Genomic DNA, 57,671 nt, shown 5'->3' with positions numbered 1-57,671 from the left:
TGCCCAATCGTGGGCATTCAGATGTTCACTTGTCTTGTGATGGTCGATAAGGCGAGCCTTTCCGCCGGATTGAATGAATTCGCTGATGGCAGCTTCATTCTCTTCATTCACTGCCAAGTCCGTCACCCATAATTCTTTCTCATGCTGGGTTTCATCAGCCAGGAATTTCTTTACTTCTTCATTCAGACTGCTGATGGAGTTATAGCGGATATCAACATCCTCTCCAAAAGCGAGTGTCGCCAAAATACCACAGCCGACACCGTCCAAGTCATTATGCGTCAATAGTTTATACATCTCTTCACCTCAATTACTAGTATTAGTATAACCTAGCGGAAATATCGGCTTCAAGCATGATTGTCTGCTACTGTTCTTGTTTGAATAGTCGGAATCGGTGGAGAAGGAGCAAATAAAAGGCAGCAGATACGAGCAGTACGCTGCTTAACAGTACATATCCATTTGTAATATAGGAATCCAGCGTCATATACAAGAAAATTGCGCAGGATGCCATACAGGTGATGGCCAATAGCAGTTTGTAGAACCGGGCAAAACTGAATGGGAAACGGACCGCCTGATAAAGACTCGCAAAGTGCAGCACTGTACCAAGTACTTCCCCTAAGTTCAGCCCGAGAATGACACCATTTACCCCCATGCTCGGCTGAGAAGCAACAAAATAGATCATCAAAAGACTTGCAAGAGCAGCAATGAGATTGTTATACAAGACAACACTGCTCTTCCCGATCCCGATCAGCACCGCCTGGAGCGGTATCTGTAAGTAGCTGAGCATAAAGCAAAAGATCATTTTTTGAATGAGCAGGCCAGCTTCTTCCGAATGATAGAACAAGCCAGTCAGATCGGGCGCAAAGAAATAAAGAAACAGCGCCCAAGGAATGCAGATCATCATGGTGACATTGATCACCTGGTTTATATTGCTGTACATTTCTCGGAATTGACGCCTTGCGTATAAGTCACTGATGGAAGGGAGCAAATTTGTCGATAAGGAATGAGTGATGAATGTCGGGACGAATACGAGCGGCATCACATACCCCATTAAAAGACCATATGTTTCGGTAGCCGTCTCGGCAGTGAGTCCGGCTGTTAGAAAGCTGTGGGTGATGATAATCGGCAGCAGTACACCTGCGAAGCTATTGACCAAATGGCTGCCGGTATTCGGTAATGCGACCCTTATCAAGTCACGGGTATGCTGTTTCCCGTCACGAACGAGATCACCGATGATATGGAAAAAACGCCACTTGAATTCCTTTTGTCTGTTGAAAGCGACCATCAAAACCCCTAAAGATATCGCTTCCCCGATGACCATGCTGATGACAGCGCCAGCAGCAGCTACCCCGAGTCCATATGGAAGCAGGTATTGGACGAGCATGTACGTCACAACAAGCTGCACACTTTGTTCCAAAATTGAGGCAAACGCTCCAGGGGACATATACTGTTTTCCATGGAAGTAACCTTTTAAAATGGACGATATCGCGACTATCGGGATGATCGGGATGATAGCCATAAATGTGTAGATTGCCCGCTCATCGGCAAATAAAATTCCAGGAGCAAAGTGAAGGACACCAAATAAAAGCAAAGATGTGACAACACTTAATGTACCTGTTATCAAAAAGGAGAGAGAAAGGACATGCCGCAGTCTTGTCCGATTATTCGTCGCATTATTTTCTGCCACGAGATTGGCGACCGCCACCTCGAGCCCAAACCCCGTGACCGCAATCAAGAGACCAGTAATCGGCATTGCCATCATGGCAAGCCCGATTCCTTCCGGTCCTAACAGCCGTGACAAAACGATTCCGTTTATGAATCCAATCAGCTTGCTGTAGCAAGCCGCCACAGCCAAAATGATCGTACCTTTTAATAATGATTGTTTCCCCACATTTGTCACCTCAACTTGTCCATAGTCTAGATGTATGTGGATCTGGGAGTGTTTATGTCATCGAGGAGTGTTCACAGACAGGTGAGGTACAAAGAATTTTATTCTATAATAATATGACAGGAATCGATTGGAGGAGCAGATTGACAGTGTTTTACGAAACAGGAATTGAAAGAACTGATAGCAGGCAACGTGATAGGAGACAGTTTTCCATACGTTACAAAAGACGAGGAAATGATTGAAGCTCACATGCCGAAAATGCACGGTCTTCTTTGTCTTTTCAAACGACCATTCCAACAATCTATCGCGAACCCGGAAATTACATCATTATGGATGCTATCTTTTATTGGGAAGATTAACGCGAACGAAAGATAGACAGAATTAGTTTTGGCTATTGTATGTATCGAATGGGAACAGCAAATAGTGCTATCAAAATTCAAGGCAATTCATTTATTCAATGGGTTGCTCTTTTTTTCTTGCATTCCTTTAAAGATAAAAGCTTGTAAGCAGCATTTTATTACTAAATGAAGGGATTTTGATAAAAAAACTGACAAGCGCTAGGTAAGATTCCGTATTGATTTCTCTTAACTTTTACTCCTATATGACTGTTTTTCATAAAGGTTTTGACACCAAGTACTCTCTCAATTACCATAAAAATCAGAATTATTTATCAATTAAAAGGGGGCTATACATTGCCGATTTCCGAAATCATGAATAGCGGGATTCTCTGGGTATTCTGTCTGCTTGTCGTCAGTATCGTCCTTTTCCAAGGGGTCGTATTTGTCAGGTCAGCTTACCAGGCTAGATCCTCAGTTGGTATGACCGAGCAGGAAGCCAGGAGTGCTATGAAAACCGGTGCTATCGCCGCCATTGGTCCTGCACTGGGGAATATTATCATTGCAGTTTCGCTGATGACGTTGATCGGTAACCCGCTTACCATGATGCGCAGTGCGATCATTGGTTCGTCAGCTACAGAATCTCTTGGTGCTCAGATGGCCTCAAGCGCATATGGCACAGAGCTTGGAACAGCTGACTTTGGTCCGGAGGCGTTCACAACAATTGCTTGGACATTATGCATCGGTGGTACTGGCTGGCTGCTCGTTACATTTTTCTTCACAAAGTCACTTGGTTCTTTCCAAAAGAAAATCACAGCAAGGAAAAACGGGACAAAAAAGATGGTAGTCATTTCGACGGCAGCCATGCTCGGTGCCTTCGGTTACTTTGCCGCAAATGAAGCGGTAAAAAGCAGTAGTCATACTCTTGTCATTCTTACAAGTATCGGAATAACGATCATTACCTTGCTGGCAGCAAATAAACTGCAGAAAAACTGGCTGAAAGAATGGGCTTTAGGATTTGCCATCGTCGGAGGTCTGACAGTTGGCTACTTTATAGGATAAGAAACGGGGGAAAAGAAATGGCCAAAACAGCCGAACAGATAGCAGTGCAGGAACAGGTAATCGAAACGCAGGAGCAGACGTTTGAAGCATTCCAAACGAATGCACACTTTTGGGGCAGGCTTACAATTGGCTGTGTTATCGTTTTATCGGCGGCATTGCCGCTTTACCTATCATTCGTTAAAGGCTATCACCCTGGATGGCAAGCCATTTTCGCTGCCTTTGTAGCATATATCGCCCTGGTAGGATTTGCCTGGGTGATAGAGCCTGTGAGTTACTACGCGACCCTTGGCGTTTCCGGTACTTATTTGAGTTTCCTCACCGGGAATATAGCCAATATGTGCTTGCCATCTGCGGCGGCTGCACAACATGTCATCGGCGCAGATCCCGGTACAAGGAAAGGAGAAGTGGCTGCCACATTGGCGATTGCTGCTGCCAGCTTCATGAATATAGCTGTACTCATTCCAGTAATTTTGGCTGGTTCCTATATCCTTTCTGTCATACCGGAGTCCGTCCAAGCAGCATTCACATATATCATTCCTGCCATCTTCGGCGGTATGATGACGCAATTAGCCATGAAGAAACCGCTTTTTGGTGTCATCGGTATCGTCTTCGGAATCTTGATGACACAACTCCCAATCCCCGTCTTCTTCAAAGGGTTGGTGTGCATGTTTCTCACCGTTATCATTTGCGTTCTTTTGGAAAATTACCAAACATCAAAAACTACGACTGAAGGAGAGATGATTCATGAGTAAAAAAGAATTGCTTGGTATTCTCCAAAATCTGGGGAATGTCACAGGAAGCCTTGCGCTTGATATCTGGCAAAATCCTCAAATTGCTTATGAGGAAACGTATGCGAGTGAAGCTCAGAAGGAAGTTCTCTCCGATGCGGGGTTCCGTATAACAGATAAGATTGGAGGGATGCAAACGGCCTTTTACGCAGAATACGGGCAAGGCGGTCCGGTCATCGGCATCCTAGGTGAATTTGATGCCTTACCTGGTCTGTCCCAATCAAGTAAGCCGTATAAAGATCCCGTCACAGTGAATGGTCCTGGCCACGCCTGCGGTCATCACCTGCTCGGAACTGCCGGTGTAGAAGCAGTGTTGGCTTTAAAGGAACTGATCGGTCAAGGCAAGGTGAATGGCACAATTCGCTATTATGGCTGTCCGGCAGAAGAATTACTTTCCGGAAAGACTTTCATGGCAAAGGAAGGGGTATTCGACGATATGGACTGCTGTCTCACCTGGCACCCAGGTACCAGTAATGTCGTTCAGAATTACAGCACACAAGCAATGATTTCGATTAAATTCCGTTTCCATGGTGTGCCGGCGCATGCAGCGGGTGCTCCGCATGCGGGACGAAGTGCGCTGGATGCGGTGGAAATCATGAATATCGGTGCTAACTATCTGCGGGAGCATCTGGTTGACGGCACTAGAATTCATTATAGCATCACAAACGGCGGCCAAGCGCCGAACATCGTGCCCAATGAAGCGGAAGTCTGGTATTATCTGCGCGGAGCCAATCGGGATCAAGTCGAGGATATGCTTGGTCGGATGCATGATATAGCTAAAGGGGCAGCATTGATCACAGGCACGACAACATCTCATGAACTTTTGGCGAATTGCTATCATATGCTGACCAATGATACGTTGGATACATTGAATTACCGCAATATGGAGGATTATCCGATGGAAAGCTTCACTTCCGATGAAGTTGCTTATGCGGCTATTTTGCGAAAATCGATGGATCCAAAGCTGATTGAAGCATCACGCCTCCAGTTGCAGCTTGATACGAATGATATATTGCCGACGAAGAACTTCTATGACACGTCAATGAAAGGTACGACGATGCCCGGGTCGACAGATGTTGCCGATGTCAGCTGGATCACACCGCTTGCAAGTATCCAAACGACTTGCGGTCCGATTGGCACCCAAGTTCATGCTTGGCAAGCCACAGCTGTATTCGGAACGAGCATCGGACTAAAGGGGATGCATTATGCGGCACGCATTATGGCTTTGACTGCATACGATCTTTTGGCTGAACCAGCTCTCGTGGAACAAGCAAAAGCGGAGTTTACAGAGTCCAGTGCCGGCAGTCCTTTCAAAGCTGGTCTAGATGATAGTGTATTGGCGCCAGGAACAGAACGAAAAGAGCAATTGATTTAAGTGGCATTGACTTCCAAATTAATTTTGTTATACTGAAAGTACTAAACACGAGAGGATGATGGGTGGACAATGATTGACTAATCTTATTTTTTCACGAATTGAAAAGTCATTTTCAACGCGTACAAAATAGGATTAGTCTGCCCATCATAATTAACGGAAACATACAGCCCTTAGGGCATGTGTGTGCATTTCTGGTACGGCTAATCCTTCCAATTCATTTTGGGAGGATTTTTTTCTGTCCTCCTAACATTAAGGAGCGGATTTATATGAAAGAACTAATCAAATTACAGCAAGTCAGTTATTACTATGGTGAACGTCCAATATTACAAGGAGCAAATGCAACAGTCCATCAAGGTGATATCATCGGGATAACTGGGAGGAATGGTGCTGGAAAGAGCACATTATTGCAGCTTTTGGCAGGAAATAAGGAAGTGACAGAGGGGAACATATGGAGGGAGGATATGCTTGATATAGAATTGGTCGAACAAGAGAGTGATAGCTACACGTCTGAGTCACAGTCTGAAGCGGCCATCTTACTCGGTAAATGGCAAGTGCCATCCGTTTCTTATCCCCAAATGAGCGGTGGGGAGAAACTGAAAGCAAGACTTGCGAACGGATTTTCGAGTCAAGCGGAAATTTTACTGTTGGATGAACCAACCAATCATCTGGACGAAGACAGTGTCAATCTTTTGATAGAGCAAATCAAAAAAACAAACAAAACGATATTGATTGTTTCACATGACCGGTATTTTTTGGATGAAGTATCAACAAAAATATGGGCGATTGAAAATCAGGTACTTCGTACTTTTGCGGGGAATTATACTGCATATACAGATCATCGGCAGAAGGAAAAAGCGGCGCAGCAGCATGCCTATGAAAAACAACAAAAGCGTATCCAGCAAATCGAAGGACAAATCGCGTCCCTGCAAAACTGGAGCACTAAAGCCCATGCCCGATCAACCAAACAGGAAGGCTTCAAGGAATTTTATCGTAAAAAAGCTAAACGGATGGATAAGGCTGTGAAATCGAAACAAAAGCGACTTGAAAAAGAATTGGCAAACGAAGAAGTCCAGGCAGTCATGCCGGAAAAGAGCATTTCCTTTGAGCTAAAACATGTGAAGAAAAAAGGAAATAGGTTTATGGAATGTAAAAATGTATCCAAACGTTTCGGAGAAAAGGTACTTTTTCAGGATGCCAATTTCACAATCAAACACGGAGAGAAAGTCAGCTTACAAGGACCGAATGGATGCGGAAAGACTACGTTCTTCCGCATGATAACTGATGATGAACCTTATTCAGGGGAAATATGGATCTCCCCAACAGCAAACATCGGGTATCTTTCTCAGAATGTGTTTGATCTCCCCTTAGAAAAGACACCTGCCCAGCTTTTTCATCAAGAGACGTTCGCAGATAGAGGGCAAGTTCAGTCGCTGTTGTTGCATCTCGGTTTTGAAATAGGAAGCTGGACGCTGCCGATCGTGGATATGAGTATGGGAGAACGCGTGAAATTAAAGCTCATGCAGCACATCTTGGAAGATAAGGATGTATTAATGCTGGATGAACCGACAAATCACATGGACCTGCCATCCCGCGAGCAGCTGGAACAAACACTATCAGTCTACAGCGGCACGCTGCTGGTTATCTCGCATGATCGTTATTTCCGTGAAAAAGTAACCGATATACAGTTGAAAATACAAAATGGTAAGATGAGTAAAAATATAAGTACAGCAGCTGAAACAGACACAGATGATATTCTGCTATTGCAGTTGGAAAATGAACGGCAAGAAGTACTGGGTAAGCTGAGCATGCTGACAGCAGCCGATCCGGAATATGAGAAATTGGATGATCGGTTTATGGAACTGACCAATAAGATCAATGCGTTGAAGAAGTAGAGGGGGTTGAATAACTATGTTATAAAACGTTTGGTTCACGTTCCAAGCGTTTTATAACATATAGGAGTAAATCGGTACGAAACAGCATTAAAATATTCTGCGGAGTTTACATAAAATATTAGGCAATAACATTAAAGCACTTGCTAGTGTAATTTACGTTAGCGTTGCGATTTTATTAACGAAATTGAAGTGAATGTGCTGGTTTCAGCAACAGACAAGTATTAAATTTTAATATGCAATTGTAAATAAACTGTAATTTAATGCCAAAACACTTGATAACGACGAATTTAATGTTTTATACTGACGTTGTGTTTCTTTGAAAAACATCTAAGGGGTGGGATAATCAAAAAAACAATTTTATTTGCGCCAGAAACATTCAATCTCGCTGAAACAACCAGGTCGATCGAAGTTGCAAAGAAAAGCGCTGAACACTTTACATGTGTCTTTGTCGGCTATTCCGAAAAATATGCTTATTTGATCAAGGAAGCCAATTTTACCTTCATCCATTTAAAACCACATCTAAGCGAGCGGGATATAGACCAAATCATGAAAGTGGACCAAATGAAGGGGATAAGGCATCCATTCACCTACAAAATGCTTAAAGCTCGCATCAGCAGCGAAAAGAAAATCATCGAAACGTATCGTCCTGCTGCAGTTGTAATCGGAACTACATTAAGCATGTTCATCTCAGCTAGAGCATGTCATACTCCACTCATCTACATAAAGCCTTTTGCTTATACAAGAACGTATTTTCTAAAAGGACATCTAGAACTCCCCTCCAGTTTAAATAAAAATTACTTTCCGAAAGAATTACTCAAAAGAATCTACACAAAAACAGCTCTGCGCATCACTTACAAACCAAGAGCCTTTGTAAAAATTGCAAAAGAAGAAAATGTTTCACTTCCTAAAAGCACCATCGACGCACTGGATGCGGATCATAATCTCATCACTACCATTCCTGAATTAAGCGGCGTTAATGATTTACCACGTAATTACACGTATATTGGTCCTGTTTTTGCCAAGCTGGAAAATCAAATACCTTCCTTCTTAACGAATCTCCCAAAAAATCGTCCGGTGATTTACTTTGCCATGGGGAGCTCGGGAAGCAAGGAAATGATTATCCGTGTATTAAAGGCCCTGGAACAGCTCCCATACACCATCATATGTCCCATGAAAGATAAGTTGGGCATGCTTGAAGCAAATGTTGCCTGGAACAGTAATATTCATCTCTGCGACCTGCTGCCCGCACATAAGTTAGCCGGTTTGATTGATTTGTCCATCATTCATGGCGGAGAGGGAACTGTCCAAACCGCCTGCTTATCCGGCAAACCATTTATCGGGATCGGATTGCAGCAAGAACAGCTTGCAAATATACGTGATTGTGTTTTATACGGTAACGCGCTCGAGCTTAAAAAGGGGCATATTGCTACAAACAGCTTGGATAGGTTAATCAATTACGCACTCCAAAGCAGTAAGATGCGAGAACGTGCCATTGCAATGCGAGAGCTATTAAAGGATATAGATGGTCCAGAAAACGCAGCAAAATTCCTAGTGCAAAAATTCTATTAAACAAATCCGGAGGGTGAAAAATGATTACCAATGAAAAGGTTTCCCAGATTATCATGCAGCATTTAGCCGATATTACCGGTTACGACAAGCTTGAGATATCATATACAAGTTCTTTGGTGAATGACTTGGGTCTTGATTCCATGATGATAATGGATTTTCATCGTCTATTGCTGATGGATTTTCCAGAGATTAAAACAATCGATTTGGAAGTTGTATTCCAGCAAGAGGATACTACGGTCAAAGACATTTCATTGCTAGTTCGCCAAGCAACAGGGATGGACGTTGATACAGGGTCCAGATCAATTATTGAAGATTTTCCTGAAATCCATGACTTTCACCAATTCTTACAAACGAAAAAGATGGTTCCGTACTTCAGGAAGAGTGAGGGAATTGCATCCAATAAGATTATAATCGATGGGCAAGTGCTTTTGAATTTTTCCACATACAACTACTTGGGTTTAAATGGCGACAGTGAAATAAACGAGACTGTTATAGACGCTATCGCCCGACATGGAACGAGTGTTTCCGGCAGCCGGCTATTATGCGGGGAAATAGGTATACACCGAGAGTTAGAGCGGAAGATTGCAGACTTTATCGGTACGGAAGATGCCATCATCCAAGTAGGAGGTCATAGTACAAACGTGAATACAATCGGGAATATCGTCAATGAGGAGGATTTAATTCTTCATGATGCATTATCCCACAATAGCATTATACAAGGTGCACTACTCTCCAGAGCTAAAAGAAAGCCGTTTAAGCACAATGATATGCAGCATCTTGAAGAAGAACTGAAGAAATTGAGAACTAAATTTCGCCGGACATTGATCATTGCAGAAGGCGTATATAGCATGGACGGGGATATATGTAATTTACCAGAGCTTATCCGGTTAAAAGAAAAATATAATGCAATACTCATGGTCGACGAAGCTCACTCCATTGGAACGATTGGTAGAAACGGGCGCGGTGTAACAAGTCACTTTGGGATCAATCCTGAAAAAGTAGATATTCTCATGGGAACACTGAGTAAATCGCTTAATAGCTGCGGGGGCTATATCGCCGGAAACAAGAAGTTCATCAATTATTTAAAGTATAACTCGCCCGGTTTCATTTTCAGTGTAGGCATGACGCCTTCCAATGCCGCGGCGGCTTTAGCTTCTTTGATGATATGTGAACGAGATGGTTATTTATTTGAACAATTAAAAACCAATTATACACATTTCCTGGAGGGGTTGAAGAAATTAGGTGCTGATACAGGGGAGAGCTCCCGTACCCCAATCATACCACTCATTACCAGGGATTCAGATAAGGCACTTGAATTCGCCGAGTCACTTTTCCAACAGGGTGTGAATGCAATGCCGATCGTTTATCCTGCCGTAAAAGAGAGCGAAGCTAGAATCAGGTTTTTCATATCCGCGGCCCATACTATTGAAGATCTGGATGCAGCCTTAGATATCATTCAAAAAAATATGCCCATCTTAACATCTGAAAAAGACATACTTACCATCAATCCATAAATTCATTGATAATAGATATTTTTCCCGTACATGTCTTTAAGTAAGGAGGGTTGTTTCTATATGGAGTTTAGTCAGTTGCAAACGAAGCGGCAAGCGTATAATACATCTCAATATCATAATAAAACAATTGAGAAATCACTTCGGATGAAATTTTTAATAGGAGCAGCCAAAACATTTGGCATCAGGAAGACTCCACTATTTCAGCTTTTGGTTTTTTCTAAGATTAAGAATTACATTAGATTCATGACGTTAAGACAGATTTATATGAATTTTGATCCTGCCAGTAGCATGCATGGTTTGGCCATGCATGCGGATATTTTTCAATCATTCATGGCATTGGCAAGCAATTTGGATTTAGTGTCCCAGCATGAAGACGGATCTTATACTTTGAATGAATCATATCTATTGGAGAGGGAAGAAGCACAAAAACTTCTCGATTTTCATGATGGGCACTATTCCAAAAGCGTAAGTTTATTACACAAAGATTATCTGTTCATAGAGAACTTGATATCAGCTGATGCAAAAAGCAGTTTAGGAAAAATTATGCATACGAAAGATATGCAGTATGTGAGGGAGGTATTGATGTACCTCAGCGAAATAAATGGTCTGAATTTATATTACAAAGTGCATCCCAGTTTTTCAGAAGAATTTTATACGAATCTAGGTGAATTAGCCTTTCATACGTATACAAAGGATAACTTTAAAAGATTTTTACTTGATAAAGAGTTTGAATCCGTATTGGACATCGGTTGTGGAAACGGAAATTATATTGATGTTTACCGAGAATACGAGAGTAAACAAATCATCGGTGTAGAACGTCAAGAAAAGGTTTATGAAAAGCTGAAGCTCAAGTATAAAAGTGATGCTGATATTGCTTTGTATAATGACGATATACTTGATATCCACTTTGATCAGCAGTTCGACATGATTAATATGAGCTACATGCTTTTCTACTTAACTTACGAACAGAAATTAGACCTCTTTTATAAACTCAAACAAATTCTGCATAAGAATGGCTGTATCGTTATTTGTCAGTATTATCCTGATTTCGAGATAAATCAAGAACTGATAGCACGACACAATAAGAAGTGGAACTTGTTATCCAGATATAAATTCGATATCTGCAATAGCATCCTTCAAGGTGAGGTACTTCTTAACAATATGCTGGCAGACTTTGCGCAGGCGGAACGTTGGGATATATTTTTGACATTATTAGATTCATGCGGGTTCCAGGTAAGTGCAATCACTCCTGCTGATGACACTTACTATTCTTACTTTATTACTATTACACATAAAAATGGAGGCTAACATGATTAAAGCTAATAATATCGTTAAGATTTATAACCAGCATAAACAGAATGAGTTAAAAGTATTGAACGGCATTGATTTGGATATAGCAGAAGGGGAATTGTGCACAATCATCGGCAAATCAGGCTCGGGAAAGAGTACACTGTTAAAATGCTTATCGGGACTGGAAGGAGTGACGTCTGGACAAATCTCGATAAACGATCGGGATATTCAAAGTTTTACAAGTAAAGAGACTAATGAATTCAGGAGACAGGATATTGCCTTTGTTTTTCAGGAATACAATTTGATAGATGACCTTACACTCCATGAGAATATATATTTGGAAAATGAGCCGACAGAGACAATCGAAAATTTAATTGATGTTTGGGATATTCGAAAAGCAATCAACCTATTCCCAATGCAATGTTCTGGTGGTCAACAGCAAAAAGCTGCTATACTTCGCGCTCTGGCAAAAGAATCAAAAATAATATTTTGTGACGAACCAACAGGTGCGCTGGACGGCAAATCTTCACAAGAAGTGTTGACAGTGCTTCAAGCCATACAGAAAAGTCATCGAAGCACAATCATACTTATCACACATAACGAACAGATCACGAAGATATCCGACCGGGTCATTACAATCCATGATGGCAATAAAATAAGTGATCGAAAAAATGTAAACGTCGAGTTGGCGGAGCTTTTGGAATGGTGAATCCGAGCGCGAACAAAAAGTTGAATAAACGTATATTAAGAAGAATCTCCAGATACAAATTAAAGTTATTGATACTTTTCCTCGTTGTCTTTGCAACAACTGGTATTTTCGTAAGCTTCTTTGTCGGCACCAGCAGTGTATTGAAGTCTGTTCATGAATTTAATAAAGACTTCGCAGTGGAAGACGGTATATTCATGACAGAAAATGAGTTGCCGGCATCGGATGATATATCTTATGAAGAAATGAAGTATGGCGAAGTACGATATGATGGCAAGACAATTCGTATTTTCTCTGTGAGAGAGAATATTAATAAGCATCAAGTAACAAGCGGGGAAGAATTACAAGAAGAAAATGAAATTTTATTGGATAAGAACTATCTAAAAGCAAATGAACTGGAAATCGGAGATACAATTGACCTTAACAATAGGAAATTGACCATTGTTGGTTCCGCGATCTCCCCTGACTACATAACAACAAAAAACAGCGATATGGTTCTGCAAGCTAATTCAAATAAGTTTGGAATAGCCTTCGTGGACAATCAAACCTTCCAGTCTCTTTTTGGTGAGAGTTTTTCTACTTATTATGCGTACTCTAGTGATCTGGATGTGCAAGATATTTCCGAGAAAGTAGAACCTGCTTATATTAATGATTCCAAAAATAATACCCGAATCCAGCAAGTTATCGGTGATGCGGAAGCACCCCGAGATTTGGCGTTATTATTAACATGTCTTTTGTATTTAATTGTAGCGGTACTTCTAAGTGTCTACCATTTCGAGGTCTCAAAGAAGGAATCGGGCAACCTAAGTACTTTTGTCAAGCTGGGATTTCGTAAAGCGACACTTTACAAGCATTACTTGACTGAAACAACAGTGACCCTCTTTTTAGCTTGGGTTACAGGTGGAATTGCAGGTATAGGGTTCATCGATACAATCAAGCAAATGAATAATCAGATATACAATTATCCCCTCTTAGAAACGGATTATTCGCTTCTTGCGCTATGTCTCATTGCATCTTTTGTTACTGTTATGGTACTGAACCTTGTCTTGGTTTATCGATTTTATATTAAACAGCGTAAGTTAACCAAAAAAAGGCCGAAATCGATCAACAAATCATACTCCAATCCGCTAAAGTGGATTCCTTTTTCATACCGGTACCGTTTAAAGAGGATCAATAGAAACAAAAGTGAGATGGTATTGTTTGTTTTGCTTATATTCTTTGTCGGTTTGCTTATTAATTTCTCATTCTTATTAAAAGATTCCGTAACCCAATATGTAGAAGACTTAGCAATCGAAAATACATTCGAAGAAGTACTATTTCTGGATCCATCCAACGAAGTGGAAGCGGAGGGCGAAGATTTCGAATTGTATAAGCTATATGATGAAGAAGGCATCACACAAAGTGTGTATCTCATAGGATCCGATTCAGAGCATTATGATTATGGTCTTACATTGGAAGATGGAGATGTCATCATCACAAAAGCTTACGCGGACAAATATAACAAAAACGTCGGTGATGACATAACACTGACCGATGTGTCGAATGAAAAACAATATAGTTTCCAGATTAACAAGGTGAATGCATCAAGTACGGTCAGCACCATCTACATGGTTTCTGACAGTCGGGACTTATTTGATGACAGAACGTATTCCACTCCTGCAGTGGCATTGGCTGAGCCGCATACTGACACTAATGATAGCCAAATCGAAGCGAAGCTGAGCCGAGATGAAATCATCACATCAGGAGAGAATATATTGAATGTGATAAACAAACAGATAAGCCTCATTCTGGCTTTAGCCATCGTTCTGCAATTCACCCTACTGTATTCTTTATTGGAGTTCAGCTTCCAGAACAGTGTGACATCAATCAAAACCTTAAAGCTGGAAGGCTATGGTTTACGGGATCTTATGCGAATGCATTTCTCCTTAAGTATACCGATTGCCCTATTATGCATCATCGGTTCCTATTATATCTCGAGGATCGCAGTACGAATCTTCCTGGATCAGATTATGTATGATTTCGTTAACTTTGTAAGTGTGACGGACAGTTTACTGATCATACTTTCAAGTAATGGAATGATTATTTTAATCTTCATATTCTTCTTACTTAGAATGAGACCAAGATTAAGAAAACTATAACAATATTCGGTGAAGGGCAGGATGATCGTGAAAAGAGTTGTCATAACCGGGATAGGCCTAGTGACGGCAAACGGTATTACCAGAAACCTTACATGGGAAAGTGTTTTAAATCTAGAGAACGGATTGGTTCCTTCACCATATGACAACACTGCATTTATCGGTCGTGTCGATGATCTGTTTAACGAAACATTGACTACGAAAGATAAACGCTATATGGACCGGTGTACGCAAATGGCACTGGTTGCATCCAGGGAGGCTCTCCAGGACGCAAATTTGCATATAAATGAAACAAATAGCGAGGATATTTCTGTTTATGTGGGCAGTTCGGTTGGAGGCATACAGGCTCTGGCTGATGAGTTTGGTACCGCAGCAGTAAAAGGTGTCGACCATATGACAATGCTTGTCATACCGCGAAATCTGATTAATATGATCCCAGCTAATATTAGTATCGACGCTAATATTACAGGGGAGACACTTGCCTATGCCAATGCCTGTGCCTCTGGAACCATTGCAATCGGAGAAGCTTTCAAGAAAATCCAGTCCGGAAATAAAAAGATAGTAATTGCCGGCGGGGCAGAGGCTTGTGTTATTCCTCAAGTGATTGAAGCATTCAGGAAATTGCGGGCACTAACCAATTCCAAGACTCTGGATCAAGCAAGTGTACCTTTTTCAAGAAATAGATCTGGATTCGTGATGAGTGAAGGTGCTGCATTTTTGGTACTGGAAGAGATTGAACACGCAAAAGCACGTGATGCCAGTATCTATTGCGAGATAGAAGGGTATGGATGCACTTCCGATGCAAAATCATTGTTAGCTCCTGATCTTAACGGTGTGAGTCGATGCATGGCCAATGCCCTAAAGGACGCTGGTGTACATGAAAGTGAAGTTGAATATATAAATGCACATGGTACGTCCACAAAACTGAATGATTCTACGGAATCAGCTGCCATTCGAATGCTATTCGGCGATACACCATACGTGTCATCAACCAAATCGCTCAATGGTCATGCCTTGGGTGCAGCGGGAGCCATTGAAGCAGCTTTATGCTCGATGATGATCAAGAACAGAAAACTGATACCAACCATAAATGTGACAGCAGATGCTATAGATGAAGGCATCGATATCAATCTTTTACTCAATAAAACGAAACAATATGAAGGTGGGAAAGTATTAACAAACTCTTTTGCATTTGGAGGACATAATGCTTCATTACTATTAGCTGATTATTCATGAAAATATACTGTCTCAAAATTGACCTGGATGAAGATAAGGAATTTACTGAAACTGATATGCTGATGGAATACAATAGTCTGCGATTAAAGTGTGTTAAAAACTTAGAGAGAAGGCATCATATTATCTATGGTGACCTTCTGCTGCAGTACGTAGCATACTATGAGAGAGGTATACACCCAATCACCATTTATCATGGCAGGCATGGAAAGCCTTATATTAGAGAAGGGGGCTGCTATAATATCTCCCATTCAGGTAATTGGATCCTTTGCGCATATGACGAGCTGGATGTCGGTGTGGACATCCAGCCTTATGTAGACTGCAATGCAGATCTAGCCAAGCACTACTTTGCAGAGGAGGAATCAGCCTATTTAGCTGGGCTAACCGGCAAAGAACAAATAATTTACTTTACGGATACTTGGACTTTCAAGGAAAGCTATATAAAGACGAATGGATTAAGTATATTTGATGTGAAAAACGATAACTTTGCAGTATTTCGTCCGAATTATTTTATCCCGGGTGATAGAATCATCCAAAACAAGAGATATCATTTTGTGCGCGGCTTCCTGGAGGATTACAGCTGGTGTGCCATGGGAGTCCATTGTTTTAATGATTACAAGCTGACGCGATTGAGCAAGGTGGAACTAATTCAGGGGGTGCGAGATCTCCATTACAGGAGTTTAAAATGAGAAGCGATCATATGCAAATGCATTTTCAAACAATTTATAAACAAAGAGAGGCTTTTTTTGCTGAAAATCGCAATATCCAGGATACGTTTTGGGAAAGACCAGTAAGTGATAAGTGGTCTTTTGGAGAGACATATTATCACTTATATTTGATGATCAAGCGGTTCAGGCAATTGAACAGGATTTATTTACCTGCTGCTGTGAAGTTAGCGAGAATGAAGAAGCGTCGATCATTCTCCGTATTCAGCAAAGATATTTATCAAGAGTATAAGCAAAAACATCATAGACCGATGAAAGCGCCTTTCTTGATAGTACCGCCAAAAGAGATACAAAATCGCCTGAGCAGTAACCAGCTGCAAAGCAATATAACAAAGGAAACAGAACGTTTAAGGGACATGCTGGCAAGTATCGAGGATAACATTGCAGGTCATATAAGATATCCAGATCCAATTGCGCACAATCCGAATTTGATACAATGCATACATATTTTGGCTATCCATGAAATGCATCATTTTAAAATTTCGGAAGCATATTTGAAACTATAATTGCTTGTAGCGTATTATACAGCTGAATGTTACTTATACGGAGCACGAAGAGACGAATAGGCAACACAAGTTTTCTTTTTATTTTCTAGTTAACATAATATATATTATCGGAAGTAATTACAAATTGCCGTTTCATATCTCAAAACCTAAGTATTCTTGAGATATTGAGACGAAATTTAAAAATCAGACTGCACAACTAGTTTGCTGCGCAATCCGATCGTAAATTAATCTGCTACATGTAATACTATTTTGCCTGTGTTCTTATTGCTTTCCATATAATCATGTGCATCGGCGATATCTGCCAATCGGAATACTTTATCGACAATCGGTTTAATAGCTTGTGATTCAAATAACGGCAATACATTATCGATTAAGTCGGCTGTCAATTTCGCTTTATAATCGTTGCTTCTTGTGCTTAGTAACGTTCCTTTCACATGTAAGCGTTTTGCCAGAAACGGTGTTATCGTTGCATTTTTAAGTTCTGTCCCGCCTAAGAATCCAATCAGTATCAGTCTGCCGTCTGTTTTCAAGGTTTTGATATTCTGATCCCAATATGATGCGCCAATAAAATCTAAAATGACATCAGCGCCCGTTTTAGCCAATGTATCAGCAAAGTCTTCTTTTTTATAGTTGATTGCGATATCAGCGCCAAGTTCTTTGCAGAAATCAAGCTTTTCCTGGGATCCAGCTGTAACTGCAACTGTTGCACCTGCTTGTTTAGCGAGCTGGATGGCTGCAGTTCCGACTCCGCTTGCGCCGGCATGGATCAAGACGGTTTCTCCCTGTTTCAATTCACCTAGCCAATGCAGCGTCTGATAAGCTGTCAGGAATACTTCCGGTACGGCTGCTGCTTGTTCGTAGCTCAAATGCTCCGGAATCGGCATAGCGAGCTTGCTGTTGAGGACGGCGTATTCTGCGTAGCCGCCGGATGGAATCAATCCGAAGATGCGGTCTCCTTTTTCCCAGCCGAACGCTTCCTCCCCTGCTTCTTCTACTACTCCAGCTATTTCCAACCCTAAAATGGGATCAAAATCACTGGATGGATAATTTCCTTTTCGTTTTTCGATATCGGCGCGGTTAATAGCTGTTGCTTTAACAGCAACGAGAATTTCGTCCGGTTTTATCGTTGGTTTATCGGTTTCTTCAAGCTTTAGTTGATCAGTGCCGCCAAAACCTTGTAGTGTGATTGCTTTCATATCTAAAACTCCCTTTCTGCTTTTATTGTCAACCTTTACGGAAAAAAAGTAAATAAATCAGCACTATCCAGAATGGTATTGCCAGCAAGCTCCCAATAAACAGTCCTTTGAAGAATTTCATGCTGCTGCACCTCATTTCGCGTGCTTTTTCTTATTGTTTACCATATGATAAAATTCCTAAACATGCAAAAACCCGGCTCCGTCATCTGGAGCTCGGGTCTTGCACTGTTTGATATACGGGGTATCTTGCTTGGATGGTCGCTAAGTAGAAATCGAATAATTCGCTGGAAGCATTCGTCCAGGAATGCTTTTCCGCTTCCATTCGTACATTCTTTTTCATTATTGCCACCGATTCTTGGTCATCGAGTTTACCGACTGCCTTGCTCATGCTCGTGACATTTTCATTTTCGAAGAGGAAGCCAGTCTTGCCCTCTTCTATCTGTTCTAATGTCGGTCCGCTTTTAGCTGCTATGACAGGAATACCGGAAGCCATTGCTTCTAAAATGACGAGACCGAGCGTTTCGGTTATGGATGGGAAAACAAAGGCATCAGCGGAGGCGAATGCCCTTGAAAGCTCTTCTCCATGGAGAAAACCTGTAAACAGTGTGTTCGTCCCTTCGAATACTTTCTCCAGTTCTTTTCGGGCAGGTCCATCGCCGATAATAGCCAAAGCCAAGTCGTTTCGTTCATCCAGTAATGGCCGAATCTTGTGGATTTCCTTTTCGATGGCCAGTCTTCCAACGAAGATGAGCAGTTTTTTACTGCAATCGCCTTGCAAAAGCCGCTTGCGCATGCTTTGGGAATAATAGTCCGGATGACGTTTCTCCACATCCACGCCCCTGCGCAGGACATGCATCCGTTCAAAGCCATGCTCGTCAAGCTCCTCTTTAATGGCTGCAGATGTACACAAATTCAAGTCAGCTGTATTATGAAGCTTACGGAAATGCCACCAGAATAATGGCTTCAAAGGTTTATAAAACTTATAATAATCCAGGTATTTCGGTATATGCGTATGATAGGATGCCAATAAAGGCAATCCCTTCTTATGCGCATAATAGATTCCCGCTACTCCGACCAGGGCTGGATTCGCCACATGCACAAGATCCGGCTGGTGCTTTTCCAGCAAGACTTTAATGCGTCTTGTCGGCAAGGAGAACTTTTTGGAACGATAAAATGGCATTGTTACCGTTCCAACTCCTTCAACAAGAGCGCCTTCGTATTCGGTAACACCTAAATCCGGAGCGATGACAACGACATCATGCTTTTTGCTGCGAAGGAACTTGATTGCTTCCGTGAGCCGGGTGACAACACCGTCAGTCGATGGCAGGAATGTCTCGGTGATAATGACGATTTTCACCGTATGCTCCTATTTCCACGTAACCGTCGGAAGCACGTTTTCTTTGATTACGCGATCTTTATGTTCGATCGCAGTCTCCAAAATGCCTCGTAGCACGTCATCTGTAAGAAGATTCGGTTGGAGGCCGAGATCTCGAAGTCGTGTATTCACCGCACTGTAATAATGCTCTTCAGCTTCCACCCGCGGATTATCAAGAGATGTGATGTGAGGATCAAGACCTTGTTCCCGGCTTACTTTCTGTACTTTCTCAGCAAGCTCTTTCACAGAAAAACTTTCCGTGAATTGGTTGAATACCCGGAACTCCCCGGCATCTGCTGGATTTTCGGCAGCGATTTCCACGCATCGTATCGTATCTGTAATATTCAAGAAGCCTCGTGTCTGTCCACCGCTGCCATAGACTGTGATGTCATGACCGGTAGCTGCTTGAACGAGGAATCTGTTCAGTGCTGTCCCGAAGACACCATCATAGTCGAAGCGGTTTGCCAATACCGGATCTTGCTTTGTTTCTTCGGTATGAAGACCATATACAACTCCTTGGTTCAAATCAGTTGCTCGGATGCCCCAGATTTTGCAGGCAAGCATGATGTTGTGGCTGTCATGCACTTTGGATAAATGATAAAAAGATCCCGGCTGTTTCGGGAATGGCAGCTTATCCTTTCTGCCTTTATGTTCAATCTCGATATATCCTTCTTCAATATCGATATTCGGGGTACCGTATTCTCCCATCGTACCAAGTTTGATCAGATGACAAGATGGGGCAAATTCCTTGATTGCAAAGAGCACATTCAAGTTACCGATCACATTATTCTGCTGCGTATAAACCGCGTGCTCACGATCGATCATGCTGTACGGAGCTGAGCGTTGTTCTGCGAAATGTACGAATGCATCAGGCTGAACTTGACGGAATACTTCTGACAGGAAATCATAATGATTCAAGTCGCCTATGTACGTCTTGATTTCCTTACCGGTCTTCTCTTTCCATTTTGCGACCCGCTCTTCCAAGGAATAAATTGGTGTGACGGAATTGGATCGTAGTTCTTCATCATACTTGCGTCTTACTAGGTTATCGACGATTGCTACATCATGACCTTGCTTGGACAAATAAAGCGCTGTCGGCCATCCACAAAAACCATCTCCACCAGCTACAACAATTTTCATGACTCATCCCTCCTGTGACATCAATATTTCTTGGTACGTTCGTTAACAATTATATGCTAACGGTGCTGCAATGAAAAACAATATGGTGTTAAGGAAGATTTGAGAATGTGTAAATAAACATGGTGTTAACCATTAAGCCCGCGATCCAATTTTTTCAAAGGCTTTTTCGCTGGTCCTTCGATAACTTCACCAGTTCCGGTAAAGCGCGATCCGTGACAAGGACAATCCCAGCTAGATTCGGCACTATTCCAATTCACTTCACATTTCATATGCGTGCATGTCGTATCGACTTGATGTATTTCGCCGCTTTTGTCTTTATAGACACCCAGCAGTAAACCATTGAATCGAACCTTAGTCGCTTCCCCTCGCTTCAGATGCGGAATATACTCGTAAGGCTGTTCCAATTTACCAATCACAAATTCCTTTGCCACTTCCATTACATTCTTAGTTACACTACCCAAATCCGGGTCGGCATGAAACCTCGATGGCTGATAAATATTTTTATAGCGGCTGATGCCCGAGTCGATGAGCGACGTAATTTCCAGGCCGGCAACGATACCGCTTGTCATACCCCATTTACGAAAGCCGGTGGCGACAAAGATATTGTCCTTGCCCTTGCTGATGTATCCGATATATGGGAGATTGTCCAATGTGACGGTATCCTGTGCGGACCACATATAAATCGGTGTTTCCGTATCCAAATAAGCTGCAAAGTCCGTCAGTTCTTTATAATACGTTTCTTCAGGATATCCTTCTCCTGTCCGGTGAGACTCGCCGCCGATCAGGAGCAAAGTACCATGTTCCTCTGTTTGGATGCTGCGGACGGACCGTGTAGGTGTGTCGGCATTGATGTACATGCCGCCCGGATAGGTATTCTTTGGTTTAGCGGCTACAACATAAGATCGATCTTGATATAATCTGGCAAAGTAGAAGCCCTGTCCATCATAAAAAGGGAAATGGGAGGCTACAACGACTTTCTTACACGTTACTTTCAATCCGCTTTTTGTTACGACGATCGGATTTTCCCCTTCTTCAATCGTGTCGACCGGCGTTTCTGTATATACTTTCCCTCCATTTTCGAGGAACACTTGAAGCAAACCATTAAGGAATTTCAATGGGTGATACTGATACTGTTCCTTCATGATCAATGCCTTTTTCACTTCATAGGGAAGCGGTATGGTGTCGGACAGCTCCCCTTGAATTCCAAGCTTTTGATACGCCTTATATTCTGTCTCCAATTTTTTGACGTTCTGCTTTTCCTTCGTATAGATGTAAGCATCCTGTTTTGTCAGATTACAATCAATGTCATGAGCTGACGTTGTCTCTTTGACAAAACTGATTGCGTCCATACATGCTTCATAATGCGTCTTGGCAGTATCCATATTGAAATGCTGGATATATTCATCATAAATCAGCCCATGCTGTGCTGTGAGCTTTGCTGTCGTATAGCCGGTCGTTCCGCTATAAAGACTGTCTGCCTCGAGAATGGTCACTTGACGCCCTTTTTTAGCTAACATATATCCCGTAACGATACCGGTAATTCCTCCGCCGATAATGACAATGTCACTTTCCGTATCATAACGGAGCGAATCAAACTCTGGAATATCTGTCTTTTCGCGCCAATAACTTTTATTATGTGTCATCATTAGCCTCCATGTGTTGTAATAACACCATTTTTGCCAAAGAAATGCCGTGTTAATCAGATGTTTTTTGTATACGCTATCAGGGAAGACTTTTTGTAAGGAGGCGGTATAGGGATGAAATGTGTACAAATCGTGGTTGGTGGCAAGGTCCAAGGTGTCGGTTTCCGGTTATCTGCAGCAGAAATAGCCCGTAATCTTGATTTAGTAGGATTTGTGCGGAATGAAGCCGATGGCACAGTTCAAGTGAATGTAGAAGGGAATCCTGAGCATGTGGAAAAGTTCATCAGCGAAATCAGGAAAGGTCCTAATCGGTTTGTGAAGGTTAGGAATGTAGATGTACTATACTTAGACAAACAGCAAGGTTTTGAACGTTTTGAAGTTAGATAAAGCCCGGCAATCAGCCGGGCTTTTTTTAGTCTGCTTTTTTCAGATCTTTAACAGCTGGTCCTTCGATGACTTCGCCACTTGCCCAAAAGCGCGATCCGTGACATGGACAGTCCCAAGTCGTTTCCGCGTCATTCCAGTGAACCTCACATCCCATATGGGTGCATGTGGTATCGACCTTATGGACAATTCCTTCGTTGTCTTTATAAATACCTATCAGTTTGCCATCACGGCGAATTTTACCCGCTTCGCCACGCTTTAGATCATCAATGAATTTTTCTGTCTTTTCCACTTTGCCAAAGACAAGCTCTGTACCTACTTCGATCATATTTTTTGCTAGATTCGTGATTCCTTTCACCGCGTCCTGCCGTGCAGGATCATATATACCGCTGTACAAGCTTTTGTCGTCATCTATTAAAGAAGTTATTTCCTTCGCCGCCGTGATACCGCCGGACATGCCCCACTTGCGAAATGCCGTAGCAACATACAGATTCTGTGTCCGTTTCGTTAAGCGGCCGATATAAAATAGCGAATCGAGGCTCATAAAATCTTCCGATGACCAATTATAATCAAAGTCATCCATATCCAGTTTGGAACGCCCCCAGTTACGGAGGTTGCTGTAATGCTCTTTCATTTCTTTCCCTTTACCAGTGCGATGTCCTTCACCGCCTAACAGCCATATCGTATCTCCGTTATTATCCTTGGCACTCCTTACTGATCTAGAAGGATTATCAACCGAAATATACATGCCGCCTGGATACGTATACGGGCTTTTCCCCGCCACGATGTACGATCTGGCAACATCCAAACGTGCGAAGTAAGCGCCTTTGAAATCATAAAATGGGAAATGGGTAGCGATTACGACATGCTTAGCTGTAATGCTGCCTCCATCCTTCAGTTTGACAGTCGCATATTCCCCTTCTACAATCGTTTCAGCACGTGTATCTTCATAAATCCGGCCTTCATTTGAGCTGATATATTCTGTCATTGCTTGCAGGAATAGAAGTGGATGGAATTGCGCTTGATTGTCCATCCTTACCGCTTTGCGTACAGAAACAGGCAAAGGGATCTCATCTTCCAAACCGCCTGGTATGCCTAGTTTCTCATAGGCTTCCCATTCTTTCTCGATCTGTCGGACATTCTTTTTGTCGTCTGTATAAACGTAGGCAGGTTCCACGCTCATTTGGAAGTCTGCCTGCAGGTCTTTTTCTGTCTCTCGTACAAAATCGATGGCTTCCATTGCTGCGTGATAATGCGTCCGTGCAGTTCCTTCGCCGAACTTGCTGATCAACTGATCATAAATAAGGTCGTGCTGGGCCGTTAGTTTAGCTGTTGTATAGCCGGTTGTGCCATGGCCGAGTTTCAGTGCCTCAATCAAAATGACTTTGTAACCTTTTTTGGTAAGTAAATAGGCAGTTGTAATTCCTGCAATCCCCCCGCCGACTACACAAACCTCTGTTTCAGTTTCATCCTGTAGTTTCTCAAAGCTTGGAAGCTTGCTTGTGTTTATCCAGTAAGATGCATGTTTGTCAGTCGACATATGGTGACAACTCCTTTTTTGTTCCTCTTAACCTTAATCAAGGAAAGATAAACAAAAAAATCCACTGCCTTGTGGCAGTGGATCTCTTAGTTTTCCTGAAAGAACTTGCGGTTGATCTCAATGTACTTGGTTTCTTCCGCTGGTACCTCATCTTCCATGAAGATCGCTTCAACTGGGCAAACCGCTTCACAAGCGCCGCAATCGATGCAGATGTCAGGATCGATATAGAACATATCTTTGCCTTCCGCGATACAGTCAACCGGGCAAACTTCCATGCATTCGCCGGCTTTTTCCGCTTCACATGGGGAAGTGATGACAAAAGCCATGTGTACAGCCTCCTCTACTACTATGAATGAACCGGCCATCCGACTCGGTTTTCTTTCCAGGTATACTGCGACTTCGCAAAATACAAACGAACTATATGTATTTATACCCTATCGATTCAAATTATAACAACAATATTCGATAATAACAACGGGCGCAGTCAACAATTTGACAGCTTGCCCCCTCACCATATTTACTTCATACTTGACATACAATTTAGAAAAGGAGGCGATCCAGATGGAAATAATACTGCAGGAAGGCTGTCAATTGAGTACTGTAGCGACAATGTTTCACCTTCCGACATACGTACTGTTTGCCGCAAATCCGTTTCTATCCACCCATGTAAAGCCGCAACAGCCCATACAGGTCCCAGGCTATGCCCCCGAATCTGTCATGCTTGATGAGGATATGTCAGATGCGGAAGTAGCATCTGCCTTTAAGCTTCCCCTCCGGCTGGTTCACCTGCTGTATGATTCTTCTTATTTTGCCGCGGGGGCAAGGCTCATACTCCCACGTCGGGTGACCGAGCCAGTGACATGTTTCCGTCAGCCGTATGATTATGCCACCTGCCTTCAGGATATCCGATCACTTCACCAGCTTTTCCCCTTTTTCACAATGCGTACAATTTACAAGTCCATATTGGGAAAACCGGTGACAGAGCTTCGAATCGGCAAGGGAAAGAAGCGAATGCACATAAACGCAAGTTTTCATGGAAATGAATGGATCACTTCTTTGGCTTTGATTCGATTTGTCAATGACTACTTGGCGGCTGTCACACATGACAAAGAATTCTTCGGGTATCCGGCAAGTAAATTATATCGGGATGTGACACTTTCGATCGTTCCGATGGTGAACCCGGACGGAGTCGATCTTGTCATCCATGGCAGCAAGGCTGCACATGAGTATGAAGAACTTGTCCATTTTTTGAATGAAGGTTCCAATGACTTTAAAGGATGGAAAGCAAATATAATTGGAGTCGATTTGAATAAGCAATATCCCGCCAAATGGGAATATGAGCAGCTGCGGAAACCGAAGCTTCCAGGACCTCGTGATTTTCCCGGCCGTACTCCATTGACAGAACCGGAATCGATCGGGATGTATGAGCTTGTCAACGCAGGAAACTTTGATTCAGTGGTGGCGCTGCACACGCAGGGAGAGGAAATTTACTGGAGCTTTGAGGAAAAAGAGCCACCTAGCGTTGCAAGGATGGTATCACAGATGGAGCAGCTCAGCGGCTACAAAGGGGTAAAGGAACTGGATAACTATGCAGGCTTCAAGGATTGGTTCATAGCTTCTTACCTGCGGGCGGGTTTTACAATAGAACTGGGCAGAGGAGAAAATCCCCTGCCCATTGAACAAGTTGATACAATCTATGAAAAACTGTGCATCCTATTGATGGTCATCCTTACGAGTGAAACTGGTTAAGCATTCCAGATACGTTCCACCATATAACTGCCTGCACCGCGCTGTACAAGAAATACATCCGGATTGGTGAAACCTTTCCAATGGGAAAATCCGATATCCGTCTGAAATTCCTTCAATAAAATCGCTAAGAGATTGCCATGTGTCACCAATACGACGTTTTCCAACTGCTCTTCTGCTTCGAGTTCATCGAGCAGGCAGCGTATGCGGATTCTGGCGTCATTCGATGATTCGCCGCCGGGCAGCCGCAAATCAAAATCAGCAAATGATTCTTCCAATACTTCAAGCCAATCGTCGACGGGCTCTTCGCTCAAAATACGCTCCTGCAGCCGCCGGTCCAGCTCGATCGGTATATCGGCTGCATCAGCGAAAGGCTTGATTGTCTCGACGGCCCGAAAGAAGGGACTGGAGAGGATGCGCTGGATCGGATAGTCCTGCCGTTTCAAAAAAGCAGCAAGCATCCGGGCTTCGTTAATACCTTCATACGTTAGCGGCGAGTCTTTGTGCTGTCCTTCTGCATTACAATGACGAACAAGAATGATCCTTTTCACAAGCCCCATCTCCTTCTAGCTATGCATAGCCTTATTATCGGTTAACCATCGAACAATTACAAGCACTGAAAAACACCAGCCAACATAAAAAGGCTAACCTTTACTAGGTTAGCCTTTAACTTGCCAATTTATTACACTTCCTTGAAATAATCCTTCCGGAAAGCACCAACACGATTTGTATTATCGACAATAAAAATGAATTCTTCCGTTTCATTTTTTACATCATAGATCTTCCCCGGTGTCAGCGTCGTATTCACGACATATTTTTTTGCATTCGTGTGGACACATTCCACTTGTTTGATTGTTTCCGTATCTTGCCAATGTTTGTGTATCATCCTATTTCTTCCTTCCGTTGATGTTTCTCGAGCTTCGGCAGCGTCCACTGGAGCAGCACCGGCAGCACAAGGACGACTAGCAGCAGCCTGATCGTCTGCAAGGAGCTGACGATGGACGGATCTCCTCCTGTCGTCTGGGCCGTCAATGCCATCTCAACGAGCCCGCCCGGCGCCATGCTGAGGACAGAGGTGGCCATGTTCAATGAAGTGACCATACTGAATACAAGCCCTAGTCCGAAGCAAAGCAAAATAAGCAGCAAAGACAGACCTGTATAATAGAGACAAAGTCTGCCAGCTTTTTTTAAATCCCTTATAGAGATAGAATGACCCAAATAGACACCGATTGTCAACTGGGCTGCGACGAAAAATAAATGCGGGAACTGATACAGATGCATTCCGCTGACTTGCAGTATCGCTGTAAGCAGCATCGGTACAATAACTAAAGAGGACGGAATGAATCGGTTTGTCAAACGTGCGATGATGTACATGATGCCATATAACCCGATCGTCCACCAAGCTCCTTGCTCCGTCTGAGGAAGTTGTACTGCACTTTGAGTACCTCCATCCATGAATAAGTGGGTGGCTGCGAACGGTATGATGAAAAGGATGCTGACAAGGCGTATCGTCTGAAATATCGTCACAAGTCCAGTATTGGCCTTCATGGACTCACTGAGTGCCGATACAGCAGACAAACCGCCCGGTATGCTCCCGAGCATGCTTGTTTTCATATCGACATTCACCCATTTACTGACTACATAGGCATTGACCATGCAAATGACAATCAAAAGCAATGTCAAAAGTGTATAGATCAATAAATAAGGCTGTACATTGTGAAATGTATGTACCGTAAACGTATTGCCGATCTGGATACCAAGCAGCCAATAACTAATTTTACGGAGCGGCTGGGAAGCGGCAGTCTTGTTGTTCCAAATGATTTTGGAAAGCAAAAGGCCAGTTACCGGGCCGAGTATCCAGGGTAATGGCAAATGAAGCAAGGTGAAAAGACCACCGCCTATGACGGCAATCAGATAAGACTTCAAGATGGAACGTAATGGACCGCTTCCTCCCATTGAAATCAAGACCTTTCGCTTTTCGGTTTATAGAACCATCCGCCGATGGCGATGACGGCCATCACAATCCAAAATGTTGCATTCCACCCGGCAGAATCAGGGAAATGCTTTGGAATGATTACCAAAGCAGGATGCGCCAATGTGTGGATGGCCAATTTGATCGCAACCCATCCAATGATCAAATAAGCTGCTGCCTCAAGACCAGGACGTTTGTCCAGGATTTTTACAATATAAGAAGCTGCAATCCGGATTAGGATCAATCCTATCATACCGCCTGCTAATACGACCAGGAATTGTCCGCCATCCATTCCCCCGATATGCGGCAGCGGCGTAGCTGATAAGGATGTTGCCAATGCCACGGCTGTCAGGATGGAATCCACTGCAAAAGCAATGTCGGCCAGTTCCACTTTCAGAACAGTCATCCAGAAACCGGAGTTTTTCTTGCTGAATGGACTGTCGGCTTCTTCCTCTCCACCGTTTTTCTTCAGCTTGATAAGGTTCGAGATACAAATATAAAGCAAATAAAGAGCACCTAATGCCTGGATCTGCCAAATGTTCACTAAGAAGCTGACAAAGAATAGGGAGGCGAATCGGAAGATGAACGCTCCTCCCAGGCCATACAATAAAGCTTTTCGCTGCTGCTCAGCTGGAAGATGTTTTACAATGAGCGCCATAACAAGCGCGTTATCAGCTGCAAGCAACCCCTCCAGTCCGATCAGAACCAGAAGAATCCAGCCATATTCAATTAATAATGTGGAATCCATTCTCATACTCCTTGTCCAAAACAATGCTCTTGTTCCATCATGTAGCGAACAAGAGCAGAGCTGTTGCTGTATTTATTTACTTGAAGAGATACAAATATTCTCCGTAACCTTCTTTTTCCATTTCGCTGACAGGGATGAACTTCATTGCTGCGGAGTTCATGCAATACCGCAAACCGCCTGTCGCTTTTGGGCCATCCTCAAAGACGTGCCCAAGATGGGAATCACTTTCTGCTGCCCGGACTTCTGTTCTCACCATCCCGTGTGAAAGGTCCATATTCTCCTTCACTTCATAAGAATCGAGTGGTTTGGTGAAGCTTGGCCATCCGCATCCAGCGTCATATTGATCTTTGGAAGAAAACAATGCTTTGCCGGATACGACATCCACATAGATTCCTTCATTGGTGTTGTTCCAGTACTCGTTCTCAAAAGGACGTTCCGTTCCATTCTCCTGCGTGACATGGTATTGGATCGGAGTCAGCATTTCCTTTAGCTTGTCTTTGTCTTTTTTGGGACTCCAATGCTGCTTGATGAAGTCCTCCCGGCCGGATCCACGCTTGTACATCTTGTAATGGTACCTGTTCTTTTTGTAATAATCCTGATGTTTTTCTTCTGCTGGATAAAACGGCTTGGCAGGCAGGATCGGGGTAACGATATCTTTTTGGAACCGTCCGCTCTCCTCAAGCTTCGCTTTGGATGCTTCTGCCACCTGCCGCTGCTGTTCATCATGATAAAAGATAGCTGTTTTATAAGATTCACCACGGTCGTGGAACTGACCACCTGCATCTGTCGGATCAATTTGCTGCCAAAATGTTTCTACCAGCTTTTCATAAGGAAAAACATCCGGATCGAAAGTAATCTGGACAGCCTCGACGTGGCCGGTCGTGTTCGAGCACACTTCCTCGTATGTGGGATTCGGTTTGTCGCCGCCTGTATAACCGGAGACTACGGATTCGATACCAGGACGTTCCGTAAATGGTTCGACCATGCACCAGAAACAGCCTCCTGCAAAAGTAGCGTGTTGTAATGCCACGATAAATCCCTCCTTCAATGTATGCTATATATTTTCCTCTTTTGCGGAAAAAAATCAAGTAGCACGCTTAAATATACAATTTTGGAAGGGACTCTCCAGACTTGGTTTGCTTTGCTTTCTGCTCAGAACGTTTCTCTTTTTCCTTTTGGACGGAAATTTGCTCTTCGTTTTCCTGCTTGTTTTTATCTGTTTCTTCCGTCTCGGATGCAGATTCCTCTTCTTCGTCAAAATCGATGTCCTTTAAGGCTTTCATCATTTTCAGCATGGAAGGCAAGTTCTTCACCATCGGTCCATATTCCTGTACCATCGGCATGAAGGACTCCGCCGCTTTCAGTGCATTTTGTGTATGATTCAGCATGTCAAGTAACGATATTCCACTGGAAGAGCTACTGCTTGCCGCTGGAAGCGCTGCCGGGGTCTGTGCACCATTTCCCCGGTTCAGAATTCTTTGCAGAATACCAGGCAGCCCGCCGTTGGAACGCGAAGTCTGCTCAAAACCTCTTTGATTGGGAAGAAACGGATCTCGCCGGACAGCTGGCTGGCTGCGTCGTCCAAAAACATTCGGACCGAGTGGATTTCTTGCCATTCTCATACCTCTTCTCACGTCAATATTTCTATCAGTCTACGCAAGCAAGAAGTATTTTGTTCCATTCTATTCTGCATGGAGGCAATATATTTCCCCTGATCGGCTCTCTATTTCCCGGGCAAGCGCAAGATTCCCCTTCCATCTTCTTTTTGGAACAACTGTTTTTGTCATTAATTGACGCTTGATAACGAAACAAGCTGATACGTACAAATGGTTCGCTCCTCTTTCAACGTCAATTCGACAATGATCGCTCTGCCTATTTCATCGGTATCTTTCGCACGCGTGATATCGATGACCTGATGCAGGGGAAATAAGTGATAACCCTGAAGCTCGAGCTGAAAAATATTTTCTTTGCTGTCAATCCGTTTTTCTTTACCTTCTGTACGCAGGACAGTATCAAAATTGATTGGTGTTCCCATATCTTTTCCTCCTTACTGGAAAATGAATTTCGCAGATGATCCCTTGGGGGAAGTGTCAATCTGTAATTTCGTGTGGATTTCTTCTTTCAGCTGCGGCACGTGGGAAATAATGCCGAGCACCCGATTACTTGCCTGCAGTCCTTTCAAGCTGTCGATGGCCTGCTCCAGTGACACCTCGTCAAGTGTCCCAAACCCCTCATCAATGAATAATGTTTCCAATTCCACACCGCCGGCATGCGCCTGGACAACATCGGACATTCCAAGTGCAAGGGAAAGGGCTGCCTTGAATCCTTCACCGCCGGATAATGTCTTGACCGGGCGTTCCTGACCGGTGTGATGATCGACTACTTCAAGATCCAAACCGCTTTGGGCACCGCGTTTGGCGATTTGTCCGCTTCGCTTCAGCTGATAGCGATGATCGGTCATTTCTTCCAATCGAATATTCGCTTGAAGGATGATTTCATCCAGGAAGCTTGTCAGCACATAGCGCTCAAAGGAAAGACGCAGGCCGTTGTCGCCTTTGGCCAGATTAGCCAACTCGCCAATATCATAATACTGTGCCTTCTGATCGGCTGCTTCTTCCTGGAGCTGTGACAAGGATGCCATGATATTTTCATGATGGGATGCGTAGCTCTTTGCTGCATTCAAGCTGCTATTCTTCGCTTCAACTAGTTGCTCTGCTTCTGTAACAGCTTGCTCAAATACAACCAGCTCTGGTTTTTCTCGCTGATCTGTCTGCTTACGCAAAGTTTCTATCTGTTCAGCGACACTAATGCGCTGCTGCGCATACCAATCAACTTCTTTCTGGAGAATCTTTATTTCTTGTTCCGTACCCTTGGCCAATCGATATGCTTCCGTATTGGCAAAACCAGCTTCTCCAAGCTTAGCAAGAAACGTTTGTTCCTCCTGCTGGTACGATTGCTCCAAGTCAGCCGTGAATTTATCCGTCGACTCCAAAGCGGCCGCTATTTGCTCTTTGCTTCTGGAAATCTCCTCGTACTGGTGCTGCAGCTCTTCCCATTTCCTGAATGCGGCTTCGATTGCCGCTTCCTCTTGCTTGATTTTCTGTTCCCATTCGGCATGATCCTGAAGCACCTCAGGAAGCTGCTTCCGTTGATAACTTACTTCCGCTTCGGCGCGATGGTAGGTTTCTTCCAGTTTGCGCAGTTCAACTTGGAGCTCCTCTGCTGCCTTCTCCTCTTGAACAAGCGTTTGTTTAAGTTGGTCGAGCATCTGTTTTTTCTGCTCGAATTGCTTCCTCTCTGCTTGTTTGGTGCGTAAGGAAGCTGCCGTTTTGTCTCTTTCCGTTTGGATACGGGTTTTTAATTGTTCCAGTTCAGTGTGATCGAATGACGTTTCTCCGGTAATGTTCCGATAAAGCTCATCGGTTACTTGCCTGATTGCCTGCCCATTCGATTTTGCTTCTACATATCTTTTCTGTACTTCATCATATGCACGCTGGGCTTCATCAAGCATCATTCTCTTTTGTTTCAACAGCTCGAATGATTGGATATGCGCAGTTATCTTGGCTGGGGAAGGATGGACGCTGGATCCGCATACAGGGCAAGGTTCTCCTTCTGCCAGCTGACCGGCAAGATGGGCGGCATGATGGGCAGCTTGGGCTTCTTCCATCTTCGCGATTTCCTCCCGAAGCCTGCGTACATCGTTTTCTTTATCCAGCAAAAGCTGCTTGGTCTGCTGATAGACGGTACGCATTTCCTGCAACTGTAGGAAAGATTCTTTCAATCGTACTGCTTCTTCCAGTTGGCGTTCGAGTTTCTCATACGTCCCTTGTTCCTCAAAGAAAGCCTGGATCAGCGCAGCTTCCCCGCTTAAATCTTGTTCGAGTTTACTTTGTTTAGTTTTTTTATCTGCATGTGCATCATGTAATTTGAGCAATCGCTGTTGTTTATCTTCCAGCGTCTTTTGGATACGAACCAATTCCAGTTTACGTTTCTCGTATTCCTTCCACTGCTCGAGCTGCTGCTTCTCCAACTGAAGTTGTTCTTGCCGTTTCAGGCGCTTTGGCTCCTGCTCTTTTGCCTTAGTGTAAGAAGATTTGATCGTAATGTACTGTTTTTCTATGAGATCTTTTCTTTCTTTCGTCTCCTGCAGTGCTTTTGTTTGGCGCTGCCACTCCTGTTTCCTAGCAGCAAGCTGCCGTTCGTATGGAAGCAGACGGCTTGCTTGCTCCATGTTCACAAGCTGCTGCTTTTTCTGTTCGATGGCAGGTGATTTTTGTTCAAGCTGCTCTTTTTGTACAAGTGCTTGTTCAAGCTGTTTGAATGTATCCAGCAATTGCTTCGCTTCATAATATTGCTGCTGGCGTTCCTGCCAGTTTTTTTTATGCTTTACAAGCTCTTGCTCACCTTCCTTTATGCTAGCGGTAATAGCTTCTAATTCAAGCTGCAGCTTCTGCATTGTTTCTGGTACGCTGTCAGATTCAGCCGGCGCTTGGGTACGCCATTCGATTTTGCTGATTTGCTGCTGTTCTTTCCATTCTGTCTGCTGCAGCTTTTCCTTTAATTGCTTCGCTTCATCCTTCAGTGCTTCTGTCATTCGTTCATAGAAATATGTGCGGAAGATGCGCTGGAGGATTTCTTCCCTTTCCTTGCTGTTTTCCGAGATGAGTTTTCGGAATTCTCCCTGGGGAATCATGATCATCTTGCGGAATTGTTCATAGTCAAGGCCGATTTTTTCTTCGATGGCTTCATTTACTTCTTTGACCCTGGACGAAATCAGGACCTTTTCTCCGTCTTTCCATTCATAAAATTCCGCTCTTGCCGGATCATCTGTAAAACCTTCGCCGCGCTCTTTTTTCTTTTGCTGTTTCGGATAGCGGATAATCTCGTATTCCGTACCGCGAAGTGCAAAGCGATAGCGTACTTCTGTCGTTTCGCCTGGTTCTGCGAAATGACTGCGGAGGGAATCTTGATCACGGTCACTGCCGCTGGCCCGTCCGTATAAGCTATAGCAAATAGCATCAAAAATCGTTGTCTTTCCTGCCCCGGTCGGACCTGTGATCAAGAAGATGGATTCTGCCCCAAGCTCCCTGAAATCGATAGTCTGTGCTTTATGATAAGGACCGAAAGCGGTCATTTGTAAAGTGATGGCACGCATATCAACTTCTCCTCTCTTGCTCGACCAGTCGCTGGATGATTGCTTCCATGTGGTTCTGACGGTGTTCCGGTATAGCCTCACCTTTCATTTCCTCATAAAAGGCGGCAAACAGCTGCATATGTGACATGCGTTGCTTTTCTTTGATTTGTTGGATATCGGACATGGAACTTGCCCCAGTCTTTGCTTTGCGTTCCAACCGCAGGATGTTCGGATAAAGCTTGCGAAGTTTACCCATTGGATCCAGCAGCTGTCCATCATCCAACATTCTGATATGCAGGTAGTCGTCTTTGCTTCCTGCCGTCCCTTCCATTAACTCATCAAAGTAGCCTTCAACGATACGCATGTCACGTTTGGGGATGAGGTCCATCTTCTCGAATGAATGAAATCCGGCAGCGTCCAGTTCCACCATCGTGACCGATTTTTTATGGGTCGCTTCCGAAAATGAATATTTAAGCGGTGAACCGCTGTAACGGATATGGTCACTGCCGATTCGCTGTGCTTGATGCAGATGTCCAAAAGCCGCGTAGGTGAACGGTTCAAAAAGAGCTGCATCCACATACGGACTTCCTCCGATCATCGACAACCGCTCTTCTGAGTCGGATTCCATACCTCCAGCAAGGAAGGCATGTCCAACAAATACATGTCTTTCAGTCATATCGTACGTATCGGTAATATAAGTAATGATGCGCTCCATTGCCCGCTGGTGGGTCGTGATGCTCTCATCGTCGAAAAATGCCCGTACATCAGCTGGTTCCGTATACGGGATAAGGTGAAAATGTACAGGACCATGCTCATCTTTCAAGGTGACAGGCTGCATTCCCTGCCGCAGCTTCGTTTCGATGAATAGTTTGCTCGCTCTGAATAGCTGACTGCCAAAATCCAGACGATCCGGACTGTCGTGATTGCCGCTGATCGACAATACGGGAATTTCCTTTTCGCCGACCAGCCAGTTCCATGTATCATTCAGCAATTCCACTGCATCACGCGGTGGAATTGCCCTATCATATAAATCGCCTGCTACGATGACCGCATCAGGCTGTTCCCTATCAATTATCACTTTGATCTGCTCCAAAATGTAGGCCTGATCTTCTGTCATATGTACGCTGTTGACAATCTTACCAAGATGCCAGTCAGCGGTATGCAATAGTTTCATACGTATTCCCCCTGCTATCATTCTAGCATGATTTGTAAAGGGGTGGTATGGGAAGAACGGGTAGAATCCATCAGTCTTGCTTGTTTCTGTGAAAAGGGCATTTGGGAGGAGAGGTATTGTCATCATGAAGGAAATATTGCTTCCATTCATGATTATTAGGGCTGCCATATGCGTTCAAATCTGGATGGATGTCACTCTCATCGTAGGCATTTATGCGCGCTCTTATTTCCCGTTTGATAGCGGCAGCGGTTTTGGGTTTCGATTCGAATTCCTTCAGCACCCATCTTGGTGTGATGGCAAGCATCATGCATGGGAAATTCCGGCTTTTCTTTTGCTGATGCGCGGGCGTTGCGCAATACATGAAGTATTTCTCTCCTCCGAAACAATACTCCCACAACGCATCTTCAGGATTTTCAGGGATATCGTTCGGCCAGCTGGCTGGATCATAAACCGTTGTCCTGCTGAGCAAGTCCCAGTAAATACGAAAATAAGAAGGCACATCCAAGTCAAGCTCCTTCTGCTTTGTTGTATCAAAGAAAACAATCAGGGAAGTATAAGGGCCAAACCCCATTGATTGCTGTCCATATACATTCAATAAATCAGCCAGCTGTTCGGCTGCCTCATTTGTAGCCGGATCGCCCGCAAAACCAAAACGGAACTGACCAAGCCTGAGTCCGACTGTAGCCGGTATACAAGGGAATCTGGATTGCTGGTCGGATAATTCATTCTGAAAGGCAAGCAGTGCTTCTTGCTGCCAAGAAGCCTTGGGGTAATGGTGGGAACTGGTCCCATCGGACAAAATTGCCATTGCAGGATCTCCTTTTCCTGGGTTCCCTAGTAATCTATTCAGGAAGGAGATAGTGGGTGAATGACAGGATTCAAGAGGACATGCGCCACGTGTTTTGCCGTTTGATTGGCTGAATGGCAAGGATCCGGTCCATCCGGAAAGTACGAAGCTGCTTTCGTAAATGGCAATAACCTGTCACAGATGCTTCATTGATCTTTTCAATTTTCACCTGACGTTTCGTCAAGGAGCCATCTTTCGCCATATATATCATCATAACCTGCTGCTCCCGAAATCTTATCCACGATGCTCTGTCCATTTGGATCCCTGCTTTCTTTACCGAGTTTATACAATCATTATATACGAACATACGTTCTATGTCACTTGAAAAAGAACGTGTGTTCGATTATGCTGTTAGCAGGAGGAATGAGATATGGTGAATGATCGGGGCAAAATCAAATGGACATCTTTAATGCTGCCGGAGCATGTGGAAATGCTGCAGCACATGGGGCGGGAAATCGGCAAGGCAAAGCCGCCAATCATGGATGAGCAGCAGCTGGAAGAACTGGAGCAGAAGGTGCGGGATATCGAGGTGGGGAAAACGAAGGTCCGTATGCTGTATAGAAAAGGGCAACAAGTAGAAAACGCTTTTGGAATCGTGACAGGTCTGATGCAATCTGAACGATATTTGCTCTTGGATACAAAGGACTCCTTATATCCGATTCGCATACCGTTCCATCATATAATAGATATTTCATTGCATTAGAAAAGCCGCTCACATTAGGAGCGGCTTTTTTAGGGTCACGGCCTCGACTTTAGCGTGCCATGCTATCAGCTGCAGCTTCATCGGAACGATAAGTTTTTGTGTCCAATTCACCAAGTGTCCGGCTTGTCACCAATCCTGATACCATGGATCCACTTACATTCAGCGCTGTTCGGCCCATATCGATCAGCGGTTCGATTGAAATCAATACACCTGCCAAAGCAACTGGCAGATTCATCGTAGATAAAACGATCAAAGAGGCAAACGTAGCGCCCCCTCCGACACCGGCAACACCGAATGAACTGATCATGACGACGACGATCAAAGTCGCAATGAATGACGGAGATAGCGGATTGATACCTTGGGTAGGCGCGATCATGACTGCGAGCATCGCTGGATAAATACCCGCACAGCCGTTTTGTCCGATAGTGATACCAAAGGATGCCGAGAAGTTGGCGATCGATTCAGGAACACCTAATTTATTCCTTTGTGCCTCGACGTTCAGCGGCAAGGTTCCTGCACTCGTACGGGATGTAAAGGCAAATACCAGAACTGGCATGATCTTTTTGACATATTGTTTCGGACTGAGCCCCATTATAGTAAGGATCAGCAAGTGGACAAGGAACATGGCAATCAGCGCTGCATAAGAAGCAATGACGAATTTACCCAATGTCGCGATTGCTTGAAAGTCGCTCCCTGCAACCGTTTTTGCCATCAAAGCAAGAATTCCGTAAGGTGTCAGACGCAATACCAATGTAACAATGCGCATGACAAGACTATGCAAGGATTCAATCATTTTCTGGAAAAATGCTGCTTGTTCCGGACTCTTCCTCTTGATTCCTAAGTAGGCTACCCCAACAAAAGCAGCAAAAATAACAACCGCAATGGTGGAAGTGGCCCGTGCACCGGTCAGATCCAAAAATGGATTTGCTGGCAGGAACTCCAATATTTTTTGCGGAATGGTTGTGCTTTGTACTTCTGTCAAGCTGGTTTCCAATTCTTCCCCGCGTGTCATCTCGGCATCACCTGCCGCAACATCGATTGCTTTTAAATCGAACCCGGCAGCTGCCGCGATACCGATAGCTGCAGCAATGGCTGTCGTCACCATCAGAGTTCCGATGACAAGCCCGCTTATCTTACCGATATTCGATGATTTCTCGAGTCTGGTGAACGCAGCTACAATCGAAATGAAGACCAGTGGCATGACGATCATTTGCAATAGCTTCACATAACCGCTTCCCACCAAGCCGAACCAGTCATTCGTCATGATGATGGTTTCGGATGCTGGTTCATAAATCAACTGCAGTACGACTCCGAGTATGATACCGAGTCCCAATCCAGTCAGCACACGCTTGGAAAAGGAAACATGCTTCTTTTGCATATAAAAGAGCACGCCCAATAAGGCTAACAAAATAATGATGTTCACCAAAGTGAATAAGTCCAATCCAATCATCCTCCTTGTTATATTCTACAATTCCTATTAACTTAGTATGAATAGAACCTATACACCATAGCACGTTGGAAACATTATGTAAATATTAAAGATGGGGTAGCGTCAGGAAAATGCGGATTTACAATGACAAGGAAATTCCAAATTAAAAAGCCCAACTTCTCTACAAATCAAAATAGAGAAATTGAGCTTTTCAGTTACTTCATTCATTTATTGAATTCATTAACTGGAAGAAGTATTCAGGTTTATGAGTCTTATTTAGGTTATACCATGAATGTAATGCATCTGGTGTAAATACATCTATTTTTTTCAGTACCTCCATTGCAAATTCCAAAGGAGCTATTCCTGATGCAGTAACTAAATTCGCATCAGATACCGCGGATCCCAACTCATAGAACTTTTCTCCTTTATAGTTGGGGCATAGCATTTTAGTATATTCTAAGTTATTACTCGTATGCTTTCTAGTATCTAAGTATCCCATATTCGCGAGGCCCTCAGTTGCACCACAAATTGCAGCAACAATAGTGCCAAGCTTTAAAGCTTGGCCAATTCTTTCCAAGATAGGTTGATGAATTTCTTCACTCCAAGTAGTCCCTCCTGGTAAAATTAAAAGATCTTTACTCTCAAGAGTACATTCATCAACGGAAATATCTGGTTTTATGTTCAGTCCTCCCATAGTAGTAATCATTTCTTTATTAACTCCTACTGTAATTACTTGTAGAGGTGCTAAATCTTTTTTGAAATATCTTCCTGAGTTAAGTTCAGCAATTAAATATCCATATTCCCAGTCCGACATTGTATGAAATACATATAGAAAAACTTTTTTTGTTTGCATCCAATCACACTCCAATCACAATTGATATAGCTATTATAATAGAACTCCCCTGACAGTTAATGTCAGGGGAGTTCTCATACTTGATGAAATTTTATTAATTCCGACAAAACTTCAATAAGTCTTTTCTTAAGACTTATTGGCTCAATAACTTTAATAGATTTATTGTACGGTAAAAGTAAATAAGGTACATATGTATGTATCATATCTTTTTCAAGAAGAAAAACTGCTTGATTTGAAGTCCGTTCTTGTAAATAATGTCCTAAAAACCAATGTTGGCAAATATCAGCCAACACACTTTTATCTCCACTAATAACCAAAGAAATAATCCCTTCCTTATCTTCTGTAGTTGGAAGAAGACTTTTTATAAAAAAGTCACGTGCTGAAAAATTTTCTGGCCGGTTAAACTTATTTTCGGTTAGCATTAGACTTTCCATTCGATCTATTCTAAAACTACGGATGTCATTCCTAAGATGACAAAACCCAATCACATACCACTTATTATTCCAATAGATTATTCTGTACGGATCGACCAATCTATAAATTAATTGCTTTTCGCCACTTTTATGGTAAAGAATTTTTACTGAGTACCCGTCAGCTACGGCCTGCTCCAACTCCTTCAAAAAAGGTTCCATGGAGAGTGAACTTAATCGACTTATTACTTCAAGACTAGTTAAATGTTTGTTTATCTTTGTTTCCTGCTCTTGATTTGAGTATTTACTTAGTTTTGAAATGGCCCTATTTAGTGCTTCACCTCCATAATATCCGGCTTCTTCTGCAAAAACAGCAGCATGAAATAGAGAAGTTTGCTCCTCAAAATCAAAAAAAAGAGGAGCCTCAATAAAATTGTTCAATAAAGTGTATCCACCGTTATGTCCTGGTTCTGAAATTATAGGTACGCCACTTGTTGAAATTGTATCAATATAACGATACACAGTCCTTATATTCATCTCTAACTTTTCTGAAATTTGTTTTGCAGTAACTTTTTCACCTGAACGAAGCATCCATAGAATTGCTAACATATTGTCAATTTTAGGCATATAATTCCACCTCTATATGAAATTTATTTTCTTATATTTCCGATTTTTGGTATAACTCATCAACTGTTCCTTTCCGATAGCTTTCTAAATAATGAGGCCCTAGACACATTTGTAATTTCACAAATTTGATTTACAGTCATATCTCCCTCTTTATAAAGCTTTACTGCATAATTCATTCCTACATGATTTTTATGGTACTTCTTTAACCGACCTTTAACGATCTTTTGTTGGTCCGGAAACTTTTTCTCCAAAAATCATATCCATTCCGATTTTGTTCAGTTACTGAAATTGCCTTGAAGGATTCTGGCTAGTTGAACTGACACGTATAAAACCGATTTTTCGCAAAATATCACCTCATTTTTGAGACAAGTCTTATGAGACGCTCTTAACTATGATTTATCAGTCTCCTACACTCTATTGATATATAATTACACTAAAAAAAATCCGGCCCTTGACGAGACCGGATTGCATTCAATCAGCGAAACGGAGCAGATCACCATTCAAGATGGCGTCTGAATAATAAAGTTCTTTATTCCGTTTCTCAAAATATGGTGAGCATCTGTTCATGTTTGTTTGCTTAGTAGATGCTTTATCATAGCAAAGCTGGGCTGTATAGATGACTTCTTCTGTTACGAAATCGCCGTCACGGAAGACAACGAAAGGATCGCGCTCCAGTGCAAGCAAATCTTGACCGAAATTCGGGTAGTCCGCTGTATCCACACCGAGCAGATGCAGGATTGTAGGCTGAATATCGATTTGTCCACCGGGACTATGGAAAGTTTCCCCCTCCTGGCCAGGTACATGGATGATCAATGGTACCTGCTGTAAATCGAGTTCCTGTGGTACGGACAGATCCTCATCCAAGTAAGACGCAATACCATCATAATAGTTTTCGGAGATTCCATAATGATCGCCTATGAGCACAATGATGGAATTCTCATATAATCCAGAGCGTTTCAATTCGGAGAAGAATTCCTTAAGTGCTTCATCCTCGTAACGAACTGTCTGGAAATAACGATCTACAACCTCCAGCCCCGTGTCTGCCTCGTCCAATAACACATCCTCTTCATCCAACAGGAATGGGAAATGATTCGTAAGCAGCAGGAACTTGCTGTAAAATGGCTGCTTCAAATCCTCGAGATAAGGCATGGACTGATTGAGGAAAGCTTCATCCTTGATGCCGTAATTAACCGAATTCTCATCCGATACTTGATAAGCATCCTTGGAGAAGAATCTATCATAGCCGAAAGCGTCATACGCTTTTTCCCTATTCCAAAAACTGCCGACATTGCCGTGGAAAGAAGCACTCTGATAACCGGACTTTGCCAGGATTTCCGGCATGGCGATATATTCGTTTTCCGGCCGTCTCACGTATACGGAACCACTGGCAAGCGGGTAAAAGGATTGATCGAACATGAATTCAGCATCCGATGTCTTCCCTTGTGCTGTCTGATGGTAGATCTGGTCAAAATAAAAACTGTCCTCAATCAAGCTGTTCATGAAGGGAGTGATTTCCTCCCCCTTCACTTTTCTGCCAATGACAAATTGCTGCGTCGATTCCAAGTTTACCAGGATGACGTTCTTTCCTTTAGCCACACCAAAGTACTGTGACGTGATATCCGTATCGGCAGAATCCAGATAAGCAGCAGCCTTCTCATAATCCTGTTTTGTCGCAAACGTACTGCTGAGCTCAGCTCGCACCGTTTGATAAATATCATATCCATGATAGTAAACCGGTCCGAGCGTACTGACCATCGCCGATCGGTTATAGCTGCCATCATGCTGATCTCCGGCTCCGATATGGGAGATGCCAATATTGATTCCGATAAGCAGAGCGGTGAGGCTTGCAAATATCCCTTTATGCTTCCCCTTGAAAGAGATTGGTTTTGGTCTTTTGAGAATCCACCACACAAGCAGGATCACTGTATCAACGAATAGAATCAGATCGAGTGGATCCATCAACTCAGCCGTGCTCTGGCTAAGACCGCCAACGTTCTTGAATTGGAATAGAATCGGCAGTGTGACAAAGTCGATATAAAAGCGAAAATATAATAAATTGCCATACAAGATCCCGGTCAAAATAATATGTAAAAGCAAGAATGCACCGGCACGCAATTTCTTCGTAAACAAATACAGCAATAACGATAAAATTGCGATCGACGACATACAGGACAGGAACAATTGAATGTAATCGAATGGCTCATATAATGGTAAATCGAAATAGATGATGCAAATAAGATACATTTTACTCAATAGGAGAACTGCTCCAATCGAACAGAATCCTTTAGCGGTGGTTAAAAGATTCATCAAACGAATGTTTCCTTCTTTCGAATCAGAGTGGAAAGTGTATCGGTAACGCCTTCCAAATCCTTCTCCTGGTGATGCCCCATGACGGAAATTTGCACCCAATTGCGTTCAATAAGGTAACTGCTATTGCAGCTGATCAAATAGCCTTTTCGGGCAACTTCCCTGCCGACGATGTCCGCACGAAGCTCTCTAGGCACCACAATCGTGACAATGCCAGGTGTATATGCCGATTCTGTCAAGAGTGTCAGCCCTTTCAGCCTACATAATGTGACTAGTTTATCTGTCAATTCCCGAACCCGCTTTAGCAGTTGTTTATCTTCCCATTGTTCGATTGCTGCCGATAACGCGCTTATCAAGTTGGAAGAGTGCGTGAATGGCGCACTGCCATATGCATGGTAAAGGCCCAAATCCAAATAGCGCGGGATATTATCCGAGATCGGGATTGGATGATGGTAAAAGACGAAAGCTAAACCGGCGTAAGAAGCCAATCCTTTCCCGCTGCCTGCGGTTGCCATATAAACGCCCTGTAAATCGATTGGTACATTGCCAAGGGAACTGCAGCAGTCCAGAATCAGTTTGCTGTCAGTCTTGTTTGCTATGTATTTCAGCCGGTCCATGTCTTGCAGCACACCGGTGGAAGTTTCCGAATGGACTGCCCAAATCCAAGCAGCATCATTTGCTTTGGCTTCAGTCAGTACATGTTCATAATCGAAGCTTTCTCCCCAAGGGATTTCCAATGTGGCAAAGCGCAGACCTGCCCTCCTGGCATGATCGGTCAGCCGGGAACCAAACTCGCCATTCACAAGGATGAGACCATATTGATCAAGATTTCGCAACTGCGCTGCCACCGCATCGTTTCCTAAAGTACCAGAGCCGAGCAGAATCTGGACATGAGCTGCATGGGTCAGACTTCTCAATCTTCCGCGAAGCTGATCAAGCTGATCAAGAAAAGCTGGTGCACGATGGGAACCTGCCGTCTCTCCCATTGCCTTTTTCACTTGCTCTGCCATTGGAACGGGTCCGGGCAAAAAACTGCTCGGCTCTTGCCTGTTCAGGAGTATACGTTCAAAGGCACGTGCTTTCTTCTGAAACAACGGCTCGGTCACATACATCGGCTGGTACTGCGCAACCCCGGAACCATTCAATGGTCCAAATGGAACGAATCCCATATGCTTATATAATTTCTGCTGGCGTAAGATGCCGGAAATCACAGCCATATCAAAACCATTTTTCAAACAGTAATCAATAAGGGCTTCAGCCAGCCTGAAGAATACAAAGCTATCCCGATATGCTTGCTCTACGGCTAGCAATCTTATTTCGCATTTAGCCGTATGGGGAGGCAGGTAGCTATCCAAGTCGTCCAATTTATCATCTAATGAAAATGGCCTGACAGAACGGATAGCGATCATGGCAACTACCTTCTCTTTATCAATACCGATTATATATGTATTTTCCTCATTGAATCGATCGATTCTCTTACGTTCCCGATTGGCTTCGTACTGTGGGATTTCCTCCGTAAACGTCCGGTAGTTGAGGGCGTGTATTTGTTCGAACTCCCATGGTTCTGTTGCAATTTTATAATGTAATTGTGTCGAATTCATCGTATGTCACCTTTCGTTACGTAATAGCAAATAGCTCCAGGCAGCTTTCAAATGTGTATGGTGGGCTGCCAAGATAAAGACAGTCACTACAACGTAAACAGCGATTGTCAGCAGATCAAAACGTAAAAGCGGAAGCAGGACGGCTGTACAGCCATAAGCGAGCAGCCCGGAGATGCTGAACCTTCTCAAGAAAAGATAGATGCATAGAAATATAGCAAGCAGCAGGAAAGTTGCTTGATAGGAAAAGATGACAAGTGCCCCGAGAGACACAGCGATTCCTTTTCCCCCCTTGAAACGGAGCTGAGCCGGGAAAATATGACCCAATACTGCTGCAATGACACTCAGACCCTCAATAAGTTCAGCCTGACCGCTATATCGAACAAACAAAACAGCAAGCATTCCTTTGGCTAAATCAAACAGAAGCACCAGAAGGAACCCCTTCTTGCCCATTGCCCTGCCTGCATTTGTTGCACCGGCATTCCCGCTTCCAGTCGTACGGATATCTGTTCCATGCTTCCATTTCATCATATAGTAGGCCGCATTAAGCGAGCCAAACAGATAAGCTAAGAAGATACTCACTAAAGCAAACCCAATGGATTCCATAATCGTATACCACCACCTAGCGATATTTCCATAGTATAAATAAATATCTGAACTTTCAATGACATTTGACAAAATTTTACCTAAAGATCCCATAAAAAATGCCTGCATCTAGTGATACAGGCATACCATTCATTTATTACATTGTTTCATATGTCCGCCATAGCCGGTCAAAAACCTGCAATGCTCCATGGAAAGGACTATTCCATTCCAAGTATTCACTGATTTCATCATAAGATGCGCTATGTTTCGGGAAATTATGATCTGCAAACATCCAGTCAGCAAGTTTGCTTTCATCCGTGGGCTTTTTTCGACCCCGATATGTCATCATAAAATGGTAAAAAGACCGCATTCATTCACCCTCTTTCTGCACTGCATCGCTTTTACTCCAAACCGGGAAATAGATTGTCCATGCGATCAACAGGAAAAAGCAAGCAGGAGGCAAGAATACATACAACATTCAGTTTGTCACCCGATCATATTGGATGAAGTAATAATCATAGGGATTCTTCTCATCCTTCGTCCCTTTTTCCCTTTTTGTTTCCTGCCATTCTTCCAAAGGAAAGTCAGGGAAAAAACGATCTGCAGGGAAGCTTTCTTCTATATACGTCATATAAATACGATCAGCAATATTCAATGTCTGCGAAAATAGCTCACTTCCACCGATGATGAAAATTTCTTGCTCCGCATGCTTGTCCGCTAATTCCTTCACTTCTTCCACGCTATGCAAGACAGTGACATCTTTTGCTTGAAACGCTTTATCCCTCGTAAGGACGACGTTGTCCCGATTCGGCAATGCTCCGTTCATCGAATCGAGTGTCTTTCTGCCCATTACGATGATTTGGTTGGTCGTCTTCTCTTTGAAAAATCGCAAGTCACGCGGAAGATGCCATGGCATGTCATTTTCATATCCGATACCACGGTTTTGATCCATTGCGAATAATAGTGAAATCATACTGATCCTCCTTAAACGGCAACAGGTGCCTTTATTGCCGGATGCGGTTCGTATCCGATGATTTCCAAATCCTCCATCGATGCATCAAAAACCGAGCTGAAGCTATCTTTGATTGCCAAGGATGGCAATGCTTTCGGTGTTCGGCTCAGCTGCACTTCCACTTGTTCAAGATGATTCAAATACAAGTGGGCATCACCGATCGTATGGATGAATTCCCCGACTTCCAATCCGCATTCCTTGGCAATGAGATGGGTGAGCAAACTGTAGCTGGCAATATTGAATGGGATGCCGAGGAAGATATCTCCGCTGCGTTGATACAGCTGGCAAGAAAGCTTATTGTCGGCCACATAGAACTGAAACATCGTATGGCATGGCGGAAGCGCCATCGTCGGGACATCTTCCGGGTTCCATGCGGAAACTATCAATCTTCTGGAATCAGGATTTTTCTTGATCGTTTCAATTACATCTTGCAATTGATCGATGCTTTCTCCTTTTGTCGTCTTCCAGTTTCGCCACTGTTTGCCATAAACATCGCCAAGATGGCCGAAGCGTTCGCTGAATGCATCATCGGCAAGGACCAGCTGCTTGAATTTTTCCATCTGTGTTTCATATACGTCCCGAAAATCCTCATTCTGCAAGGAGCGGCGTCCGAAGTCGGTCATATCCGGCCCGTCATACACATCACTTTCCACCCAGTTTTTAAAAGCCCATTCATTCCAAATGTTATTGTTATGCTCCAACAAATATCGGATATTCGTATCTCCTTTGAGGAACCAGAGCAGTTCACTTGCAATCAGCCGGAATGGAACACGTTTTGTTGTCAGCAATGGAAAGCCTTGCTGAAGATCAAAACGCATCTGATAGCCAAAAACAGAGGTTGTGCCCGTACCTGTACGGTCTTCTTTCTTCGTGCCATTTTCCAAAACGTATCTGCATAAATCCAGATAGGCTTGTTCAGAAGTTTTCATATAAATATCATTCCTTTATCGTATATCATCACACGGCATATCCCATTCTGCAAAGAACTGATCCAAGAAGTCCTGCATGAAGGCATGCCTGGATGCAGCCATATGTACGGCTGTTTTCGTATGCAGTGTTTCTTTCAATTTCAATAGTTTATCATAAAAATGCTGGACGCTCGAATGCTTGGGGTCATTTGGCCAGTGGATGAGACGGCTGGCTGCTCCGCCGAAAGCGAACGTACGAGCGATTCCGATGGCGCCGATTGCATCCAAACGGTCTGCATCCTGGATGATCTTTCCTTCCAGTGAATCCGGCATGCGTCCTTTACTGAATGAAATATTCCGGCAAGCCAAAAATATTTCTTGTATGACGTCTTCTTCCAATCCGATACGGCGAAGGAAGCCTTGAGCCTCGGCCACAGCATCTGCAGGCTCATCAAACAGCTTATGATCCCCGATATCATGCATCCAGCCGATTGCTTCTGTCAGAAATGGGTCTGCCCCTTCTGCGAACGCGATTTTCCTCCCCATCTTGGCTACCCGTTTCATATGATAGAAATCATGCCCTGTCGCATCTTTGCGGAAGATGGTGTAGACATAACGCTCCATCTCTTCCAGTTGTTTCGTCTGTTCCATCGTTCATCGCCCTTTCTAATCAAATAGATTCAGTTGTTCCGGCGGCGGATCCGGCAGCTTTTGTCCGAGGAGCTGCATCATATCCTTGGCATTGTCACTGGCATCACCGCCGGAATTATTGTTGAATAGCAGAATGACACGATTGCTGGATTGCTCCAACGCAAGTGCCAGCTTTCGCCATTCCATGAGTTCTGTCTGATTGTATCGGTAAAGAAAGCGCACTTTGCGCCAATCCTCCCGCCCATTTTGATTCCACCCATGAACATTGCGGCCGTGGAATCGGACAAGTGTCAACTGATCATATGTCGCCACTGGCACAACAGGGACAGAGCCGCTTCCTGCTTGTGGTTCATCGCAAACTGTATGTATGAATTCCAGCTCACGCAGCAAACTGAGCGTCCTTTCCCGGTACTCCTCTGCATACCAAGACTGCTGACGGAATTCTATCGCTACCGGCAATCCCTTTGTCAGCTCACGTATATAACGCAATCGATCAATGCTCGCCTTCTCTACCTGGAACCAAGGAGGAAACTGAAATAAGATTGCAGCAAGCTTACCAGCCTCGACAACAGGCTGAATCGATGCTAAAAATTGTTCAAACAAGGAAGCAGCTTCAGAACGTGTCATTTTCCGGCGGCTTTGGCCTGTCATATCCTGATGTGCTTTAATGATGAATGAAAAATGTTCGGGAGTCTCTTCGACCCACTTCGTATAATTGCTGATTGGTTGAATGGCGTAAAAGGAAGCATCCACCTCCACCACTTCAAAATGCGTCGCATATGTCTTTAGTTTCTGCTGTCTCGCTTTCGCATCTGGATAAAGCTTGTCATGATCACCCCATCCGGTCACGCCTATTTGAATGGTCAATCGCCTGCCTCCTTCCGACAAAATACGATTAATTATATTGTAATGGAATCCTATCAACCCTTCAATGAAGACCGTTCCTTGATATTAAAAACTAAACATGTCGCAAATTGACAAGAAAGAAGGAATGATAGACCCTTTCAATTCATTCCGAAAGCGATTACTTTCCCAACAAAACCTTCTTTTTCCCCACTTGACGCATTTTTCAAAATAAGCTATATTTGTGACAAGCAAACAAGATGAGCGGAATACGAACGTCGGCAGCTTGTTAGAGGAGCTAAAGTAATTCCGCCCTTCTAGCAGACTGCCTTTTTCAATTCATGCACGTCTTTTTTGTATTATCTTATGCGTTTTCTGTGAAACGTCTTTTAGGAGGATAAGGAATATGCCAAACGGAATTGTAAAATGGTTCAACGCTGAAAAAGGTTACGGGTTCATTCAAGTAGAGGACGGTAACGATGTGTTTGTACATTACTCCGCCATCCAGGAAGAAGGCTTCAAGAATCTTGAAGAAGGTCAGGAAGTATCCTTTGAAGTAATCGAAGGAGAAAGAGGACCTCAAGCAGCTAACGTGGTAAAACTATAATATAAGCGCAAGCGGCAATCCTCAGGATTGCCGCTTTTCTGTATCAGAATCCTTCCATATGTTGCATACTCTTGGAAAAGCGCGTATACTCTTCCATTGTCTAAGTAATTTACACTAGGAGGAGCAGCATTGCATAATGATTTACTTTGGATTGCTTTTTCCATTATAAACTTCGTCCTGCTGTTGGTCATGTATCGGCTATTCGGACGTCTCGGATTGTTCGTATGGGTCGGCATGGCAACAGTGCTTGCGAATATACAAGTAACAAAGACAATCGAGCTGTTCGGATTGACAGCAACAATGGGTAATATCATATATGGTACCATCTTCTTGGCTTCGGATATATTGAACGAGAATTACGGTAAGAAGATTGCCAGGAAAGCTGTTGGTCTCGGCTTTGCTACCTTGATCATGATGACTGTGATCATGCAGTTCGTCCTATTGTTCAATCCGGCACCAAGTGACTTTGCCCAAACATCGCTCAGCACGATATTCGGTTTCATTCCCCGAGTGGCACTTGGAAGCTTGATTGCATTTGCCATCAGTCAATATGTCGATGTCTGGCTGTACGCGCTTGTCAAACGTGTGCTTCCGGATGATAAATTCCTTTGGGTGCGAAATAATGTCAGCACGATGCTCAGCCAGCTGCTGGATACGCTCGTCTTCTGTACAATTGCTTTCGCCGGGACTTATGAAGGCACCGTATGGTTGGAAATCTTTATTTCGACATATGTGCTGAAATTCGTAGTCAGCATCATCTCCACGCCGTTCCTTTACGGAGCAAAAAGAATGTACAGCAGAAATATCAACGACTAGGAGGGATACGGATTGATCGAGGTATATACCGATGGTGCTACCAGCGGTAATCCAGGAGTAAGCGGAGCAGGAATCGTGGTCATAAAAGAAGGAGTGCGCAAGACATACAGCATACAGCTTGGGACGATGACGAATCACCAAGCTGAATTCTGGGCCATCATCAAAGCTCTGGAAATCTGTCGCGAAGATCACTCCGAAGCCATCATCTCCTTACGTTCGGATTCCCAGGCTGCCGTGCAGGCAATCGACAAGGAATATACAAAGAACAAAGAATTCCAGCCATTATTAGAACAAGTAATGGAGTTGAGCCGAGTGTTTCCTTATTTCTTCATCAAATGGATACCGGAAAAACAAAACAAAGCAGCAGATCAGCTTGCCAAGGAAGCCATACGCCAGAATCAATGATATTGAAGCTGGAACCCTTTTTTCGCAAGCAGATCTTCTGCTTGTTTTTTTGTCTGCACCCCATCTTCACCGATCAAGTCCAATACACTAAGGTAGAAACTGCCATCAAATGCATGCTGGAACCGAAGTGTGACTTGGAGGGCAACTACTACTTTCCAATCGGGCGCATTCGCATAATTTTTTCCGAAATAGATGAATTGTACGTCTTCATCTGTCAGTTTAAATCCTTTCGCCCATAAATCATCCAGAAAATATGCTAAGCTTTGTTTCTTCAACTGCAAAACCCCTTTATCAGAATCCGTTTATAATTATAGCATTGTTGTTTCCGGTTTCAACAAAATCATGAAAATTCTATTTTCTTAAATTTGTCAGATTTTTCCCATTGTTGGAACATTTCTACTAAGTATTTACAATTCAAAAAATTAACATTAAACTAATGAAGCCAATCAGAAAGGGGATGTTAGCGTGAAAAAGCTCATGTTCTTACTTGCGTTAACGGCTATCGTAGCCATATTCGCAACAGGTTGTTCAAGTGCTGACTCACAAAGTAAAACTGACAGCGGTTCAGAAAAAACAGAAACGACCGATGTCAAAAAAGAACTTCTTGCTACACAAATGGATTTCACAGCAGATTTAAGTGCAAATTACGCACCGGTTGCAGCGTATCAGTCTGCTCTGGCCGATGAAGCTTCCACGGACGATGTCATCAAGACATCTGCAGAAGCAGCTAAGAAAGCAGCAGATGAAGGTGCGGCAAAACTTGCTGATTACAAACTGGAAAGCAATCTTCCGGATGAGCAAAAAGAAGCATTCACGAAATCTTTGGATTCTTTAAAAGCTTATTTCGAAGAAGTGACGAAAGCGATCGACGCTTCTGAGACAGAGCCAAACTTCGATGCCGCTCAGAAGCAATTCGATGCTTTTCAGTCCGAACTAGAAGGTATCTATGAAGATGCTGGCTTGCAAGTACCAAATATGGCAACAGCTTTAAGCTAAAGGAAAAACGATGCAGATGGACTCTGCATCGTTTTTTTATAGCTGATAGATTTTGCTGTATTTCTCAGTCAGATAGGATACTAGATGATCGGCATTCAATCCTTCATCAGTCACATCCTGCAGCAGTTCCAACGGTTTTTTCGCCTTCCCGTATTGATGGATTTGTTCTGTCAGCCACTGCTTGATCGGCGCAAATTCCCCTTGTTCGATCAGTCGGTCTGTATCCAAGGTTTCCTGCATCTTCGCATGGAATTGTGCCGCATACATATAACCTAATGCGTAAGAAGGGAAATAGCCGAAATCACCGCCGGACCAGTGAATGTCCTGCAGCACGCCTTGAGAATCACTTTCCGGCACAATACCGAGATACTCCTCCATCTTCCTGTTCCAAATCGCCGGCAGCTCGGCAACCGTGATCTCATCCTTGAATAAAGCCTTCTCCAATTCATAGCGAATCATGATATGCAAAGCATACGTCAACTCGTCAGCCTCGATTCGGATGAAGGATGCTTTCACTTCATTTACAGCTTGGTAGAAGGTATCAAAATCGATTTCCTGCAAGGAAGCAGGTGCATACGTCTTGAATTCCTCGAAGTGCCCTTTCCAGAAAGCCTCGCTGCGGGCAACGAAGTTTTCCCAGAATAACGATTGTGATTCATGGATTCCCATGCTCGTACCGCTAGCCAAAGGAGTCGCTGCCAGTTTTTCCGCTATATTCTGTTCATAAAGCGCATGTCCGCCTTCATGGATTGTACCGAAGACAGCCATTCGGAAGTCATCCTCATCATAACGTGTCGTGATACGGACATCTTTCGGGTTTAAGGTGATTTCAAACGGATGGATTGTATCATCCAGTCTCCCTGCTTCGAAGTCATAACCCATTTTTTTCAGGACAGAAATAGTGAAAGCTTTTTGCTGTTCCTTTGAGAAATGTGTCTGCAGCACACTAGTATCTGGTTTCACATCCGATTGCTTGATTTGTTCAAGTAAATTTGTGAGTGATTTGCGTAATGCCGGGAACACTTCGTCCAATGTCTCCATCGTCACGCCAGGCTCATACATATCCAACAGAACATCATAAGCATGTTGATCCGCATTCCAGTAGGAAGCGAACTTCTTCTTATAGGTGACCAGTTCCTCCAAATATGGCTGGAGCAACCTGAAATCCCCCTTCTCCCTTGCTTCTCCCCATACGGATTCAGCTTTGGATTGAAGCATGATATATGCTTTAAATTCTGCTTCGGGAATCTTTTTGTTGCGGTTGTATTCTTTTTCACTCTCAGCTAGTGATTTGATCAGAATTTCATCCTTGGCGATCGGCTTCAGTTCGTCAATCAGTTCTTTCAGTTTGTCAGATGTGGATAGACGATGCGACTGCTGTGATAAATAGCTGATTGCTTCAGCTCGATATTCCATACCGGCTTTCGGAGCTTTTGTCCGCAGGTCCCAATGCATAAGGGCGATTGCTTCTTCATACGCTTTTTGTTCTTTGATCAAATCCCAATATTGCTGTGTTGCATCTGACATACTATCCGCTCCCTTTTTCAGATATGTTTACCGAAATACTGATAATAATCGGTTTTGATAAAACCATTGAAAAGCTTGCGTTTCTTCGTTGCCTGCTTGCCATAGAATGTTTCGAAACTTTCATGGGATGTTAAGATATAACCGCTCCATGAAGGATTATCCTTCATGATGCTACCTAGCTCTTTGTAGGCCTTTTCCACTTCAGGGCGATCTCCCAATCTTTCCCCATATGGCGGATTCGTTATCATATAGCCATTATCCTGCTTCGGATTCCAATCTGCCACCTGCATCTGTCTCCAGTTGACCAATTCCCCAAGACCTGCTTCGATACTATTCGCTTTGGCGATTTCCACCATTTTATGATCGATATCCGATCCGGAAATATGGAGCTCCTGATCATAATTGGCTAAATCCTCGGCTTCTTCCAGCGCCTTTTCCCAAAGGTCGGATTTTACCCAATGCCAGTTCTCGGCATCAAATTCGCGGTTAAATCCAGGTGCGATATTCTGACCGATCAGTGCAGCTTCGATGGCAATTGTACCACTCCCGCAGAACGGATCATGCAGCGGGAATTCCGGACGCCAATTCGTCAAAAGCACCATCGCGGCTGCAAGGGTTTCTTTGATCGGCGCTTCGCCTTGCCCGACGCGATAGCCGCGCTTATGCAAGCCGGTGCCGCTTGTGTCCAATGTCAGACTTACCGTATCTTTCAAGATAGCCACTTCGATACGGTGTCTTGGACCAGACTCTTCCAGCCAGGAAGCAATACCATGCTTTTGTTTCAGCCGCTCCACGACAGCCTTTTTGACGATACGCTGGCAATCGGGGACGCTATAAAGCGTCGATTTGACACTTTTTCCGATAACCGGGAATTCCCCATTTTCCTGTATGTACGTTTCCCATGGCAATGCCTTCGTCTGTTCAAAAAGCTCATCAAAAGTCGTCGCCTTGAATTCACCGACGAGCACTTTGATACGATCGGCTGTCCGCAGCCATAGATTGCAGCGTGCGATGGCGGACGGATCCGCCTGGAATACTACCCTTCCATTATCGACTTGTACTTCTTCATAGCCCAACTGCTTCACTTCGCGTGCAACGACTGCTTCCAATCCCATCGCAGCAGTGGCAATCAGGGTCACTTGCCTGTTCATCATGTAAAACCTCGCTTTTATGTATTAAAAAGCCCTCTCTAGCTGTAACCAGTTAGAAAGGGCTGTTTGTTGTATACAGTGGACCAAATGAATGTTCTGTAAGCCATGTTCTGTACCGATGCACTGCGAGCGGTGGTCAGCCTCGTACAACGGCAGTAATCATCTATCTACAAGCTCATTGCCTGTCCCTTTTTAGGTTGAATTCCCATAATCAAGGGTGCCCCTACCAACATTTGGGTTGCTCACTCGCGGGGTTTACCTCGTTCCACTCAGCAAGTTTCCAAGCTGACTACGTCACTGTGGCACTTTCAAGACATGTCGGCCATATCCGAAGACTTAGGCGTTCTGCCTGCCGTTAGCATTGCTGCTACCTTGGCTTATGAATTCGCCAAGCACGAACACTACAAGCATCTCAGCCTGTGTGAGCATGGACTTTCCTCTGCATTGCTGCAGCGATTACTCAAACATTCATTTTTAAGTTGCTAACCTATTGTACGCGGTTCGACGTCAATAGTCAAGACGGTTCGGCATCAAACATCATTCTCAGCGAATTTCTTACCAAAAACGGCCTTTTCCAAATTGGAAAGACGCTTCAGGATATCATAGTTCACCTGATGGTTTGTCTGTGCCTCTCGCGCTGGGGCGGCCGGTGCTGCTTGTTCCTTTGGCTGCTGCGTTGATCTCGATTGTGGTCTACTGTCGTTTGAGAGCTGCTGTCTGAGTCGTTCGTTTTCACTTTTCAGACGATCGATTTCTTTTTGGAATGTTTCATAATCTTGGATGATCTTATCCAGGTATTCGTCGACTTCATCTTGATTATAACCGCGCATACCGGTTTTAAAATTCTTTTCAAAGATATCTTTTTGTGTCAGTTGGATATTTGCCAATGCCATACACAAGTCACCTCATTTATACGATTGTATATAAGTACATTCTTTCAAAATCAAGCAGGATTGTCAATTTTCTTCTCAAGTCTGGTCCCAATAGGATGGATCGTTCATTTGTGCCTGCTCAACGGTATCTTGCAAATCCAGGGCGGTTATATAATAAAGCTCGTAATCATGGGCTTCTTGATAGCTCCGCGCTTCTTTGAGGAAGAAATCGATACTGCCTGTCTGATTCTCATCATACATGACAAGTGCTGCCTCGGTTTTCGACAGCATCCATTTGTCGCGTGCCTTGAATTGGTAAGGTCCTTTATAATCCCCTTCGTATATGGGCTGATAGAAATCGGCAAGCATGATCACTTCCTGGTAATCTTCCTGCAATTCCTCTGACCATCGTGCATCCTGATTATCAAAAGGCGGTATGACAGCAAGCTGAATGTCATATCCTTCCTCCTTCAAATCGAGCACGATTTGAGCTGCCCACAGTTCCACGCCTGTCTGCCCGGACAAAAGTACCCATTCCAATCCTGATTCGATCAGACCGATCAGCTTGTCCCGTATGGTTTGCTTGATATAATGCACACGCGGATCACTCATTTTAAAGATTCCCATTTCATAGTGCTTGTATCCTGTAATGTATAAATTCTTCATCCGGGAGATGCTCTCCTTTTTCTTTTACTGTTTCTATCTAAACATAAAAGAGCTGGCATAAGCCAGCTCTATCAATACCACTTTTTCTGATTCGGTTTTGGTTTTGGTGCCATTTGAGGTTGCTGCTGCGGCTGATACATTTCCGGGCTAACTTGCTGCGGCATTTGCTGTGGCATTGGCATCATCGGCCCGCAGTTATGGCATGGATTCGGACGAGGCGGAGAGTTATGAGTCGGGCTGAGGTGAGTTTCCTCTACCGATTGCTCATTCGCAAAAGAAGTCGTATGCGGATATGCATGGACATTCTTTACCTTATGATGGTTCACGACTGTCGTGTGGACAGGGTGTATATGCTCTATTACCTCTTCGGAATATGTGTGTTGTACATTGTTCATAACGGGATCGACAAGTGTCTTCGTACCGCAGTGGACAGTGTGTTGCGGCTGTATCTTTGGACAACAATGTCTTTTTCGCATGTTCTTTCCCCTTTCTGTATTGGATTCCCTATAACATATGAGAGGAAGATAGAACATGTACTATGACAACAACCTAATTTTCAGGCGTTTTGCCTGATTAACCTGTCCGTATTTTTTAATGCCTCCAAGTTCATTGCTCCAATGCCGAACATGCTGATCCGAAGCTCAAGTTCGAGCTGCTCGAAACGCTCAAGCAGTGCTTCTGCTGAACTTACTGCCTCAGGAAGTATTGACCTGCCGTATCCTGCCATATCAGCGCCTAACGCAATCGCTTTGGCAGCATCCACGCCATTGGTGATCCCCCCGCTTGCAATCAAGCATTTAGGGGGTTTTGGCAAGCCGCTTAGCTGCTCGATGCTTCTGACTGTCGGAATGCCCCAATCAAGGAATGCTGATGCGGCTCTTTGCTTTATCGTATCCTGCGAACGATATTTTTCCACCTCGATCCATGAAGTGCCGCCAGCCCCGGCAGTATCGATGAATTGCACACCAGCTTCGATTAGCTGGCTGCAAGTATCCGGTGCAATCCCGAAACCTACCTCTTTCACCCCAATCGGTACATTCAATTTATCTGCCACTCTTGCAATTTTTATCAAAAGTCCGCTGAAATCAGTATCTCCTTCATCCTGAAAAACTTCCTGCATGCTGTTAAGATGCAGGACGATGGCATCTGCGCCTGTCAAACGCACAATTTCACTGCATTCTTCTGCTCCGTAACCATAATTCAGCTGAACGGCACCGATATTTGCGAAAATTGGGATGGTCGGTGCTTGTTCCCGCAGCTGGAAACTTGCAGCTGCGGTTTTATTCTCAAGCGCCACTCGGCTGGAACCAAGCCCTAATGCCCACCCCTTTTGTTCAGCCGCACTTGCTAAATTACGGTTGATTTCATGGGCGCGCGTTGTCCCCCCGGTCATGCTGCTGATCAGAAAAGGAACTTTCACCTGTTTATCAAGAAACGTCGTGGAAGTATCGATTGATGCAAAGCTGATTTCAGGAAGTGCCTGATGTTCGAATCGATAATACTCCAACCCCGTCGAAATACCTTTTCCTTGCACCTGTTCATTCAGTGTAATATGTATATGTTCATCCTTACGGTTATGTATGGATCTTTCTGTCATCCTGTTTCCCCCTGGCTCCTGGAGCTATCCTGTTATGATTACTTGGCTGTCCATTACCCGCTTGAGAGTCCACCGGCGCACTGCCGCCTGGATGAGTCGTACCCCCCAAAACCAAAGATGGTGCCTCGATACGCGCGAGTAAGTACAGCTAAATCGGCTGGAGACTGGGCCTCCTGGTAAACAATCGAATCCGACAATTCAGGAAGACCGCTTTCTCAAGCTGGCGAAGCAGCTGTTCCTTGTAAAGCTCTTTACCTTACAGGCAAATCATTCCTCCGAGATATGGGACATTCATTGCCCATACCGGCAGGCGCAATTTCCCGCTTCATCTGCAGCCGAAAAACAAATAGAAAGTCGGGCAAGCCTCAAAAATCAAAGTGAATTCCTTTTTATAATCGACAGGAAAAAACATGATGATGAGCTATTTGCGATTCAACACCAAGAGTCTCGCAAGGCCCGGCAAGGGCGGCTCCATTTCCTTTAATGGTATGATCAGGAAAATGCGGGCGATCCGGCTCTTTTATAAGCTCGCTGTACAAACTCCGGGCGTCTGTCCGATAAGCGTATCACAAGCACCGTCACCTTTGGTAGCCGTAACCCCTATGACTCGACTTTTGCTCGTGCGCATACGCATCTTTGTTTGGATACGAACTCTCAATTCATCTTGCTGGAATTTTTTTCAAGCAGCTTGTAATATCCCAGCCTGTATGTCCAAGGTTGATGCTGGCAGTCAGCATTAATATATCCTTCCTTTCCATTCATATCCCTTCAATCCGAATTGCCCCCATCGTTAGCATCAAGCAGCTGCAATTGGATAAAGCATCTTGGTATGCAATCCGCCATTCTTTAAATCAATGGGCGCTCCGAGGATAAAATGCGGAATCAGCCAGGAGGGCAATCTGGTTATCGCCGATTAGATAGAATGATGAAAAAATAAACAAATTCAAACACACACTAATTCCTAATTCATCCGTAAAGTGATCATCCTGCAAGAACGTCGTTTATGTTCCGGCTGAGAAAAAGCGACAAAGACCGCTACAACGGTCAGACCTGGTACCAACAAAAAGATTATCGAACGATAAAAAACCTAAAGCACATGTAGACTAACCTAGTCAAATGGGACATAAAAAAACACCCTTCAAGTGGTACACTTAAACTAAGTGTCAATTTGGAGGGTATTTTTTATGCAGAAAA

The 57,671-nt window shown here is 43.7% G+C and carries 56 protein-coding genes, 1 other RNA gene and 1 pseudogene (1 of these 58 running past the window's edge); 19 read left to right on the top strand and 39 right to left on the bottom strand.

Translation table 11 applies throughout. The annotated features are described in order from the left end of the window. Together BLQ53_RS16645 and spoVB are read right to left on the bottom strand one after the other, a co-directional pair. Positions 1-294, bottom strand: the 5' portion of a protein-coding gene (locus tag BLQ53_RS16645) for a DHH family phosphoesterase (protein ID WP_093728440.1). The gene continues 927 nt to the left of window position 1, outside the view; 294 of the gene's 1,221 nt are visible here — the first part of the coding sequence; the start codon lies at positions 292-294; its stop codon lies off the left edge, out of view. Between the two features lie 67 nt (positions 295-361). Next, positions 362-1,888 carry a stage V sporulation protein B gene (spoVB, locus tag BLQ53_RS16640; RefSeq protein WP_170829744.1) on the bottom strand — a complete coding sequence of 509 codons (1,527 nt, stop codon included), beginning with the start codon at positions 1,886-1,888 and terminating at the stop codon, positions 362-364. A 689-nt stretch (positions 1,889-2,577) separates the two neighbouring features. Between spoVB and BLQ53_RS16630 the strand changes: the two genes are divergently transcribed. The 12 genes from BLQ53_RS16630 to BLQ53_RS16575 all read left to right on the top strand — a co-directional run bounded on the left by BLQ53_RS16630 (position 2,578) and on the right by BLQ53_RS16575 (position 17,015). After that, positions 2,578-3,282 (top strand): DUF5058 family protein, encoded by a 705-nt coding sequence (locus tag BLQ53_RS16630; RefSeq protein ID WP_244499380.1) that lies wholly within the window; start codon positions 2,578-2,580, stop codon positions 3,280-3,282. A 17-nt stretch (positions 3,283-3,299) separates the two neighbouring features. Continuing rightward, positions 3,300-4,034 (top strand): small-conductance mechanosensitive channel, encoded by a 735-nt coding sequence (locus tag BLQ53_RS16625; protein ID WP_244499379.1) that lies wholly within the window; start codon positions 3,300-3,302, stop codon positions 4,032-4,034. Beyond that, positions 4,027-5,445, top strand: coding sequence for an amidohydrolase (locus BLQ53_RS16620; protein ID WP_093728437.1), 1,419 nt, complete (start codon positions 4,027-4,029; stop codon positions 5,443-5,445). Before BLQ53_RS16625 ends, BLQ53_RS16620 begins: the two co-directional genes overlap by 8 nt. Before the next feature lie 266 nt (positions 5,446-5,711). Next, on the top strand, positions 5,712-7,337 hold the full coding sequence (abc-f, locus tag BLQ53_RS16615; protein WP_093728436.1) for a ribosomal protection-like ABC-F family protein: 1,626 nt from the start codon (positions 5,712-5,714) through the stop codon (positions 7,335-7,337). 306 nt (positions 7,338-7,643) lie between these two features. Continuing rightward, on the top strand, positions 7,644-8,906 hold the full coding sequence (locus BLQ53_RS16610) for a glycosyltransferase (RefSeq protein ID WP_244499378.1): 1,263 nt from the start codon (positions 7,644-7,646) through the stop codon (positions 8,904-8,906). A 20-nt stretch (positions 8,907-8,926) separates the two neighbouring features. After that, positions 8,927-10,420: an aminotransferase class I/II-fold pyridoxal phosphate-dependent enzyme gene (locus tag BLQ53_RS16605; RefSeq protein WP_093728435.1), complete on the top strand. Its 1,494-nt coding sequence runs from the start codon at positions 8,927-8,929 to the stop codon at positions 10,418-10,420. A 60-nt stretch (positions 10,421-10,480) separates the two neighbouring features. Next, positions 10,481-11,728: a class I SAM-dependent methyltransferase gene (locus tag BLQ53_RS16600; protein WP_093728434.1), complete on the top strand. Its 1,248-nt coding sequence runs from the start codon at positions 10,481-10,483 to the stop codon at positions 11,726-11,728. 1 nt (position 11,729) lies between these two features. Continuing rightward, positions 11,730-12,419, top strand: a complete 690-nt coding sequence (locus BLQ53_RS16595) for an ABC transporter ATP-binding protein (protein ID WP_093728433.1) — start codon at positions 11,730-11,732, stop codon at positions 12,417-12,419. After that, positions 12,413-14,554, top strand: a complete 2,142-nt coding sequence (locus tag BLQ53_RS16590) for an FtsX-like permease family protein (RefSeq protein ID WP_093728432.1) — start codon at positions 12,413-12,415, stop codon at positions 14,552-14,554. The genes BLQ53_RS16595 and BLQ53_RS16590 overlap by 7 nt, the downstream gene beginning before the upstream one ends. Before the next feature lie 21 nt (positions 14,555-14,575). After that, on the top strand, positions 14,576-15,787 hold the full coding sequence (locus BLQ53_RS16585; protein ID WP_093728431.1) for a beta-ketoacyl-[acyl-carrier-protein] synthase family protein: 1,212 nt from the start codon (positions 14,576-14,578) through the stop codon (positions 15,785-15,787). Beyond that, entirely contained in the window at positions 15,784-16,473 is a 690-nt protein-coding gene (locus BLQ53_RS16580) for a 4'-phosphopantetheinyl transferase family protein (protein ID WP_093728430.1), read from the top strand. Before BLQ53_RS16585 ends, BLQ53_RS16580 begins: the two co-directional genes overlap by 4 nt. Beyond that, positions 16,470-17,015: a DinB family protein gene (locus BLQ53_RS16575; protein WP_244499377.1), complete on the top strand. Its 546-nt coding sequence runs from the start codon at positions 16,470-16,472 to the stop codon at positions 17,013-17,015. Before BLQ53_RS16580 ends, BLQ53_RS16575 begins: the two co-directional genes overlap by 4 nt. A gap of 224 nt (positions 17,016-17,239) precedes the next feature. Here the strand turns inward: BLQ53_RS16575 and BLQ53_RS16570 are convergent, their stop codons facing one another. The 4 genes from BLQ53_RS16570 to BLQ53_RS16555 form a co-directional block, all read right to left on the bottom strand. Then, entirely contained in the window at positions 17,240-18,211 is a 972-nt protein-coding gene (locus BLQ53_RS16570) for an NAD(P)H-quinone oxidoreductase (RefSeq protein ID WP_093728429.1), read from the bottom strand. A gap of 202 nt (positions 18,212-18,413) precedes the next feature. Beyond that, positions 18,414-19,568 carry a glycosyltransferase family 4 protein gene (locus BLQ53_RS16565; protein WP_093728428.1) on the bottom strand — a complete coding sequence of 385 codons (1,155 nt, stop codon included), beginning with the start codon at positions 19,566-19,568 and terminating at the stop codon, positions 18,414-18,416. A gap of 9 nt (positions 19,569-19,577) precedes the next feature. Further along, the gene (locus BLQ53_RS16560) at positions 19,578-20,726 is read right to left on the bottom strand and encodes an NAD-dependent epimerase/dehydratase family protein (RefSeq protein WP_093728427.1); all 1,149 of its coding nucleotides are present in this window, start codon (positions 20,724-20,726) and stop codon (positions 19,578-19,580) included. 125 nt (positions 20,727-20,851) lie between these two features. Further along, on the bottom strand, positions 20,852-22,369 hold the full coding sequence (locus BLQ53_RS16555; protein ID WP_244499376.1) for an FAD-dependent oxidoreductase: 1,518 nt from the start codon (positions 22,367-22,369) through the stop codon (positions 20,852-20,854). A gap of 114 nt (positions 22,370-22,483) precedes the next feature. Between BLQ53_RS16555 and BLQ53_RS16550 the strand changes: the two genes are divergently transcribed. Then, the gene (locus BLQ53_RS16550) at positions 22,484-22,756 is read left to right on the top strand and encodes an acylphosphatase (RefSeq protein WP_093728425.1); all 273 of its coding nucleotides are present in this window, start codon (positions 22,484-22,486) and stop codon (positions 22,754-22,756) included. Between the two features lie 25 nt (positions 22,757-22,781). Here BLQ53_RS16550 and BLQ53_RS16545 read toward each other — a convergent pair whose 3' ends face one another. Both BLQ53_RS16545 and BLQ53_RS16540 read right to left on the bottom strand, forming a co-directional pair. Continuing rightward, positions 22,782-24,293: an FAD-dependent oxidoreductase gene (locus tag BLQ53_RS16545; RefSeq protein WP_093728424.1), complete on the bottom strand. Its 1,512-nt coding sequence runs from the start codon at positions 24,291-24,293 to the stop codon at positions 22,782-22,784. Positions 24,294-24,379: 86 nt separating this feature from the next. After that, a complete protein-coding gene (locus tag BLQ53_RS16540) occupies positions 24,380-24,619 on the bottom strand; it encodes a ferredoxin family protein (protein ID WP_093728423.1) in 240 nt (79 codons plus the stop codon). Between the two features lie 235 nt (positions 24,620-24,854). Here BLQ53_RS16540 and BLQ53_RS16535 point away from each other — a divergent pair, with 235 nt between their 5' ends. After that, entirely contained in the window at positions 24,855-26,042 is a 1,188-nt protein-coding gene (locus BLQ53_RS16535; RefSeq protein ID WP_093728422.1) for a M14 family metallopeptidase, read from the top strand. On the opposite strand, the gene BLQ53_RS16530 is transcribed toward BLQ53_RS16535, so the two are convergent. From BLQ53_RS16530 to BLQ53_RS16480, 11 genes are all read right to left on the bottom strand, one after another. After that, positions 26,039-26,590, bottom strand: a complete 552-nt coding sequence (locus BLQ53_RS16530; protein WP_093728421.1) for a histidine phosphatase family protein — start codon at positions 26,588-26,590, stop codon at positions 26,039-26,041. The two genes, BLQ53_RS16535 and BLQ53_RS16530, sit on opposite strands and share 4 nt — an antisense overlap. 131 nt (positions 26,591-26,721) lie before the next feature. Beyond that, positions 26,722-26,925 (bottom strand): DUF6501 family protein, encoded by a 204-nt coding sequence (locus BLQ53_RS16525; RefSeq protein ID WP_093728420.1) that lies wholly within the window; start codon positions 26,923-26,925, stop codon positions 26,722-26,724. Beyond that, positions 26,922-27,995 carry an AbrB family transcriptional regulator gene (locus tag BLQ53_RS16520; RefSeq protein WP_093728419.1) on the bottom strand — a complete coding sequence of 358 codons (1,074 nt, stop codon included), beginning with the start codon at positions 27,993-27,995 and terminating at the stop codon, positions 26,922-26,924. Before BLQ53_RS16520 ends, BLQ53_RS16525 begins: the two co-directional genes overlap by 4 nt. A 5-nt stretch (positions 27,996-28,000) precedes the next feature. Further along, complete coding sequence (locus BLQ53_RS16515) at positions 28,001-28,759, bottom strand: TerC family protein (protein ID WP_093728418.1); 759 nt, start codon at positions 28,757-28,759, stop codon at positions 28,001-28,003. 76 nt (positions 28,760-28,835) lie between these two features. Then, complete coding sequence (gene msrA, locus BLQ53_RS16510; RefSeq protein WP_093728417.1) at positions 28,836-29,789, bottom strand: peptide-methionine (S)-S-oxide reductase MsrA; 954 nt, start codon at positions 29,787-29,789, stop codon at positions 28,836-28,838. A gap of 67 nt (positions 29,790-29,856) precedes the next feature. Further along, positions 29,857-30,375, bottom strand: coding sequence for a VrrA/YqfQ family protein (vrrA, locus tag BLQ53_RS16505; protein ID WP_170829743.1), 519 nt, complete (start codon positions 30,373-30,375; stop codon positions 29,857-29,859). Positions 30,376-30,545: 170 nt separating this feature from the next. Further along, positions 30,546-30,794: a DUF2584 family protein gene (locus BLQ53_RS16500; RefSeq protein WP_093728415.1), complete on the bottom strand. Its 249-nt coding sequence runs from the start codon at positions 30,792-30,794 to the stop codon at positions 30,546-30,548. A 12-nt stretch (positions 30,795-30,806) separates the two neighbouring features. Further along, a complete protein-coding gene (locus BLQ53_RS16495) occupies positions 30,807-33,914 on the bottom strand; it encodes an AAA family ATPase (RefSeq protein WP_093728414.1) in 3,108 nt (1,035 codons plus the stop codon). Position 33,915: 1 nt separating this feature from the next. Next, positions 33,916-35,067, bottom strand: a complete 1,152-nt coding sequence (locus tag BLQ53_RS16490; RefSeq protein WP_093728413.1) for an exonuclease SbcCD subunit D — start codon at positions 35,065-35,067, stop codon at positions 33,916-33,918. A gap of 70 nt (positions 35,068-35,137) precedes the next feature. After that, positions 35,138-35,875 carry a YqcI/YcgG family protein gene (locus BLQ53_RS16485; RefSeq protein WP_093728412.1) on the bottom strand — a complete coding sequence of 246 codons (738 nt, stop codon included), beginning with the start codon at positions 35,873-35,875 and terminating at the stop codon, positions 35,138-35,140. 70 nt (positions 35,876-35,945) lie between these two features. Then, complete coding sequence (locus BLQ53_RS16480) at positions 35,946-36,128, bottom strand: WYL domain-containing protein (protein ID WP_244499375.1); 183 nt, start codon at positions 36,126-36,128, stop codon at positions 35,946-35,948. A 156-nt stretch (positions 36,129-36,284) separates the two neighbouring features. On the opposite strand from BLQ53_RS16480, the gene BLQ53_RS16475 reads away from it, so the two are divergent. Then, positions 36,285-36,617, top strand: coding sequence for a YolD-like family protein (locus tag BLQ53_RS16475; protein WP_093728410.1), 333 nt, complete (start codon positions 36,285-36,287; stop codon positions 36,615-36,617). A 49-nt stretch (positions 36,618-36,666) separates the two neighbouring features. Here BLQ53_RS16475 and BLQ53_RS16470 read toward each other — a convergent pair whose 3' ends face one another. The 12 genes and pseudogenes from BLQ53_RS16470 to BLQ53_RS16415 form a co-directional block, all read right to left on the bottom strand. Next, entirely contained in the window at positions 36,667-38,058 is a 1,392-nt protein-coding gene (locus BLQ53_RS16470) for an L-cystine transporter (RefSeq protein WP_425288316.1), read from the bottom strand. 208 nt (positions 38,059-38,266) lie between these two features. After that, on the bottom strand, positions 38,267-38,899 hold the full coding sequence (locus tag BLQ53_RS16465) for a type 1 glutamine amidotransferase family protein (RefSeq protein WP_093728408.1): 633 nt from the start codon (positions 38,897-38,899) through the stop codon (positions 38,267-38,269). Between the two features lie 74 nt (positions 38,900-38,973). Next, positions 38,974-39,936 (bottom strand): helix-turn-helix transcriptional regulator, encoded by a 963-nt coding sequence (locus BLQ53_RS16460; RefSeq protein ID WP_093728407.1) that lies wholly within the window; start codon positions 39,934-39,936, stop codon positions 38,974-38,976. Between the two features lie 59 nt (positions 39,937-39,995). Next, positions 39,996-40,281, bottom strand: a pseudogene (locus BLQ53_RS16455) (helix-turn-helix domain-containing protein). Between the two features lie 126 nt (positions 40,282-40,407). After that, positions 40,408-42,243, bottom strand: a complete 1,836-nt coding sequence (locus BLQ53_RS16450) for an LTA synthase family protein (protein WP_093728406.1) — start codon at positions 42,241-42,243, stop codon at positions 40,408-40,410. Next, positions 42,243-43,844 (bottom strand): aminotransferase class V-fold PLP-dependent enzyme, encoded by a 1,602-nt coding sequence (locus tag BLQ53_RS16445; protein WP_093728405.1) that lies wholly within the window; start codon positions 43,842-43,844, stop codon positions 42,243-42,245. The genes BLQ53_RS16450 and BLQ53_RS16445 overlap by 1 nt, the downstream gene beginning before the upstream one ends. Positions 43,845-43,850: 6 nt before the next feature. Further along, positions 43,851-44,447 carry a glycerol-3-phosphate 1-O-acyltransferase PlsY gene (gene plsY, locus BLQ53_RS16440; RefSeq protein ID WP_170829742.1) on the bottom strand — a complete coding sequence of 199 codons (597 nt, stop codon included), beginning with the start codon at positions 44,445-44,447 and terminating at the stop codon, positions 43,851-43,853. Between the two features lie 136 nt (positions 44,448-44,583). Beyond that, positions 44,584-44,796 carry a YozE family protein gene (locus BLQ53_RS16435; protein WP_093728403.1) on the bottom strand — a complete coding sequence of 71 codons (213 nt, stop codon included), beginning with the start codon at positions 44,794-44,796 and terminating at the stop codon, positions 44,584-44,586. 108 nt (positions 44,797-44,904) lie between these two features. Beyond that, entirely contained in the window at positions 44,905-45,399 is a 495-nt protein-coding gene (locus BLQ53_RS16430) for a dihydrofolate reductase (RefSeq protein ID WP_093728402.1), read from the bottom strand. An 11-nt stretch (positions 45,400-45,410) separates the two neighbouring features. Further along, entirely contained in the window at positions 45,411-46,367 is a 957-nt protein-coding gene (locus tag BLQ53_RS16425; RefSeq protein WP_093728401.1) for a thymidylate synthase, read from the bottom strand. A gap of 15 nt (positions 46,368-46,382) precedes the next feature. After that, positions 46,383-46,997 carry an HD domain-containing protein gene (locus tag BLQ53_RS16420; RefSeq protein ID WP_093728400.1) on the bottom strand — a complete coding sequence of 205 codons (615 nt, stop codon included), beginning with the start codon at positions 46,995-46,997 and terminating at the stop codon, positions 46,383-46,385. Positions 46,998-47,012: 15 nt separating this feature from the next. Continuing rightward, positions 47,013-47,864, bottom strand: coding sequence for a DUF72 domain-containing protein (locus BLQ53_RS16415; RefSeq protein ID WP_093728399.1), 852 nt, complete (start codon positions 47,862-47,864; stop codon positions 47,013-47,015). A 382-nt stretch (positions 47,865-48,246) separates the two neighbouring features. On the opposite strand from BLQ53_RS16415, the gene BLQ53_RS16410 reads away from it, so the two are divergent. The 3 genes from BLQ53_RS16410 (at position 48,247) to BLQ53_RS16400 (ending at position 49,668) form a co-directional block, all read left to right on the top strand. Then, positions 48,247-48,447, top strand: coding sequence for a cold-shock protein (locus tag BLQ53_RS16410; RefSeq protein ID WP_093728398.1), 201 nt, complete (start codon positions 48,247-48,249; stop codon positions 48,445-48,447). Between the two features lie 129 nt (positions 48,448-48,576). Then, positions 48,577-49,263 (top strand): queuosine precursor transporter, encoded by a 687-nt coding sequence (locus BLQ53_RS16405; RefSeq protein ID WP_093728397.1) that lies wholly within the window; start codon positions 48,577-48,579, stop codon positions 49,261-49,263. A 12-nt stretch (positions 49,264-49,275) separates the two neighbouring features. After that, positions 49,276-49,668 (top strand): ribonuclease HI family protein, encoded by a 393-nt coding sequence (locus BLQ53_RS16400; RefSeq protein WP_093728396.1) that lies wholly within the window; start codon positions 49,276-49,278, stop codon positions 49,666-49,668. Here BLQ53_RS16400 and BLQ53_RS16395 read toward each other — a convergent pair. Continuing rightward, entirely contained in the window at positions 49,662-49,943 is a 282-nt protein-coding gene (locus BLQ53_RS16395; RefSeq protein WP_093728395.1) for a DUF6123 family protein, read from the bottom strand. The genes BLQ53_RS16400 and BLQ53_RS16395 overlap by 7 nt on opposite strands. A gap of 190 nt (positions 49,944-50,133) precedes the next feature. Here BLQ53_RS16395 and BLQ53_RS16390 point away from each other — a divergent pair, with 190 nt between their 5' ends. Then, a complete protein-coding gene (locus BLQ53_RS16390; protein WP_093728394.1) occupies positions 50,134-50,664 on the top strand; it encodes a hypothetical protein in 531 nt (176 codons plus the stop codon). 36 nt (positions 50,665-50,700) lie between these two features. Here the strand turns inward: BLQ53_RS16390 and BLQ53_RS16385 are convergent, their stop codons facing one another. The 7 genes from BLQ53_RS16385 to fni all read right to left on the bottom strand — a co-directional run bounded on the left by BLQ53_RS16385 (position 50,701) and on the right by fni (position 56,477). Next, a complete protein-coding gene (locus BLQ53_RS16385; RefSeq protein ID WP_093728393.1) occupies positions 50,701-52,191 on the bottom strand; it encodes a carboxypeptidase M32 in 1,491 nt (496 codons plus the stop codon). Positions 52,192-52,208: 17 nt separating this feature from the next. Beyond that, complete coding sequence (locus tag BLQ53_RS16380; protein WP_093728457.1) at positions 52,209-53,342, bottom strand: THUMP domain-containing class I SAM-dependent RNA methyltransferase; 1,134 nt, start codon at positions 53,340-53,342, stop codon at positions 52,209-52,211. 94 nt (positions 53,343-53,436) lie between these two features. After that, positions 53,437-53,810, bottom strand: an RNA gene (gene rnpB / locus BLQ53_RS16375) — RNase P RNA component class B. A gap of 62 nt (positions 53,811-53,872) precedes the next feature. Next, entirely contained in the window at positions 53,873-54,235 is a 363-nt protein-coding gene (gene gpsB, locus BLQ53_RS16370) for a cell division regulator GpsB (protein WP_093728392.1), read from the bottom strand. Positions 54,236-54,310: 75 nt separating this feature from the next. Next, positions 54,311-54,880, bottom strand: a complete 570-nt coding sequence (locus BLQ53_RS16365) for an SLOG family protein (protein WP_093728391.1) — start codon at positions 54,878-54,880, stop codon at positions 54,311-54,313. Positions 54,881-54,951: 71 nt separating this feature from the next. Next, positions 54,952-55,356: a CotD family spore coat protein gene (locus tag BLQ53_RS16360; protein ID WP_170829741.1), complete on the bottom strand. Its 405-nt coding sequence runs from the start codon at positions 55,354-55,356 to the stop codon at positions 54,952-54,954. Positions 55,357-55,436: 80 nt separating this feature from the next. Further along, positions 55,437-56,477: a type 2 isopentenyl-diphosphate Delta-isomerase gene (fni, locus tag BLQ53_RS16355; RefSeq protein WP_093728389.1), complete on the bottom strand. Its 1,041-nt coding sequence runs from the start codon at positions 56,475-56,477 to the stop codon at positions 55,437-55,439. Positions 56,478-57,671: the final 1,194 nt, after the last annotated feature.

This window comes from Terribacillus halophilus (assembly GCF_900101385.1).
Classification (GTDB): domain Bacteria; phylum Bacillota; class Bacilli; order Bacillales; family Amphibacillaceae; genus Terribacillus; species Terribacillus halophilus.
The sequence above is the reverse complement of the archived record's forward strand: the minus strand, read 5'-3'. Positions and strand labels throughout refer to the sequence as shown.

What these genes read in the sequence shown, in the direction of transcription:
- BLQ53_RS16625 (WP_244499379.1), top strand. Translation starts at nt 3,300, where the DNA reads ATGGCCAAAACAGCCGAACAGATAGCAGTGCAGGAACAGGTAATCGAA.
- BLQ53_RS16620 (WP_093728437.1), top strand. Translation starts at nt 4,027, where the DNA reads ATGAGTAAAAAAGAATTGCTTGGTATTCTCCAAAATCTGGGGAATGTC.
- abc-f (WP_093728436.1), top strand. Translation starts at nt 5,712, where the DNA reads ATGAAAGAACTAATCAAATTACAGCAAGTCAGTTATTACTATGGTGAA.
- BLQ53_RS16605 (WP_093728435.1), top strand. Translation starts at nt 8,927, where the DNA reads ATGATTACCAATGAAAAGGTTTCCCAGATTATCATGCAGCATTTAGCC.
- BLQ53_RS16600 (WP_093728434.1), top strand. Translation starts at nt 10,481, where the DNA reads ATGGAGTTTAGTCAGTTGCAAACGAAGCGGCAAGCGTATAATACATCT.
- BLQ53_RS16595 (WP_093728433.1), top strand. Translation starts at nt 11,730, where the DNA reads ATGATTAAAGCTAATAATATCGTTAAGATTTATAACCAGCATAAACAG.
- BLQ53_RS16590 (WP_093728432.1), top strand. Translation starts at nt 12,413, where the DNA reads ATGGTGAATCCGAGCGCGAACAAAAAGTTGAATAAACGTATATTAAGA.
- BLQ53_RS16585 (WP_093728431.1), top strand. Translation starts at nt 14,576, where the DNA reads ATGATCGTGAAAAGAGTTGTCATAACCGGGATAGGCCTAGTGACGGCA.
- BLQ53_RS16580 (WP_093728430.1), top strand. Translation starts at nt 15,784, where the DNA reads ATGAAAATATACTGTCTCAAAATTGACCTGGATGAAGATAAGGAATTT.
- BLQ53_RS16575 (WP_244499377.1), top strand. Translation starts at nt 16,470, where the DNA reads ATGAGAAGCGATCATATGCAAATGCATTTTCAAACAATTTATAAACAA.
- BLQ53_RS16570 (WP_093728429.1), bottom strand. Translation starts at nt 18,211, where the DNA reads ATGAAAGCAATCACACTACAAGGTTTTGGCGGCACTGATCAACTAAAG.
- BLQ53_RS16560 (WP_093728427.1), bottom strand. Translation starts at nt 20,726, where the DNA reads ATGAAAATTGTTGTAGCTGGTGGAGATGGTTTTTGTGGATGGCCGACA.
- BLQ53_RS16555 (WP_244499376.1), bottom strand. Translation starts at nt 22,369, where the DNA reads ATGACACATAATAAAAGTTATTGGCGCGAAAAGACAGATATTCCAGAG.
- BLQ53_RS16550 (WP_093728425.1), top strand. Translation starts at nt 22,484, where the DNA reads ATGAAATGTGTACAAATCGTGGTTGGTGGCAAGGTCCAAGGTGTCGGT.
- BLQ53_RS16545 (WP_093728424.1), bottom strand. Translation starts at nt 24,293, where the DNA reads ATGTCGACTGACAAACATGCATCTTACTGGATAAACACAAGCAAGCTT.
- BLQ53_RS16540 (WP_093728423.1), bottom strand. Translation starts at nt 24,619, where the DNA reads ATGGCTTTTGTCATCACTTCCCCATGTGAAGCGGAAAAAGCCGGCGAA.
- BLQ53_RS16535 (WP_093728422.1), top strand. Translation starts at nt 24,855, where the DNA reads ATGGAAATAATACTGCAGGAAGGCTGTCAATTGAGTACTGTAGCGACA.
- BLQ53_RS16525 (WP_093728420.1), bottom strand. Translation starts at nt 26,925, where the DNA reads ATGATACACAAACATTGGCAAGATACGGAAACAATCAAACAAGTGGAA.
- BLQ53_RS16520 (WP_093728419.1), bottom strand. Translation starts at nt 27,995, where the DNA reads ATGGGAGGAAGCGGTCCATTACGTTCCATCTTGAAGTCTTATCTGATT.
- BLQ53_RS16515 (WP_093728418.1), bottom strand. Translation starts at nt 28,759, where the DNA reads ATGGATTCCACATTATTAATTGAATATGGCTGGATTCTTCTGGTTCTG.
- vrrA (WP_170829743.1), bottom strand. Translation starts at nt 30,375, where the DNA reads ATGGCAAGAAATCCACTCGGTCCGAATGTTTTTGGACGACGCAGCCAG.
- BLQ53_RS16500 (WP_093728415.1), bottom strand. Translation starts at nt 30,794, where the DNA reads ATGGGAACACCAATCAATTTTGATACTGTCCTGCGTACAGAAGGTAAA.
- BLQ53_RS16495 (WP_093728414.1), bottom strand. Translation starts at nt 33,914, where the DNA reads ATGCGTGCCATCACTTTACAAATGACCGCTTTCGGTCCTTATCATAAA.
- BLQ53_RS16490 (WP_093728413.1), bottom strand. Translation starts at nt 35,067, where the DNA reads ATGAAACTATTGCATACCGCTGACTGGCATCTTGGTAAGATTGTCAAC.
- BLQ53_RS16485 (WP_093728412.1), bottom strand. Translation starts at nt 35,875, where the DNA reads ATGGCAATTTTGTCCGATGGGACCAGTTCCCACCATTACCCCAAGGCT.
- BLQ53_RS16480 (WP_244499375.1), bottom strand. Translation starts at nt 36,128, where the DNA reads ATGATGATATATATGGCGAAAGATGGCTCCTTGACGAAACGTCAGGTG.
- BLQ53_RS16475 (WP_093728410.1), top strand. Translation starts at nt 36,285, where the DNA reads ATGGTGAATGATCGGGGCAAAATCAAATGGACATCTTTAATGCTGCCG.
- BLQ53_RS16465 (WP_093728408.1), bottom strand. Translation starts at nt 38,899, where the DNA reads ATGCAAACAAAAAAAGTTTTTCTATATGTATTTCATACAATGTCGGAC.
- BLQ53_RS16460 (WP_093728407.1), bottom strand. Translation starts at nt 39,936, where the DNA reads ATGCCTAAAATTGACAATATGTTAGCAATTCTATGGATGCTTCGTTCA.
- BLQ53_RS16450 (WP_093728406.1), bottom strand. Translation starts at nt 42,243, where the DNA reads ATGAATCTTTTAACCACCGCTAAAGGATTCTGTTCGATTGGAGCAGTT.
- BLQ53_RS16445 (WP_093728405.1), bottom strand. Translation starts at nt 43,844, where the DNA reads ATGAATTCGACACAATTACATTATAAAATTGCAACAGAACCATGGGAG.
- plsY (WP_170829742.1), bottom strand. Translation starts at nt 44,447, where the DNA reads ATGGAATCCATTGGGTTTGCTTTAGTGAGTATCTTCTTAGCTTATCTG.
- BLQ53_RS16435 (WP_093728403.1), bottom strand. Translation starts at nt 44,796, where the DNA reads ATGCGGTCTTTTTACCATTTTATGATGACATATCGGGGTCGAAAAAAG.
- BLQ53_RS16430 (WP_093728402.1), bottom strand. Translation starts at nt 45,399, where the DNA reads ATGATTTCACTATTATTCGCAATGGATCAAAACCGTGGTATCGGATAT.
- BLQ53_RS16425 (WP_093728401.1), bottom strand. Translation starts at nt 46,367, where the DNA reads ATGAAAACTTCTGAACAAGCCTATCTGGATTTATGCAGATACGTTTTG.
- BLQ53_RS16420 (WP_093728400.1), bottom strand. Translation starts at nt 46,997, where the DNA reads ATGGAACAGACGAAACAACTGGAAGAGATGGAGCGTTATGTCTACACC.
- BLQ53_RS16410 (WP_093728398.1), top strand. Translation starts at nt 48,247, where the DNA reads ATGCCAAACGGAATTGTAAAATGGTTCAACGCTGAAAAAGGTTACGGG.
- BLQ53_RS16385 (WP_093728393.1), bottom strand. Translation starts at nt 52,191, where the DNA reads ATGTCAGATGCAACACAGCAATATTGGGATTTGATCAAAGAACAAAAA.
- BLQ53_RS16380 (WP_093728457.1), bottom strand. Translation starts at nt 53,342, where the DNA reads ATGAACAGGCAAGTGACCCTGATTGCCACTGCTGCGATGGGATTGGAA.
- gpsB (WP_093728392.1), bottom strand. Translation starts at nt 54,235, where the DNA reads ATGGCATTGGCAAATATCCAACTGACACAAAAAGATATCTTTGAAAAG.
- BLQ53_RS16365 (WP_093728391.1), bottom strand. Translation starts at nt 54,880, where the DNA reads ATGAAGAATTTATACATTACAGGATACAAGCACTATGAAATGGGAATC.
- BLQ53_RS16360 (WP_170829741.1), bottom strand. Translation starts at nt 55,356, where the DNA reads ATGCGAAAAAGACATTGTTGTCCAAAGATACAGCCGCAACACACTGTC.
- fni (WP_093728389.1), bottom strand. Translation starts at nt 56,477, where the DNA reads ATGACAGAAAGATCCATACATAACCGTAAGGATGAACATATACATATT.